Annotated in this window: 46 protein-coding genes and 1 pseudogene (1 of these 47 running past the window's edge); 13 read left to right on the top strand and 34 right to left on the bottom strand. The window is 68.2% G+C overall.

Going from position 1 to position 57,671, the window contains the following annotated elements:
• The 7 genes from ABT345_RS10435 to ABT345_RS10405 all read left to right on the top strand — a co-directional run.
• Positions 1-598, top strand: the 3' portion of a protein-coding gene (locus ABT345_RS10435; RefSeq protein WP_345086555.1) for a prolyl oligopeptidase family serine peptidase. Its footprint begins 1,583 nt before the window's first position; 598 of the gene's 2,181 nt are visible here — the last part of the coding sequence; its start codon lies off the left edge, out of view; it ends in the stop codon at positions 596-598.
• Between the two features lie 464 nt (positions 599-1,062).
• Entirely contained in the window at positions 1,063-2,097 is a 1,035-nt protein-coding gene (locus ABT345_RS10430; protein ID WP_345086557.1) for an ABC transporter permease, read from the top strand.
• A gap of 102 nt (positions 2,098-2,199) precedes the next feature.
• Positions 2,200-3,999: an ABC transporter substrate-binding protein gene (locus ABT345_RS10425; protein ID WP_345086559.1), complete on the top strand. Its 1,800-nt coding sequence runs from the start codon at positions 2,200-2,202 to the stop codon at positions 3,997-3,999.
• Positions 4,000-4,113: 114 nt separating this feature from the next.
• Positions 4,114-5,085, top strand: coding sequence for an ABC transporter permease (locus ABT345_RS10420; protein ID WP_345086561.1), 972 nt, complete (start codon positions 4,114-4,116; stop codon positions 5,083-5,085).
• Between the two features lie 11 nt (positions 5,086-5,096).
• A complete protein-coding gene (locus tag ABT345_RS10415) occupies positions 5,097-6,158 on the top strand; it encodes an ABC transporter ATP-binding protein (RefSeq protein ID WP_345086563.1) in 1,062 nt (353 codons plus the stop codon).
• A 12-nt stretch (positions 6,159-6,170) separates the two neighbouring features.
• Positions 6,171-7,328: an ABC transporter ATP-binding protein gene (locus tag ABT345_RS10410; protein WP_345086565.1), complete on the top strand. Its 1,158-nt coding sequence runs from the start codon at positions 6,171-6,173 to the stop codon at positions 7,326-7,328.
• A 395-nt stretch (positions 7,329-7,723) separates the two neighbouring features.
• Positions 7,724-9,031, top strand: coding sequence for an SUKH-4 family immunity protein (locus ABT345_RS10405; protein WP_345086567.1), 1,308 nt, complete (start codon positions 7,724-7,726; stop codon positions 9,029-9,031).
• 117 nt (positions 9,032-9,148) lie between these two features.
• On the opposite strand, the gene ABT345_RS10400 is transcribed toward ABT345_RS10405, so the two are convergent.
• The 5 genes from ABT345_RS10400 to ABT345_RS10380 are packed head-to-tail and all read right to left on the bottom strand — an operon-like array spanning position 9,149 to position 14,910.
• A complete protein-coding gene (locus ABT345_RS10400; protein WP_345086569.1) occupies positions 9,149-10,333 on the bottom strand; it encodes an ABC transporter ATP-binding protein in 1,185 nt (394 codons plus the stop codon).
• Entirely contained in the window at positions 10,320-11,360 is a 1,041-nt protein-coding gene (locus ABT345_RS10395) for an ABC transporter ATP-binding protein (protein WP_345086571.1), read from the bottom strand. The genes ABT345_RS10400 and ABT345_RS10395 overlap by 14 nt, the downstream gene beginning before the upstream one ends.
• 11 nt (positions 11,361-11,371) lie before the next feature.
• A complete protein-coding gene (locus tag ABT345_RS10390) occupies positions 11,372-12,346 on the bottom strand; it encodes an ABC transporter permease (protein WP_345086573.1) in 975 nt (324 codons plus the stop codon).
• A complete protein-coding gene (locus ABT345_RS10385) occupies positions 12,339-13,262 on the bottom strand; it encodes an ABC transporter permease (RefSeq protein ID WP_345086575.1) in 924 nt (307 codons plus the stop codon). Before ABT345_RS10385 ends, ABT345_RS10390 begins: the two co-directional genes overlap by 8 nt.
• Before the next feature lie 19 nt (positions 13,263-13,281).
• Positions 13,282-14,910: a peptide ABC transporter substrate-binding protein gene (locus ABT345_RS10380; protein WP_345086577.1), complete on the bottom strand. Its 1,629-nt coding sequence runs from the start codon at positions 14,908-14,910 to the stop codon at positions 13,282-13,284.
• A gap of 389 nt (positions 14,911-15,299) precedes the next feature.
• Between ABT345_RS10380 and ABT345_RS10375 the strand changes: the two genes are divergently transcribed.
• Positions 15,300-15,992: a class I SAM-dependent methyltransferase gene (locus tag ABT345_RS10375; RefSeq protein WP_345086579.1), complete on the top strand. Its 693-nt coding sequence runs from the start codon at positions 15,300-15,302 to the stop codon at positions 15,990-15,992.
• A 107-nt stretch (positions 15,993-16,099) separates the two neighbouring features.
• Here the strand turns inward: ABT345_RS10375 and ABT345_RS10370 are convergent, their stop codons facing one another.
• The 7 genes from ABT345_RS10370 to ABT345_RS10340 all read right to left on the bottom strand — a co-directional run bounded on the left by ABT345_RS10370 (position 16,100) and on the right by ABT345_RS10340 (position 26,456).
• Entirely contained in the window at positions 16,100-17,161 is a 1,062-nt protein-coding gene (locus ABT345_RS10370; protein ID WP_345086581.1) for an ABC transporter ATP-binding protein, read from the bottom strand.
• Positions 17,154-18,188, bottom strand: coding sequence for an ABC transporter ATP-binding protein (locus ABT345_RS10365; RefSeq protein ID WP_345086583.1), 1,035 nt, complete (start codon positions 18,186-18,188; stop codon positions 17,154-17,156). Before ABT345_RS10365 ends, ABT345_RS10370 begins: the two co-directional genes overlap by 8 nt.
• An 11-nt stretch (positions 18,189-18,199) precedes the next feature.
• Positions 18,200-19,114 (bottom strand): ABC transporter permease, encoded by a 915-nt coding sequence (locus ABT345_RS10360; protein ID WP_345086585.1) that lies wholly within the window; start codon positions 19,112-19,114, stop codon positions 18,200-18,202.
• Positions 19,107-20,030, bottom strand: coding sequence for an ABC transporter permease (locus ABT345_RS10355; RefSeq protein WP_030287140.1), 924 nt, complete (start codon positions 20,028-20,030; stop codon positions 19,107-19,109). The genes ABT345_RS10360 and ABT345_RS10355 overlap by 8 nt, the downstream gene beginning before the upstream one ends.
• Before the next feature lie 179 nt (positions 20,031-20,209).
• The gene (locus tag ABT345_RS10350) at positions 20,210-21,835 is read right to left on the bottom strand and encodes a peptide ABC transporter substrate-binding protein (RefSeq protein ID WP_345086588.1); all 1,626 of its coding nucleotides are present in this window, start codon (positions 21,833-21,835) and stop codon (positions 20,210-20,212) included.
• 462 nt (positions 21,836-22,297) lie between these two features.
• On the bottom strand, positions 22,298-24,202 hold the full coding sequence (typA, locus tag ABT345_RS10345; protein WP_345086590.1) for a translational GTPase TypA: 1,905 nt from the start codon (positions 24,200-24,202) through the stop codon (positions 22,298-22,300).
• A 244-nt stretch (positions 24,203-24,446) separates the two neighbouring features.
• Positions 24,447-26,456, bottom strand: coding sequence for an ABC transporter family substrate-binding protein (locus tag ABT345_RS10340; RefSeq protein WP_345086592.1), 2,010 nt, complete (start codon positions 26,454-26,456; stop codon positions 24,447-24,449).
• A 336-nt stretch (positions 26,457-26,792) separates the two neighbouring features.
• Between ABT345_RS10340 and ABT345_RS10335 the strand changes: the two genes are divergently transcribed.
• On the top strand, positions 26,793-27,086 hold the full coding sequence (locus ABT345_RS10335) for an Rv0250c family protein (RefSeq protein ID WP_345086594.1): 294 nt from the start codon (positions 26,793-26,795) through the stop codon (positions 27,084-27,086).
• Between the two features lie 171 nt (positions 27,087-27,257).
• On the opposite strand, the gene ABT345_RS10330 is transcribed toward ABT345_RS10335, so the two are convergent.
• The 6 genes from ABT345_RS10330 to ABT345_RS10305 all read right to left on the bottom strand — a co-directional run bounded on the left by ABT345_RS10330 (position 27,258) and on the right by ABT345_RS10305 (position 34,421).
• The gene (locus tag ABT345_RS10330) at positions 27,258-29,798 is read right to left on the bottom strand and encodes a SpoIIE family protein phosphatase (RefSeq protein ID WP_345086701.1); all 2,541 of its coding nucleotides are present in this window, start codon (positions 29,796-29,798) and stop codon (positions 27,258-27,260) included.
• A 284-nt stretch (positions 29,799-30,082) separates the two neighbouring features.
• A complete protein-coding gene (locus ABT345_RS10325) occupies positions 30,083-30,544 on the bottom strand; it encodes an ATP-binding protein (protein WP_345086703.1) in 462 nt (153 codons plus the stop codon).
• A 171-nt stretch (positions 30,545-30,715) separates the two neighbouring features.
• Positions 30,716-31,177 (bottom strand): (deoxy)nucleoside triphosphate pyrophosphohydrolase, encoded by a 462-nt coding sequence (locus ABT345_RS10320; protein ID WP_345086596.1) that lies wholly within the window; start codon positions 31,175-31,177, stop codon positions 30,716-30,718.
• Between the two features lie 40 nt (positions 31,178-31,217).
• Complete coding sequence (locus ABT345_RS10315) at positions 31,218-31,397, bottom strand: SPOR domain-containing protein (RefSeq protein ID WP_345086598.1); 180 nt, start codon at positions 31,395-31,397, stop codon at positions 31,218-31,220.
• 243 nt (positions 31,398-31,640) lie between these two features.
• Positions 31,641-33,392, bottom strand: a complete 1,752-nt coding sequence (locus ABT345_RS10310) for an APC family permease (RefSeq protein ID WP_345086600.1) — start codon at positions 33,390-33,392, stop codon at positions 31,641-31,643.
• A gap of 276 nt (positions 33,393-33,668) precedes the next feature.
• Positions 33,669-34,421, bottom strand: coding sequence for a GntR family transcriptional regulator (locus ABT345_RS10305; RefSeq protein ID WP_345086602.1), 753 nt, complete (start codon positions 34,419-34,421; stop codon positions 33,669-33,671).
• 169 nt (positions 34,422-34,590) lie between these two features.
• Between ABT345_RS10305 and ABT345_RS10300 the strand changes: the two genes are divergently transcribed.
• A complete protein-coding gene (locus ABT345_RS10300; protein WP_345086604.1) occupies positions 34,591-35,340 on the top strand; it encodes a PIG-L deacetylase family protein in 750 nt (249 codons plus the stop codon).
• A gap of 416 nt (positions 35,341-35,756) precedes the next feature.
• Here the strand turns inward: ABT345_RS10300 and ABT345_RS10295 are convergent, their stop codons facing one another.
• The gene (locus tag ABT345_RS10295; RefSeq protein ID WP_345086606.1) at positions 35,757-36,017 is read right to left on the bottom strand and encodes a PLD nuclease N-terminal domain-containing protein; all 261 of its coding nucleotides are present in this window, start codon (positions 36,015-36,017) and stop codon (positions 35,757-35,759) included.
• Positions 36,018-36,750: 733 nt separating this feature from the next.
• Between ABT345_RS10295 and ABT345_RS10290 the strand changes: the two genes are divergently transcribed.
• Positions 36,751-36,921 (top strand): hypothetical protein, encoded by a 171-nt coding sequence (locus ABT345_RS10290; protein WP_345086608.1) that lies wholly within the window; start codon positions 36,751-36,753, stop codon positions 36,919-36,921.
• A gap of 4 nt (positions 36,922-36,925) precedes the next feature.
• Here the strand turns inward: ABT345_RS10290 and ABT345_RS10285 are convergent, their stop codons facing one another.
• The 6 genes from ABT345_RS10285 to ABT345_RS10260 form a co-directional block, all read right to left on the bottom strand.
• Positions 36,926-37,774 carry an HNH endonuclease gene (locus ABT345_RS10285; RefSeq protein WP_345086610.1) on the bottom strand — a complete coding sequence of 283 codons (849 nt, stop codon included), beginning with the start codon at positions 37,772-37,774 and terminating at the stop codon, positions 36,926-36,928.
• A gap of 20 nt (positions 37,775-37,794) precedes the next feature.
• Positions 37,795-39,321: an AAA family ATPase gene (locus tag ABT345_RS10280; protein ID WP_345086612.1), complete on the bottom strand. Its 1,527-nt coding sequence runs from the start codon at positions 39,319-39,321 to the stop codon at positions 37,795-37,797.
• A 195-nt stretch (positions 39,322-39,516) separates the two neighbouring features.
• Entirely contained in the window at positions 39,517-40,239 is a 723-nt protein-coding gene (locus ABT345_RS10275) for a M48 family metallopeptidase (RefSeq protein WP_345086614.1), read from the bottom strand.
• A complete protein-coding gene (locus tag ABT345_RS10270; RefSeq protein WP_345086616.1) occupies positions 40,226-43,318 on the bottom strand; it encodes a type I restriction endonuclease subunit R in 3,093 nt (1,030 codons plus the stop codon). Before ABT345_RS10270 ends, ABT345_RS10275 begins: the two co-directional genes overlap by 14 nt.
• Positions 43,315-44,532, bottom strand: coding sequence for a restriction endonuclease subunit S (locus ABT345_RS10265; RefSeq protein WP_345086618.1), 1,218 nt, complete (start codon positions 44,530-44,532; stop codon positions 43,315-43,317). The genes ABT345_RS10270 and ABT345_RS10265 overlap by 4 nt, the downstream gene beginning before the upstream one ends.
• Positions 44,529-46,964: a type I restriction-modification system subunit M gene (locus tag ABT345_RS10260; RefSeq protein ID WP_345086620.1), complete on the bottom strand. Its 2,436-nt coding sequence runs from the start codon at positions 46,962-46,964 to the stop codon at positions 44,529-44,531. The genes ABT345_RS10265 and ABT345_RS10260 overlap by 4 nt, the downstream gene beginning before the upstream one ends.
• A gap of 560 nt (positions 46,965-47,524) precedes the next feature.
• Between ABT345_RS10260 and ABT345_RS10255 the strand changes: the two genes are divergently transcribed.
• Entirely contained in the window at positions 47,525-47,797 is a 273-nt protein-coding gene (locus tag ABT345_RS10255; RefSeq protein ID WP_345086622.1) for a hypothetical protein, read from the top strand.
• A gap of 89 nt (positions 47,798-47,886) precedes the next feature.
• On the opposite strand, the pseudogene ABT345_RS10250 reads toward ABT345_RS10255, so the two are convergent.
• The 5 genes and pseudogenes from ABT345_RS10250 to ABT345_RS10230 all read right to left on the bottom strand — a co-directional run.
• A pseudogene (locus tag ABT345_RS10250) lies at positions 47,887-48,383 on the bottom strand (serine hydrolase domain-containing protein); the annotation flags it as partial.
• Positions 48,384-48,590: 207 nt separating this feature from the next.
• Positions 48,591-49,700, bottom strand: a complete 1,110-nt coding sequence (locus tag ABT345_RS10245; protein ID WP_345086624.1) for a radical SAM protein — start codon at positions 49,698-49,700, stop codon at positions 48,591-48,593.
• 60 nt (positions 49,701-49,760) lie between these two features.
• The gene (locus ABT345_RS10240; protein ID WP_345086626.1) at positions 49,761-50,300 is read right to left on the bottom strand and encodes a class IV adenylate cyclase; all 540 of its coding nucleotides are present in this window, start codon (positions 50,298-50,300) and stop codon (positions 49,761-49,763) included.
• Positions 50,301-50,369: 69 nt separating this feature from the next.
• Positions 50,370-50,834 carry an ATP-binding protein gene (locus ABT345_RS10235; RefSeq protein WP_351321617.1) on the bottom strand — a complete coding sequence of 155 codons (465 nt, stop codon included), beginning with the start codon at positions 50,832-50,834 and terminating at the stop codon, positions 50,370-50,372.
• 435 nt (positions 50,835-51,269) lie between these two features.
• Positions 51,270-52,445, bottom strand: a complete 1,176-nt coding sequence (locus ABT345_RS10230; protein WP_345086630.1) for a helix-turn-helix domain-containing protein — start codon at positions 52,443-52,445, stop codon at positions 51,270-51,272.
• A gap of 120 nt (positions 52,446-52,565) precedes the next feature.
• On the opposite strand from ABT345_RS10230, the gene ABT345_RS10225 reads away from it, so the two are divergent.
• Positions 52,566-53,114 (top strand): flavoprotein, encoded by a 549-nt coding sequence (locus ABT345_RS10225; RefSeq protein ID WP_345086632.1) that lies wholly within the window; start codon positions 52,566-52,568, stop codon positions 53,112-53,114.
• 64 nt (positions 53,115-53,178) lie between these two features.
• On the opposite strand, the gene ABT345_RS10220 is transcribed toward ABT345_RS10225, so the two are convergent.
• The 4 genes from ABT345_RS10220 to ABT345_RS10205 form a co-directional block, all read right to left on the bottom strand.
• Positions 53,179-54,903, bottom strand: a complete 1,725-nt coding sequence (locus ABT345_RS10220; RefSeq protein ID WP_345086634.1) for a relaxase/mobilization nuclease domain-containing protein — start codon at positions 54,901-54,903, stop codon at positions 53,179-53,181.
• A complete protein-coding gene (locus tag ABT345_RS10215) occupies positions 54,900-55,418 on the bottom strand; it encodes a MobC family plasmid mobilization relaxosome protein (protein ID WP_345086636.1) in 519 nt (172 codons plus the stop codon). Before ABT345_RS10215 ends, ABT345_RS10220 begins: the two co-directional genes overlap by 4 nt.
• A gap of 615 nt (positions 55,419-56,033) precedes the next feature.
• Positions 56,034-57,107 (bottom strand): AAA family ATPase, encoded by a 1,074-nt coding sequence (locus ABT345_RS10210; RefSeq protein WP_345086638.1) that lies wholly within the window; start codon positions 57,105-57,107, stop codon positions 56,034-56,036.
• The gene (locus tag ABT345_RS10205; protein ID WP_345086640.1) at positions 57,052-57,435 is read right to left on the bottom strand and encodes a DnaB-like helicase N-terminal domain-containing protein; all 384 of its coding nucleotides are present in this window, start codon (positions 57,433-57,435) and stop codon (positions 57,052-57,054) included. Before ABT345_RS10205 ends, ABT345_RS10210 begins: the two co-directional genes overlap by 56 nt.
• Positions 57,436-57,671 lie beyond the last annotated feature (236 nt).

Raw genomic sequence — 57,671 nt, 5'->3', positions numbered from 1 at the left:
CGCGGTGATCGTCGCGGACGGCCGGGGCACCCCGGGCCGCTCCCCGGCGTGGGAGAAGTCGATCTCCCGGCGGATCGCGGAGGTCGCGCTCCAGGACCAGGTGGACGCCCTCCAGGCGCTGGCCGGGCGTTTCCCGCTGGATCTGACGCGGGTCGCGATGCGCGGCTGGTCGTTCGGCGGCTATCTCGCGGCGCTGGCCGCGCTGCGCCGCCCGGACGTCTTCCATGCGGCGGTGGTCGGCGCCCCGGTCACCGATCTGCGGCTGTACGACACGCACTACCAGGAGCGTTATCTCGGCCGCCCGGACGAGGAGCCGGCGGTGTACGCGGCGAACTCGCTGCTCACGGACGAGGGGCTGTCCGGGGCGCGGGAGCCGCACCGCCCGATGATGGTCATCCACGGGCTGGCGGACGACAACGTCGTGGTGGCGCACTCGCTGCGGCTCTCCTCCGCGCTGCTGGCGGCGGGCCGTCCGCACGAGGTGCTGCCGCTGTCCGGCGTGACCCACATGACGCCGCAGGAGCAGGTCGCGGAGAACCTGCTGCTGCTCCAGGTGGACTTCCTGAAGCGGTCGTTGGGCCTCGCCGACGCGGGCTGACGGGCGCGGCGCCCGGACGGGAGCACGGTCCGGGCGCCGCTCCCGTACCGCCCGTCCGGCGGCGCCCCGAGCGGCTGTTTTCGGCCACCGCATGCGGACGGCGTACGGTCGGTGACGCAGAATGTGCCAGGGGTGACGTTCGCCCTCCGGTCGGCCCGTGGCACCCCCGCAGCCGTACGCAGTTCAGCAAGGCGCGTCCGTATATCGGTGAAGCGACGGCCAAGTTGCCGTCGTGTTACGGCAATTGAACGGCTTATGTCCGTTATTCCGTACATCGTTGCGGGGTGTCAAGCACGCCCTTGCGTCGATCTGCGCAATCTTCGCTCAAGAAGCGAACGACCTGCGCATCAGCGCACCCGATCCCCTTGACTCCGCCATAAATCACTTGCGAAAGTCCGCTCATCCAGCGGTGCGACCGGCGCCGCTTCACGTTCCAAGAGAACTCGGCGCGGGGGCACTTCGCGATGACTAGTCCATCCCAGACCGCGGCTGCACAGTCCGATTCCCCAGGGCTGGAGCCGGAGGGTCTGAAGAAGGAGAAGAACAGCAAGGGCGGTGAGCTCGTCGGCCGTTCCCCCGGCCAACTGATGTGGGCGCGGTTCAAGCGGGACCGCACCGGCATGATCTGCGGCGTCGTCGTTCTGGCGTTCTTCGTCATCTCGGCGCTGGCCCCGGTCATCGCGTCGCTGTACGGCAAGGACCCGTACACGTTCTACTCCAACAGCGACCCGAACCTGCTCGACGAGTTCGGCTTCCCCTCCGGCGCCAACGGCGGCGTCTCCGGCGACTTCTGGTTCGGCATCGAGCCCCAACTCGGCCGCGACCTCTTCACCCAGCTGCTGTACGGCATGCGGACCTCGCTGGGCATCTCCGTCGCCGTAACGATTCTCGTGGTCATCACCGGCACCATCCTGGGTGTCACCGCCGGCTACCTCGGCGGCCGCACCGACTACTGGCTCGGCCGGGTCATGGACTTCCTGATGGCCTTCCCCAGCCAGCTGACGTTCGTGGCGTTCATGCCCGTCGTCGTGGCGCTCTTCGTGCCGCCGGGCGACGAGACCCCCACCTACATCCGTGTGGTGGCGCTGATCCTCGTCCAGTGGGCGCTGGGCTGGATGGGTCTGGCGCGACTCCTGCGCGGCCAGGTCCTCTCGCTCCGCGAGCGGGAGTTCGTCGAGGCGGCGCGGATCACCGGCGCCTCGCCCTGGCGGATCATCCGCAAGGAGCTGCTGCCCAACGTGGTCACCCCGATCCTGGTCCAGAGCACCTACATGCTGCCGCTGTTCGTGACGGCGGAGGCGGGCCTGTCCTACCTCGGCGTCGGCATCATGGAGCCGACCCCCGACTGGGGCCGCCTCTTCCGCACCGCGGGCAACATCTACGAGAGCGACCCGACCTTCCTGCTGTTCCCCGGCGCCGCGATGGTCATCTTCGTCCTCTGCTTCAACCTGCTCGGGGACTCGGTCCGGGACGCCTTCGACCCCAAGTCCGGTCGCTGATCGTCCACTTGAGGGGGCCGCTGTCGCCCCCGCCGCCGGCTCCCACCGGACGCGTCAGACAGCACATCTGGATACCAAACCGACAGGCAGGTGCTTGGACCCATGAACGCACTCTCACCGCGCAGAGCACGCGCAGTCATAGTGGCCCTCGCGGCCGGTTCGCTCGCCCTCACCGGCTGCAGCGCCGGCAGCGGCAACGACAAGGACAAGTCCCAGACGGACGCCGACGCGGCGTCGCAGGCCGACAGCGTCCCGCTCGGCACCGCGGCCGACTCGGCCGGTCCGGCCAAGCCCGTCAAGGGCGCCCAGTCCGGCGGCACCATCCGCGTCTACCAGCGTGACAGCTACAACCACCTGGACCCGGCGCAGATGTACGTCAGCGACATGAAGTCGCTGTCGCAGCTGATCTTCCGCGGGCTCACCAGCTTCCAGCAGGACGACAGCGGCAAGCAGAAGGTCGTCGGCGACCTCGCCACCGACGCCGGGCAGATGTCCGACGGCGGCAAGACCTGGAAGTACACGCTCAAGGACGGCATCAAGTTCGAGGACGGCACGCCGATCACCTCGAAGGACATCCGCCACACCATCGAGCGGATGTACGCGAAGTTCATCACCGACGGTCCCACCTACGTCCAGCAGTGGCTGTCGGGCGGCGGCACCACCTACCGCAAGGCGCTGCCGGACGGCCCGTACAAGGGCGACCACCTGCCGAAGACCGTCCTGGACACCCCGGACGAGAAGACCATCGTCTTCCACTTCAAGCAGCCCCAGTCGCAGCTGCCCTACGCGCTGACCATGCCGGGCTACAGCGTGGTCCCGGACGGCGCCAAGGACACCAAGGACAACTACGACGTCAAGCCGGTCACCTCCGGCCCGTACAAGATCGCGTCGTTCAAGGCCGGCAAGTCCATGCAGCTGGTGCGCAACACCAACTGGGACCCGAAGACCGACTCGATGCGGCACCAGTACCCGGACGGGTACAACATCACCTTCAACCACCAGGCGTCGGACTCCACCAAGCGCCTGATGGCCGACCAGGGTGAGGCCAAGAACGCCATCAGCCTCACCAACGCGGTCGAGCCCACGACGACCAAGCAGGTGCTGGACAACCCCAGCGCCAGCAAGCGCCTGGTCCAGGGCTACCAGCCCTACGTGTGGCAGATGAACTTCAACATGGACCGCATCAAGGACAAGAAGATCCGCGATGCGATCACCTACGCGCTGCCCAGCAGCCAGATCGTCCGCGTCAACGGCGGCAGCTACGGCGGCGAGGTCGCCGGCGGTCTGCTCGCCCCCACCGTCGCGGGCTACAAGAAGGGCTACGACCCCTACGGCAAGCTCTCGCACCCCAACGGTGACCCGGAGAAGGCCGCGAAGCTGCTGAAGGAGGCGGGCAAGAAGGGCATGAAGCTCGTCTACGCCTACTCCAACACCGAGGCGCGCCAGAAGGAGGCCGTCCTCATCGAGGACGCGCTGAACAAGGCCGGCTTCAACGTGCAGAAGAAGGAGGTCGACGCCGCCTCCTGGTACCAGCAGATGGGCAAGGTCGACAACGGCTTCGACATCTACATGACCGGCTGGGGCCAGGACTGGCCGGACGCCTCCACGGTGATCCCGCCGTCGTACGACGGCACCACCATCCAGGACGGCTCGTCGAACTACTCGCACGTCAACGACAAGCACGTGAACGAGGAGATCGCCCGCATCAGCAAGATCGCTGACGCGAAGAAGGCGACCGAGGAGTGGCAGAAGCTGCACCAGTACATCGTGGAGAAGGTCAACCCGGCGGCGCCGGTCTTCTACACGAAGACGCTGCAGCTCTACGGCTCGAACATCGGCGGCGCCCGTTACAACAACGACGTCAGCTACATCGACCCGAACACGCTCTTCCTCAAGAAGTAAGCGTCCGGAAGGCACTCCGGAGAGCGCGCGCACGGCGGAGCGCGCGCTCTCCGGGGCCTTCGTGGCCCTCCTCATCGCCCACAGCCGCCGCCGTCCTGAGAGCAGCGAACTGTCATGCTTCCCTTTCTATTTCGCCGGACGTTCGGCGCGATCGTCACCCTCATCCTGCTGAGCGCCGTCACCTTCTTCGTGTTCTTCGCGGTCGGCGACCCGGCCCTGATGGCCTGCGGTAAGAACTGCACCGCCGACAACATCGCCCTGATCCACCAGAACCTCGGCCTCGACAAGCCCCTGCCGACGCAGTACTGGGACTTCCTGTCCGGCATCTTCGTCGGCCGCGACTACAGCATCGGGCACTGCAGCGCCCCCTGCTTCGGCTACTCGTTCGCCACCAAGCAGGACGTCTGGGCGACGATGGTCGACCGGCTGCCCACCACCGCCTCGCTGGCCCTCGGTGGCGCCGTGGCGTTCCTCGTCATCGGCATCGGTGCCGGTCTGCTCGCCGCGTGGAAGCGCGGGACCTTCCTCGACAAGGCCGTCACCAGCATCTCGATGGTCCTCAGCTCGGTGCAGATCTACATCCTCGGCCCCATCGTCCTGGGCATCTTCGTCTACAGCGGCGTGATGGACTCGCCGAAGTACGTGGACCTGACCAGCAATCCGGCGGGCTGGTTCATGGGCCTGCTGCTGCCGTGGCTGGTGATGTCGACGATCTTCACCGCGCAGTACACCCGTATGTCCCGCTCGACGATGATCGAGCAGCTCCAGGAGGAGCACGTCCGCACCGCCAAGGCCAAGGGCATGCCGGCGCGTTACGTCTTCCTCCGCTACGCCTGGCGCGGCTCGCTGATCCCCATCGTCACCATCCTCGGCATGGACCTCAGCTCGCTGTTCGGCGGCGCCATGATCACCGAGTTCACCTTCTCGCTCGCCGGTATCGGCCGGCTGGCGATCGACTCCGTCACCACCCTCGATCTGCCCATGGTGCTGGGCGTGATGCTCTTCAGCGCCGCCCTGATCCTGGTGTTCAACATCATCGTGGACGCGGCGTACGCCTTCATCGACCCGCGCGTGCGCCTGTCCTAGGAGAGCCTGAAGTGACCACACTCCCCACGACCGAAGGCACACCGGCCCCGACCGGGTCCGACCCCTTCCTGTCCGTGCGCGACCTGCGCGTGCAGTTCTCCACGGAGGACGGCATCGTCAAGGCGGTCGACGGCCTCTCCTTCAACCTGGAGCGCGGCCAGACCCTCGGCATCGTCGGCGAGTCGGGCTCCGGCAAGTCCGTCACCAACCTCGCCGTCCTGGGGCTGCACAACCCCAAGTCGACGACGATCAGCGGCGAGATCCACCTGGACGGCCAGCAGCTGACCGGAGCCCGGGAGAAGACCCTGGAGAAGCTCCGCGGCAACAAGATGGCGATGATCTTCCAGGACGCGCTGACCGCCCTGTCGCCGTACTACACGGTCGGGCGGCAGATCGCCGAGCCGTACATGAAGCACACCGGCGCCTCCAAGCGCGAGGGCCGCCAGCGGGCCATCGAGATGCTGACCAAGGTCGGCATCCCGCAGCCGAACCTGCGGGTGGACGACTACCCGCACCAGTTCTCCGGCGGTATGCGCCAGCGCGCGATGATCGCGATGGCGCTGGTCTGCAACCCCGAGCTGCTCATCGCGGACGAGCCGACGACCGCGCTGGACGTCACCGTCCAGGCGCAGATCCTCGACCTCCTCAAGGACCTCCAGCAGGAGTTCGGCTCCGCGATCATCCTGATCACCCACGACCTCGGTGTGGTCGCGGACGTCGCCGACGACCTGCTGGTGATGTACGCGGGCCGGGCCGTGGAGCGCGGCTCGGTCAAGGAGATCCTGACGCAGCCGCAGCACCCGTACACCTGGGGTCTGCTCAGCTCCATGCCGCGGCTGTCCTCGGACGTCAACGAGGCGCTGTACCCGATCCCCGGGTCGCCGCCGAGCCTGCTGAACCCGCCGTCGGGCTGCGCCTTCAACCCGCGCTGCTCCTTCCCCGCCGAGGTCGCCGGCGGGCTGTGCACCGAGAAGCGTCCGGCGCTGCCGGACGGGCGGGCCGCCGCCTGCCACCTCAGCGCGGAGCAGCGCCAGACCTTCTTCACCGAGCAGATCAAGCCCCGGCTGGGCTAGGGAGCCATCACCATGACAGACCACGTCACTCTCCCCTCGCCCCGGGACGCCGCCCCCACGCCGGGCGAACCGCTGCTCGTCGCCGAGGGCCTCACCAAGCACTTCCCGATCTACGGCGGCTTCCCGTTCAAGCGGAAGGTCGGCGCGGTCAAGGCGGTCGACGGTGTCGACCTGACCGTCCACGCCGGCGAGAGCTTCGGCCTGGTCGGCGAGTCGGGCTGCGGCAAGTCGACCACCGGCCGGCTGCTGACCCGCCTGATGGAGCCGACCTCCGGCAAGATCACGTACGCGGGTCAGGACATCACCCGGGCCAAGCGCAAGGAGCTGGCCCCGGTCCGCTCCGAGATCCAGATGATCTTCCAGGACCCGTACGCGTCGCTGAACCCGCGGCAGACGGTGGGCACCATCATCGGCGGCCCGATGGAGATCAACGGGATCAACCCGCCCGGTGGCCGCGAGAAGCGGATCCGGGAGCTGCTGGAGACCGTCGGCCTCAACCCGGAGCACTACAACCGCTTCCCGCACGAGTTCTCCGGCGGTCAGCGCCAGCGCATCGGCGTGGCGCGGGCGCTCGCCCTGGAGCCGAAGCTGATCGTCGCCGACGAGCCGGTCTCGGCGCTGGACGTCTCCATCCAGGCGCAGGTCGTCAACCTCCTCCAGGACCTCCAGCGGGAACTGGGCATCGCGTTCCTGTTCATCGCCCACGACCTGGCGATCGTGCGCCACTTCAGCCAGCGGGTCGCGGTGATGTACCTCGGCAAGGTCGTCGAGGTCGGTACCCGCGACGAGATCTACAGCCGGCCGCGCCACCCGTACACCCACGCGCTGCTGTCGGCCGTCCCGGAGGCGAAGTTCACCGAGGCGGAGGAAGAGGAGAAGCAGCGGATCCGGCTCGCCGGTGACGTGCCCTCGCCGGTCAACCCGCCGTCCGGCTGCCGGTTCCGTACGCGCTGCTGGAAGGCGCAGGACAAGTGCGCGACCGAGGAGCCGCCGCTGGTCCAGATCACGGGGAACGACGCGGGTCACCTGACGGCCTGCCACTTCCCGGAGGAGCCGACGATCGCGGCGCGCGGCGAGGACATCGTCCTCGACCCCGCACTGGCCGCGGCCGAGGAGGCGGCGCAGGAGGGCCCGGCGGACGACGCCGGCGCCTCCGGCAAGACCCTTTGACCCGGTCTCAATCGCCTCCGCTCGGAGCCGGAGCCCGCTTCCCACACCCCAGCATGACGGGAGGCGGGCTTTGGCCTTTTCGCGTCCGGGCGAGGCCGAAGGGGCCGGGCTGCCGCTCGGTGGGTCTGCGTTCCGGGTGCCGGGGCTTCCTTCGGGGCCGGGGTCGCGTTTTCGGGGTGGAGGTCAGGGTTCGTGCGGGCGGGGGCCGATTCTCCGCTGGCTCCTGGTTGAACCCTTAGGGGGTACGGGGCGGGGCCGGGCGTCGCGTCGGCCGGAATCCCCTACGGGACCGGGGTGAAGTCCCTTACGGGGTAAGGGCGGTGGGAGCGGGCCGCGGGGCCGGGTCGGCGTTCGCGTGCGGCCGGGTTGTCAGTGGTGGCTGCGAGGATCTCCGCATGACGACCGATACGCCGCACGCGGCCGGGACGCCGCTTCCGGACGCCACGCTCGACACCGTTCTCGCCGACCCCGCCCTGCTGCTCCGCGCCGATCGCGCGCAGATCCGCGGGCAGTTGTCGTCGTCGCCGCGCGCCACCGCCGCCGCGGAGGACGGCCGGGTGGTGTTCCGCCAGGCCGAGGCCATATTCGGCGGGGCGCCCGTGGTGCGCGCCGAGTTCGCGTCCTGGCTGCACTTCGCCGCCACGGTGCTGGGGCGCGCCGGGTATGCCGAGCGGATCGCGGCGGCCGAGCCGGGGATGCCGTGGCGCACGGAATGGGCCTGGTGGCGGCCGGTGGGCCATCACACCGCGCACCCCAACCTCAGCGGCGACAGCGGCGCCCAGGCGTATGTCCACGAGGGCCGGGAGGTGCTGGAGGTGTCCGGCCTATGGTGCTCCAGGCGCTGGTTCGACCTCGCCTCCGGCGCCCCGGTGGCGGCGCCGCCCGCGGGCACGGCGCAGCCGCTGCGGGCCGATGACGGCGACCTTCCCTGGCTCTTCGGCACGGAGGACGAGGACCCGGCCCTGGCGGTGCCGCCCACCTGGGAGGAGCCCGAGCCGCTGGACGCCGGGGGCCGGTATCTCCTCCAGGAGGCGCGGGGCGTCGCCGTGCTGCGGGCCGACGCCGCCATCCGGAAGGGCTGGCCGACCGGCGGTGCCTCGTACGCCTCCGCCGAGGACGGCAGCCCCGGGGGACTGGACTCCCCGGAGGAGGACGGCCCGCTCACCGCCGCCCGCATGGACGACACCTTCGGCCCCGGCGGCGTACGGCGCATACCGGAGGACGGCCTGCCCGCCGCCCTGGAGCACGCGCCGACCCGGACGTTCCTGCGGGAGGTCGGGCTGCCCGCCTGGTGGGCCGGCGGCGTCGTCTCCTTCACCGCCGCCGAGACCCTGCGGCCGCTGCCGGACGACCCGGAACTGCTGGTCCTGGGCGTGTTCGAGCTGTGCCACGCCGAGACGGGCACGGTCTGCGTGCACCGCACCACCGGCGAGATACGCCTGCTGCACACCGAGGGCGACACCACCCACCCGCACTTCTTCTTCTCCCGGGACGCCGAGACGTTCACCGTCTTCCTGGAGTCCCTGCGCCGCTACATGGGCGCGAGTTGGGATCCGTATCCCGAGGAGGCGGGCGCGGCGTACGACTACGAGTTCCGGATGGCGGAGCTGGACCCGCGGGCCCTGGACGAGGAGGCACCGTCCCGGGAGATCTGGGGCCATCTCTTCGCGACGATCACGGAGTTGGGGGTTTATGGGTACTGACTGAGGGGGCGGTGGCCGCCTGGGGCTGAGGCCGGTGGCGCGGCGCGGGGCTGAGGCCGGTGGCCTCGCCGGCGCCCGGGACGCGCCCCGGCCCCACGACTCCCGCCCCACCCCACCTCACTCCCCCGGCACGATCCTCCGCTCCTCCGCGAAGTGGCAGGCCGACGGGTGGGCCGCCGGGCCCGCGTCCGGGGTGGCGAAGCGTGGGGGGACCTCCAGCGGCGGGACCCGCTGTGCGCACAGGTCCTGGGCCTTCCAGCAGCGGGTGCGGAAATGGCAGCCGGAGGGCGGGTCGGCGGGGGACGGCACGTCCCCGGTGAGCAGGATCCGGGTGCGGCTCTCCCGTGCCTCGGGGTCGGGCACCGGCACCGCGGAGAGCAGCGCCTGGGTGTAGGGGTGCGTGGGGTGGTCGTAGATCTGCTCGTCGGTGCCGGATTCGGCGAGCTTGCCGAGGTACATCACGGCGACGCGGTCGGAGATGTGGCGGACGACGGAGAGGTCGTGGGCGATGAAGACATAGCTGAGGTCGAAGGTGTTCTGGAGCTTCGCCAGCAGGTTGATGACCTGCGCCTGGACGGAGACGTCCAGGGCGGAGACCGGTTCGTCGGCGACGATGATCTCGGGGCGGAGCGCGAGGCCGCGGGCGATGCCGATGCGCTGGCGCTGGCCGCCGGAGAACTGATGCGGATAGCGGTTGACGTACTCCGGGTTGAGCCCGACCACGTCCAGCAACTCCTGCACCCGGCGCCGCCGGTCGCCCTTCGGCGCCACCTCCGGGTGGATCTCGTACGGCTCGCCGATGATGTCGCCGACGGTCATCCGGGGGTTGAGGGAGGTGTACGGGTCCTGGAAGACCATCTGGATGTTGCGGCGGACGGCCTTGAGGGCGCGGCCGGACAGCTTGGTGATGTCCTCGCCGCGGTAGCGGATCTGGCCGGCGGTGGGGCGTTCCAGGCCGACCAGCAGCTTGGCGACGGTCGATTTACCGCAGCCCGACTCCCCCACGATGCCGAGCGTTTCGCCGCGGCGGAGGTCGAAGTCGATGCCGTCGACCGCCTTGACCGCGCCGACCTGCTTCTTGAAGAGGATGCCGCGGGTGAGCGGGAAGTGTTTGACGAGCCCCCGGATCTCCAGCACCGGCTCGCCGGGCGCGGCCTTCCCGCCGGCCCCGCCGTCCACCGCCGGCACCGCGGCCACCGGGATCCCGGTGGCGGGGCCCGTCGCCGCTCCTCCCACGGCGCTCCCGGCGGGGCCGCCCGGCGGGCGGAGGGCGTCGGGGGCCGGCCGGTCATCGGGCTCCATCGAGGGTCTCCTTCCAGAAGTGGCAGGCGCTGGTGCGGCCCGGGGCCACGTCGTGGAGCGGGGGCCGGTCGGTACGGCACACGTCCTGGGCGAGCGGGCAGCGGGGGTGGAAGGGGCAGCCGGGCGGGATGGCGGTCAGGTTGGGCGGCAGGCCCTTGATCGCGTACAGCTCCCGGCCCTTGTGGTCCAGGCGCGGGATGGAGTCCAGCAGGCCGCGGGTGTAGGGGTGGGCGGGGGCCCGGTAGAGGTGGTGGACGGGGGCGGTCTCGACGATGCGCCCGGCGTACATGACGGCGATGGTGTCGGCGACGTCGGCGACCACGCCGAGGTCGTGGGTGATGAGGATGAGGCCCATGTGGTACTCGCGCTGGAGTTCCGCGAGCAGGTCCATGACCTGCGCCTGGACGGTGACGTCGAGCGCGGTCGTCGGCTCGTCCGCGATGATCAGGTCCGGTTCCAGGGCCAGCGCCATCGCGATCATGATGCGCTGGCGCATACCGCCGGAGAACTGGTGCGGATAGTCGCCGACCCGGCTCTTGGCGGCGGGGATCTTGACCCGCTCCATCAGCTCGACGGCCTCGGCGCGGGCGGCCTTGCGGGACATTCCGCGGTGGACCTGGAACATCTCGCCGAGCTGGGCGCCGACGGACATCACCGGGTTCAGCGCGGAGAGCGCGTCCTGGAAGATCATCGCCATGCCGGTGCCGCGGATCCGGCGGCGTTCCTCGCGGCCGAGGGTGAGCAGGTCACGGCCCTTGAAGCGGATCTCGCCGCCGGTGACGAAGCCGGGCGGGGAGTCGAGGATGCCCATGATCGCCTGGGCGGTGACGGACTTGCCGGACCCGGATTCGCCGAGCACGGCGAGGGTCTGCCCGGCGGCGACGCGGTAGCTGACGCCGTTGACCGCCTTGGCGACGCCGTCGCGGGTGCGGAACTCCACCTTCAGGTCGCGGACGTCGAGCAGGGGCGGCCCGTCCGTGCCGGTGGATTCGGGGCGGGCCGCCGTGACGCTGTCGCTGCTGGTCATCTGCCCGCTCCTCAGCGCAGTTTGGGGTCGAGGGCGTCGCGGACCGCGTCGCCGAGCATGATGAACGCCAGCACCGTGATGCTCAGCGCCCCCGCCGGCCACAGCAGCATGTGCGGCGCGTTGCGGATGGAGGTGGAGGCGGCGGAGATGTCGATGCCCCAGGAGACGGTGGGCGGTTTCAGTCCGGCGCCGAGGAAGGACAGCGTCGCCTCCAGCGAGATGTACGTACCGAGCGCGATGGTCGCGACGACGATGACCGGGGCGACGGCGTTGGGGGCGATGTGCCGCAGCAGGGTGCGGGCGTTGCCGGCGCCGAGGGCGCGGGCCGCCTGGACGTAGTCGTTGTGCTTGGCGGTGACCACCGAGCCGCGGGCGATACGGGCGATCTGCGGCCAGCCGAGCAGCACGATGAAGCCGACGACCGGCCAGACGGTCGGGCTGGTGACGACGGAGAGGAAGACCAGTCCGCCGAGGATGACGGGGATGCCGAAGAAGATGTCGGCGATCCGGGAGAGCAGCGTGTCCCACCAGCCGCCGAAGAACCCGGCGAGCCCGCCGAGGAGGCTGCCGAGCAGGGCGGCGCCGGCGGTGGCGCAGACGCCGACGGTGATGGAGGCGCGGGCGCCGTAGACGACGCGGGTGTAGACGTCGCGGCCCTGGGTGTCGTAGCCGAAGGGGTGGCCGGGCTCCGGTCCCGCCTGGGCCTTGGCGAGGTCGGCGCGGTACGGGTTGCCGTCCGCGATCAGCTGCGGCCAGACCGCGATGACCAGCAGGAACAGGATGATCAGCGCGGAGATCACAAAGACCGGGTTGCGGCGCAGGTCGCGGACGGCGTCGCTCCACAGGCTGCGGGGTTTGCCGGTGGGGGCGCCGCCGGGTCCGGCGCCGGGGGCCCGTTCCAGGGATTCGGCCTCGCCGATGGCGAGCGCGGCGGGCCCGCCGTCGCCGTGGGTGATGGCCTCTTTGGGCGCGTAGGGGTCAGGCATAGCGGATCCTCGGGTCCAGGACCGCGTAGAGCAGGTCGACGAGGAGGTTGGCGACGAGGAAGACCAGCACGAGGATGGTCACGAAGCCGACGACGGTGGGCGAGTTCTGGCGCAGGATGCCCTGGTAGAGCTGGAATCCGACGCCGTGGATGTTGAAGATGCGCTCGGTGACGATGGCGCCGCCCATGAGCGCGCCGATGTCGGTGCCGATGAAGGTGACCACCGGGATCAGCGAGTTGCGCAGCAGATGGCGGGTGACGACGCGGCGGCGCGGCAGCCCCTTGGCGACGGCGGTGCGGACGTAGTCGGCGCGGGCGTTCTCCGCGAGGGAGGTGCGGGTGAGCCGGGTGACGTAGGCGAGGGAGACCAGCGCCAGGACGAGCCCGGGGAGCAGGAGTTCGTTCAGCGGGGCGTCGGTGGAGACGGCGGGTTTGACCCAGTTCCATTTCACGCCGAAGAGGAATTGCAGGACATAGCCGCTGACGAAGGTCGGGATGGAGACCACCACGAGGGTGAAGATCAGCACGGTGGTGTCGACGGCGTGACCGCGCCGCAGTCCGCTGAAGACGCCGAGGACGATTCCCACGACCATTTCGATGACGATGGCGACGAGGGTGAGCCGCAGCGTGACGGGAAAGGCGGCGGCCATGAGTTCGGTGACGGGCATACCGTTGAAGGCGGTGCCGAAATTCCCCTGGAAGATCTGCGCCATGTAGTGCAGATACTGCTTCCACAGCGGCTGGTCGAGATAGAGATCGGCGCGGATCTGGGCGGCGGTGGCCGGGTCGGGCGCCCGGTCGCCGAAGAGTGCGGCCACCGGGTCGCCCAGGGCGTACACCATGAGGAAGATCAGGAGCGTGCTGCCGATGAACACCGGGATCATCTGGAGCAGTCGCCGGATCACATAGCGTCCCATGAGGGCTCCGGGTTCTGGGTCAGTGGACCGTGATCTCGTTGTAGACGGGGACGCTGAAGGGGTTCAGCGCCACATTGCCGATCCGGTCGGAGTAGCCGCCGTTGCCGTTCTGGTACCAGAGCGGAATGGCCGGCATGTCCGTGGCGAGGACGCGTTCGGCGTCCTGGAATTTCTTGATGGCTTCCTTGTGGTCCGTCGCGGCGTTCGCCTCGTTGACGAGTTTGTCGAACTTCGGGTTGCTGTATTTGCCGTCGTTGGAGGAGGCTTTGGAGTAGTACATCGGCTGGAGGAAGTTCTGGATGAGCGGGTAGTCCATCTGCCAGCCGGCGCGGAACGGTCCCGTCATCTTTTCGGAGGTGATGCGGTTGCGGAAGTCGGCGAAGGTGCCGACGGGGGCGCCGACGCAGGCCTTGTCGTTGTCGAGGGCGTTGTTGATGCTGTTGCAGATCGCGTCGATCCAGTCCTTGTGAGATCCGGTGTCGGCGTTGTAGGCGATGGTCATATGGCCGCCCGGCAGCCCGCCGCCCTCCTTGACCAGCGCTTTCGCCTGTGCGGCGCGGAATTCGCAGGCTTCGCCGCAGACACCGTCCTGGAATCCGCCCTTGGCGCCGAGGACGGGTGAGGTCCAGTCGGTGGCGGGGGTGCGGGTGTTCCGGAAGATTTCCCTGGTGATCGAGGCGCGGTCGATGGCCATGGAGATACCGCGGCGGAGTTTGTCGCCGTTCTTCTTGTTCCACCGCTTGTCGTACATCGGGAAGGTGAGGGTCTGGATGACGCCCGCGGGCTGGTTGATGTAGCGGTCGCCGAGATCGGCGTGGACGTTCTTGAGCTGGGTGGCGGGAATGTCGTCGACGAGGTCGAGGTTGCCCGCCTGGAGGTCGGTGTAGGCGGTGTTGTTGTCGGTGTAGACCTGGAGGTCGATGCCGCCGTTGCGGGCTTTGTCGGCGCCCGGGTACCCGCCCCATTTCCGCAGCTTCATCACCGAGCCCTTGGTGTAGGACTCCACGGCGTAGGGACCGTTGCCGACGGGCTTTTTCACCCAGGCGTCGTGGTGGGTGTAGAACGTCCGCGGCAGCGGCATGAAGGCGCTGTAGCCGAGGGTGTCGGGCCAGCTGGAGAATTTCTGGTTCAGGTCGACGGTGAATTTCACGGGACTGACGACCTTGAGGCCGGAGAGGGTTTTCGCCGTCGGTTTGCCGTTCTCCGGGTGGACGGCATCGAAGCCCTCGATGTACTGGAAGAAGGGCGCGTTCTTCTGCCGGTTGTCGAGCAGCGCGCCGTAGTTCCAGGCGTCCACGAAGGATTTCGCGGTGACCTTCTCGCCGTTGCTGAAGGTCCAGCCGGGCTTGAGGGTGACGGTGAAGTGCCGGGAGTCGGTGGTCTCGATGCGGTCGGCGAGGACGTTCTCCGCGGCGCCGGTCCTCGGGTTGTACCGCTTCAGCCCCCGGAAGATCATCTCCAGGACCTTGCCGCCCTGGACCTCGTTGGTGTTGGCCGGTTCGAGGGGGTTTTGCGGGTCTCCCCAGGAGGAGCTGACGATGCCGGCGGCGCCCGATCCTCGGGTGTCGACCCCGCCGCCGCAGGCGGACGCCGCCAGGGCGACGGACACGGCACACACGCCCCACTTCGCGCGCTTGGCTCCCCGCATGCGGCGCCTCCTCAGCTCTCCGGCCACCCGTAGACCACATAAGAGCCCACAGCGGGATGTACTGCACTCCGGCGGCCGTGCGCATTGCTCCGTGGGGCGCGAAATCCGCCCATGTGCGCGGCGGCCGGGCGGCGCGCCGATCGGGCGTTCGGACACCGGCGGGCCCCGGCTCCGCTCCCTGGGCCCCGCGCCGGACCGCCCCGCCGGAACCCGTCCGGCCGCTGGTCCCGCCCCCGGACGGACCAACCGGCCGCCCCGCGCACCCGCCGCTCCCGGCGCCCTCCGCCGTCCGCGCGCGTCCGCATCCGCCCCCGCGCACTCCGGCGCGCGGCCCGCCCTGTCCGGAAAGGCCCCTTTCGCCGCCGGTAGCGCTGTGTTGCGATGTGGCGATGGAGCAGCGGGTGCGCGAGGGATACAAGGGCAGCGGGCCGGGGCCGATCACCCCGGACGGCTGCGCGGTCGAGCTGTACGAGCGGCTGCCGGTGGGCGAGGAGCCGGACATCATCGCGGGCGCGGTACGCCCCGCGTCCAGCATTCTGGAACTGGGCGCCGGCACCGGGCGGATGACGCATCCACTGGTCCACCGCGGCTTCGCGGTCACCGCCGTGGACGAGTCCCCGCAGATGCTGGAACGTATCAGCGGCGCCGGGACGGTCCGTAGCGCCATCGAGGAACTGACCCTGGACGCCCGCTTCGACGTCGTCCTGCTCGCCTCGTTCCTCGTCCACGCCGCGGGCCCGGGCGTGCGCGACGGGATACTGGCGACCTGCCGCCGCCATGTGAAGGACGACGGCTGTGTGCTCATCCAGCGCGAGGCGCCCGGCCGGCACGACGGGCTCCCGGCCGAGCGCCGCGTCGACGGCGGGCTGATCCGGGTGGTCTCCTCCGAGCCGGTGCGCCCGGGCGTGCGCTCGGTGCACGTCGAGTACGACTTCGCCGACGCGCGCTGGACACAGACGTTCCTGTCCTGCCCGCTGACCGACGAGGCGTTCGACGCGGCCCTGGCCGGCGCCGGACTCGCCGTCGACCGCTACCTCACCGCCGACCGCACCTGGGTCCGCGTCGTCCCGCGCGACAACTGAAGGGGCGCGGCCGCCCCCTGCACGCACTTCGGGCCGGACTCCGCACACGCTTCGGGCCGGTCCCCGCGCGCTCCGCGGGGCCCGGCCCGAAGCCGCGAGCAACGGCGCTACGCCGCCCCCACCACGTCCCGGACCTCCGCGAAGTGGCAGGCCGAGGGGTGGGCCGCCGGGGACGCCGCGTCGCGGAAGCGGGCGGGCACGGCCAGCTCCGGCGTCTCGGTCGCGCACCGCTCCTCGGCCTTCCAGCAGCGGGTGCGGAAGCGGCAGCCGGACGGCGGGTCGGCCGGGGACGGCACATCGCCGGTGAGGATGATCCGGTCGCGGCCCTCACGCGCCTCGGGGTCGGGCACCGGCACCGCCGACAGCAGCGCCTGGGTGTACGGGTGCGTCGGATGGTCGTAGATCTCGGCGTCGGTGCCGATCTCCGCCATCCGCCCCAGGTACATCACGCCGACCCGGTCGGAGATGTGCCGGACGATCGACAGGTCGTGGGCGATGAAGAGGTAGCTGAGGTCGTACTCCTTCTGGAGCCGGGCCATCAGGTTGACCACCTGCGCCTGGACGGAGACGTCGAGGGCGGAGACCGGCTCGTCGCAGATGATGATCTCCGGGTTGAGCGCGAGGCCGCGGGCGATGCCGATGCGCTGGCGCTGGCCGCCGGAGAACTGGTGCGGATAGCGGTTGAGGTACTCCGGGTTGAGCCCGACGACGTCGAGGAGTTCCTGCACCTTGCGCCGCCGGTCGCCCTTGGGTGCCACCTCCGGGTGGATCTCGAAGGGCTCACCGATGATGTCGCCGACGGTCATCCGCGGGTTCAGCGAGGTGTACGGGTCCTGGAACACCATCTGGATGTTGCGGCGGACGGCCTTGAGGGCCCGCCCCGACAGCTTGGTGATGTCCTCGCCACGGTAGAAGACCTCACCGGCGGTGGCCCGCTCCAGGTTCATCAGCAGCTTGGCGACGGTCGACTTGCCGCAGCCGGACTCCCCCACGATGCCCAGGGTTTCGCCGCGGTAGAGGTCGAAGGAGACGCCGTCGACCGCCTTCACCGCGCCGACCTGCTTCTTCACCAGCACCCCGCGGGTGAGCGGGAAGTGCTTGACGAGGCCGCGGACCTGGAGGATCGGCTCACGGCCGTCCGCGGCAACCGCCTTGACCGGCTCAGCCATTGACCGTCTCCTTCCAGAAGTGGCAGGCGCTGCGGCGGCCTTCGCCGAGGGTGTGCAGTGCCGGGGTGTCCGTACGGCACAGGTCCTGCGCCTTGGGGCAGCGCGGGTGGAAGGCGCAGCCCTGCGGGATGTTCAGGAGGTTGGGCGGCAGACCCTTGATCGCATACAGCTCCCGGCCCTTGTGGTCCAGGCGCGGGATGGAGTCCAGCAGGCCGCGGGTGTAGGGGTGCGCCGGGTTCTTGTACAGCTCGTGGACGGGCGCGGTCTCGACGATCCGGCCCGCGTACATCACCGCGATCTTGTCGGCGACGTCGGCGACCACGCCGAGGTCGTGGGTGATGAGGATGAGGCCCATGTGGTACTCGGCCTGCAGCTCCGCCAGCAGGTCCATGACCTGGGCCTGGACGGTGACGTCGAGCGCGGTGGTCGGCTCGTCCGCGATGATCAGATCGGGCTCCAGGGCCAGCGCCATCGCGATCATGATGCGCTGACGCATACCGCCGGAGAACTGGTGCGGGAAGTCGCCCGCCCGGCTCCGCGCGGCGGGGATCTTGACCCGGTCCATCAGCTCGACGGCCTTGGCCAGCGCCGCCTTCTTCGACAGGCCCTGGTGGACGCGGAACATCTCGCCGAGCTGGTAGCCGACGGTCAGCACCGGGTTCAGCGAGGAGAGCGCGTCCTGGAAGATCATCGCGATCTTGGCGCCGCGCAGCCGGCGGCGGGCGTCGGCGGACATCGCGAGCATGTCCTCGCCCCGGAAGCGGATCTCGCCGCGCGGGATCTTCGCCGGGGGCATGTCGAGGATGCCCATGATCGCCTGGGCGGTGACGGACTTTCCGGACCCGGACTCGCCGAGCACGGCCAGCGTCTCGCCCGCCGACACGCTGTAGTTGACGCCGTTGACGGCCTTGACGACGCCGTCGCGGGTGTGGAATTCGACGTGCAGATCGCGGACCTGGAGCAGCGGGGTGTCCGCCTGCTCCCCGGCGCGCGGCGCGGGGACGGCCTGCTTCTTCTCGGTGGTCATGTACGCCTCCCTCAGCGCAGCTTGGGGTCGAGGGCGTCGCGGACCGCGTCGCCGAGCATGATGAACGCCAGCACCGTGATGCTCAGCGCCCCCGCCGGCCACAGCAGCATGTGCGGCGCGTTACGGATCTGGGTGGCGGCGGACGAGATGTCGATGCCCCAGGAGACCGTCGGCGGCTTGAGGCCGACGCCGAGGAACGAGAGCGTCGCCTCCAGCGAGATGTACGTACCGAGCGCGATGGTCGCCACGACGATGACGGGCGCGAGCGCGTTGGGCGCGATGTGCCGCAGCAGCATCCGCGGGGTGCTCGCCCCGAGCGCGCGGGCCGCCTGGACGTAGTCCTGCTGCTTGGCGGAGATGACCGCCGAGCGCGCGATACGGGCGATCTGCGGCCAGCCCAGGACCGCCATCAGCAGCACGACGGTGAAGATCGAGCCGCCCTTGATGACGGAGAGGAAGACGATGCCGCCGAGCAGCACCGGGATGCCGAAGAAGATGTCGCCGATCCGCGAGAGCACCGCGTCCCACCAGCCGCCGAAGAACCCGGCGAGCCCGCCGAAGACGCAGCCGAGGACGGCGGCGAGCAGGGTGGTGCAGATGCCGACGACGACGGAGGCGCGGGCCCCGTACACCGTGCGGGCGTACACGTCGCAGCCCTGGGTGGTGAAGCCGAAGGGGTGGCCCGGGGCCGGGCCCTGCTGGGAGCGGCCGAGGTCGCAGGCGTAGGGGCTGGTGCCGGTCAGCAGGCCCGGCCAGATCGAGATCAGGACCAGGAAGAGGATGAGGACGGCGGAGAGGTAGAAGATCGGGTTGCGGCGCAGGTCGCGCCAGGCGTCGCCCCACAGGCTGCGCGGTGCGGCCGCCGCCTCGGGCACGGCCGCCGTCTCGGATGCGGTCGCGGGGGCCTGTTCGGTGATCTCAGGCATAACGGATCCTCGGGTCCAGGACCGCGTAGAGCAGGTCGACGATCAGGTTGGCGGCGAGGAAGACGACCACGAGGATGGTCACGAAGCCGACGACGGTGGGCGCGTTCTGCCGCAGGATGCCCTGGTAGAGCTGGTAGCCGACGCCCTGGATGTTGAAGATCCGCTCGGTGACGATGGCGCCGCCCATCAGGGCGCCGATGTCGGTGCCGAGGAAGGTGATCACGGGGATCAGCGAGTTGCGCAGCAGGTGCACCCCGACGACGCGCCGCCGGGGCAGGCCCTTGGCGGTGGCGGTGCGGATGTAGTCGGAGCGGATGTTCTCGGCGATCGACGTCCGGGTGAGGCGGGCGACGTAGGCGAGGGAGACGCCGGCCAGCACGATGCCGGGCAGCAGCAGTTCGCCGAAGGCCACGTCATTGGAGACCGCCGGAGCGGCCCAGGCGAGCTTCACGCCGATGAAGTACTGGAGCAGATAGCCGGTGACGAACGTCGGGATGGAGATCACCAGCAGGGTGAAGACCAGTACGCCGGTGTCGACGAGGCGGCCGCGGCGCATCCCGGCGACGATGCCGAGCCCGACGCCGACGACGACCTCGATGGCGAAGGCCACCAGCGTCAGCTTGATGGTGTTGGGGAAGGCCGAGCCCATCAGTTCGGCGACCGGCGTGCCGTTGAAGGCGGTGCCGAAGTCGCCGCGGAAGATGCCGGCCATGTACTGGAGGTACTGGCTCCAGAGCGGGTCGTTCAGGTGCAGGGATTCCCGGATCTGGGCGGCGGTGGCCGGATCGGGCGTCCGGTCTCCGAACATCGCGGCGACGGGGTCGCCGAGTGCGTAGACCATGACGAAGATCAAGAAAGTGGTGCCGATGAAGACGGGCACCATCTGGAGCAGGCGTCGGATGACGTAGCGCCCCATGTGTCCTCCAGGAAACGCCGACGCGGGGGCGGCCGGGGGCGCGCCCGGGACCGGGTGGTCGCGGGCGTGGCCGGCTGCTCCTGCCGCCGTGAGCGGGTGTGTTCTCGCAGGCGGGGCCAACCCCGGGAGACCGGCGGGCAGTTGGTGCCCGCCGGCCTCTCACAGGTGGCCGCGTCGGGTCAGCCCTTGACCTTGATCTGGGTGAAGACCGGGAGGCTGAAGGCGTTCAGCTGGACGCCGGAGACGTGCTCGGACCAGCCGGCGGTGCCGTTCTGGTACCAGAGCGGGATGCTGACGGCCTGGTCGAGGACGATCTTCTCGGCCTGCTTGTAGAGGTCGGTGGCCTTCTTGACGTCCGGTTCGGCGCCGGCCTGCTTCAGCAGGGCGTCGAACTTCGGGTCGCTGAACTTGGCGTCGTTGGAGGCGCCGCCGGTCGCGTACAGCGGGGTCAGGAAGTTCTCGATCTGCGGGTAGTCCATCTGCCAGCCCGCGCGGAACGGCTGGACCATCTCCTGCTTGGTGATCTGGTTGCGGAAGTCACCGAAGGTGCCGACGGGGTTGCCGACGCACGCCTTGTCGTCGCCCAGCACGGTGTTGATGCTGTTGCAGACGGCGTCCACCCACTGCTTGTGGGAGTCCTTGTCGGCGTTGTAGCTGATGGTCATCTTCCCGCCGGGAAGGCCGCCGCCCTCCTTGATCAGCTTCTTCGCCTCGGTGGGGTTGTACGTGCAGGTGTCGCCGCAGATGTCCTTGCTGTAGCCGTTGGCGTCGCCGAGGACGGGCGAGGTCAGGTCGGTGGCCGGGGTGCGGGTGCCGTTGTAGACCTTCTCGGTGATCGCCTTGCGGTCGATCGCCATGGACAGGCCCTTGCGGACCTTCTCCATGCCCGGCTTGTTCCAGCTGTCCTTGTACAGCGGGAAGGTGACGACCTGGTTCACGCCGGCGGGCTGCGAGAGGTAGCGGCCCTTGAGGTCCGACTTGGCGTTGCGGATCTGCTCGGCGGGCACGTCGTCGTCGACGTCGAGGTTGCCGGACTGCAGGTCCGCGTAGGCGGCGTTGGAGTCGGTGTAGACCTTGAGCAGCACGCCCTTGTTCTGCGGCTTGTCGTCCCCGGCGTAGTGCGTGTTGGGGACGAGCTTCATCTGCTTGCCCTTGTCGTACGAGTCCACGGCGTACGGGCCGTTGCCGACGGGCTTGGCGAGGTAGCCGTCGTGGTCGCTGAAGAACGTCTTGGGCAGCGGCGCGAACGCCTTGTAGCCCAGGCGCAGCGGCCAGGTCGACATCTTCTCGGTCAGCGTGACGGTGAAGGTGTGGTCGTCGACGACCTTGAGGCCAGAGAGGGTCTTCGCGGTCGGCTTGCCCTCGGCGGGCGCGACCTTGTCGTAGCCCTTGATGTCGGCGAAGAAGTACGAGTTCTTCTGGGCGTTGGTGGCGAGCGCGCCGTAGTTCCAGGCGTCGACGAACGAACGGGCCGTCACCGGCTCGCCGTTGGAGAACTTCTCGCCCTTCTTCACCTTGATGGTGAAGGTCTGCTGGTCCTTGGTGTCGATGGACTGCGCGACGTCGTTCTTCGCCTCGCCGGTCTTCGGGTCGTAGCTCTTCAGGTTGCTGAAGATCATGTCGAGGACCTTGCCGCCGAGCACCTCGTTGGTGTTGGCGGGCTCCAGCGGGTTCTGCGGGTCACCCCAGTTGGCCCGGACGACGCCCGGTTCGGCGCTCGCACTGCTGCCGCCGCCACAGGCCGTGGCCCCCAGGGCCACGACTATCGCTCCTGCGACCCAGGTGGCGCTCTTGGCACCGCGCATGGGATTGCCTCCTCATGAGTCCATTTCTCGATATGGAAAGGAGCCGGCGCGACTGACACCCCTGACAGTCCGCAACCAGCCCCCGATGCTCGTGAGTCGGCGCTTCTTACGGCGCATGACCCATTGACCCGAGCTCAATACCGCCCAGTCTCAGTCACGTTCCGGCCATAAACCACGCGTAAATGGTCTCGATTAGGTCACATATCCCACTGATGCAGTTCGAAATTCGGACAAAGCAAACTATCCACACGTGCAGGAAAGGGACGAGGTGGGCAATGTCACTGGAGCAGTGTTCCGAATAACGGACATCGCACCAAAGCGTCGAGGTCCAGCCACCGTTGACAAGATCAATTCACAGCGGTAAAAGCTGCCGCGCTCCCGGACCGGCGGCCGTCCCCGCACACGGCGAAGCGCCCCGCCGGACCGGAGTCCCGCGGGGCGCTTCGTCGGATGAGCGGTGCGTCAGCGCTTGGCGCGCGACGCGGTGCGGCCGCGCTCCTTCTGGTCGAGGACGACCTTGCGGATACGGACCGCCTCCGGGGTGACCTCGACGCACTCGTCGTCGCGGCAGAACTCCAGGGACTGCTCCAGGGAGAGCTTCCGCGGCGGGACGATCGCCTCGAAGGAGTCGGCGGAGGAGGAGCGCATGTTGGTGAGCTTCTTCTCCTTGGTGATGTTGACGTCCATGTCGTCGGCGCGGGAGTTCTCGCCGACGATCATGCCCTCGTACACCTCGGTGCCCGGCTCGGTGAAGAGCACACCGCGCTCCTGGAGGTTGGTCATCGCGAACGCGGTGACCGCACCGGAGCGGTCGGCGACCAGCGAACCGTTGTTACGGGTCTTCAGCTCGCCGAACCACGGCTCGTGGCCCTCGTGGATGGAGTGGGCGATGCCGGTGCCGCGGGTGTTGGTCAGGAACTCCGTGCGGAAGCCGATCAGACCGCGCGAGGGGACGACGAACTCCATGCGGACCCAGCCGGAGCCGTGGTTGGACATGTTGTCCATCCGGCCCTTGCGGGTGCCCATGAGCTGGGTGACCGCGCCCATGTGCTCCTCGGGCACGTCGACCGTCATGCGCTCGACCGGCTCGTGGGTCTTGCCGTCGACCTGCTTGGTGACCACCTGCGGCTTGCCGATGGTCATCTCGAAGCCCTCCCGGCGCATCTGCTCGACCAGGATGGCCAGCGCCAGCTCACCGCGGCCCTGCACCTCCCAGGCGTCGGGGCGCTCGGTGTCCAGGACGCGCAGCGAGACGTTACCGATCAGCTCGCGGTCGAGGCGGTCCTTGACCTGGCGGGCGGTGACCTTGCGGTCCTTGACCGCGGACTTGGCGTCCGCGCCCTTGCCGGTGCCGCCGCGGCCGACCAGCGGCGAGGTGTTGGTGCCGATGGTCATCGAGATGGCGGGCTCGTCGACCGTGATCAGCGGCAGCGCGACCGGGTTCTCCGGGTCGGCCAGCGTCTCGCCGATCATGATGTCGGGGATACCGGCGACCGCGCAGATGTCACCGGGACCGGCGACCTCGGCGGGCTTGCGGGTCAGCGCCTCCGTCATCATCAGCTCGGTGATGCGGACGTTCTGCACCGAGCCGTCGCGCTTCATCCAGGCCACGGTCTGGCCCTTGCGCAGCTCGCCCTGCTCGACACGGAGCAGCGCGATACGGCCGAGGAAGTTGTCCGCGTCGAGGTTGGTGACGTGGGCCTGGAGCGGGGCGCTCTCGTCGTACTCCGGCGCCGGGACGTGCTGCAGCAGCGTGGAGAAGAACGGCTCCAGGTTGGTGGAGTCCGCCGGGACGGTGCCGTCCTCCGGCTTGGTCAGCGACGCGATGCCGTCACGGCCGCACGCGTAGACGATCGGGAACTCGATCTGGTCCTCGTCGGCGTCCAGGTCGAGGAAGAGGTCATAGGTCTCGTTGACGACCTCGTCGATCCGCGAGTCGGGGCGGTCCGTCTTGTTGATGCAGAGGATGACGGGCAGCCGCTGGGCCAGCGCCTTGCGCAGCACGAAGCGGGTCTGCGGCAGCGGGCCCTCGGAGGCGTCGACCAGCAGGACGACCGCGTCCACCATCGACAGACCACGCTCGACCTCGCCGCCGAAGTCGGCGTGGCCGGGGGTGTCGATGATGTTGATCGTGATCGGCTCGCCACCGTCCTTGGGGTGGTACTTGACCGCGGTGTTCTTCGCGAGAATGGTGATGCCCTTCTCGCGCTCCAGGTCGTTGGAGTCCATGACCCGGTCGTCGACGGAGTCGAGCTGGTGAGCGGCGAAGGCCCCCGCCTGCTTGAGCATGGCGTCGACGATGGTCGTCTTGCCGTGGTCGACGTGGGCGACGATGGCGACGTTACGGATGTCGTGGCGCGTGGGCACTTGCGGCGCTTCTCCCGGAATCGTGGTGGGCGGCGCGTACGGTCCGGCACGCGCGCCTGCCGGGCATGAGAAGCCACGGCCTCACCCCATGGTACGTGGCTGTCGCGGCTTCGGCCGCCCCAGCCCGCTCGCACCCGCCCTGACCTGCACGTTCTCACCGATTGTCCGGGCTCTCGCCGACCGGATTCCACCCGCGCGCCGCCGCGCCGTCAGCCGGTGCGGCGGCGCGGCGGCGGGCCGGGGCTCACTTCGCGTAGCCGATGTCCTGGAAGCGCGGGGCGGCGAAGCCGAAGGAGCCGATGTTGACGAGGGACTTCTTCGTGGCGACCAGCTCGGGCCGCTGGTAGAGCGGGATCGAGCCGGCCGCCGCCCAGATCCGGGCATCGGCCTTGTTCAGCGCCTCCCGCGCGGCCTTCGGGTCGAGGTCGGAGACCGCCTCGTCGAAGAGCTGGTCGACGCGGTCGGAGCCGACGCGGGTGTAGTTCTGCCCGACGCTGAGCGAGCCGTCCGGCGCGGGCTGCGGCTTGGCGTAGACCGGCCGGGCGTCGGTCGACGGGTAGGCGGAGCCCGGCCAGGAGTAGAGCGCGAGGTCGTAGTCGCCGGCCTCGATGTGGTCCTGGAAGAAGCTGTCGCCGGCGACCTTCTGGACGGCGGTGGCGATGCCGATCCGGGAGAGCATCGTGGCGATCCGGTGGCCGACGGTGCGCAGCTCGGCGGAGCCGGGGCCGTCCGGCACGACGAAGCGCAGGGTGAGCGGCCTGCCGGCCTTCTTCACCGCCGGCGCCTGCGCCGCGATCTGCTCGCCCGCCTTCCCCGGGCCGCCCGCCGCCATGTCGCCGGGGGCGCCGCCGTGACCGGCCTGCGCATCGCCGTTCGCGGGCTGCGGCGAGGACTGCGCCTGCCGGCCCGAACGCCAGCCGGCGTCCGCGAGCAGCGTCTTCGCGGCGTCGGTGTCCGTACCGCCGACGGCGTCGCTGTGATCGGCGTACCCCTCCTGCCCGGCCAGCAGCAGATGGCTGCCGGGCGTCGTGGCGGGCAGCCGCAGCGGCTTGAGGACGGTGTCGGCGAGGGCCTGGCGGTCGATGGCGCGGGCCACCGCGCGCCGCACCCGGTTGTCGGCGAGCGGCCCGCTGCCGCCGTTCAGCGCGAGCTGGGTGTAGGCGGGCTGCAGGGCGCGGCGGACGGTGTAGCCGCGCAGCGTCTTGCGGGCGGCGGCGGCCCGGGCCTCGGCGCGCGCCGCCTCGGAGCCGCGGGCGGCGGCCTGGGCGCGCACGGCGTCGGCGGCGACCTCGCCGCGCGGGGTGTCCTCGCCGCCCGCGGCCTGGGCGCCCGCGTTGCCCGCGTGGACGCTCTTGGGGACCCCGGCGGGCCCGGCGCCGCCCCCCGCCTCGTCGATCTTCTTCGCGACCGCCGCGTCGACCTCCGCGACGTCGACGTCCCCGGAGCTGAGCGCCTCGGCCCGCTTCCCGCGCGGCACGGCGCGCAGCTCCAGCCGGTCGAGCTTGGCGGGCGCGCCCCACCAGTGGCGGTCGCGCTCCAGGGTGAGGGTGCCGTCGTCGGAGTTCCGGTCGCCGACGGCGAACGGTCCGGCGGTCACCGGGAGCCGGTCGCGGGCGCCGTCGTTGAAGTCGTCGGCGTTCTCCATGACGGACTTCGGGTAGAGCGGGGAGAACAGCGCCTGCCAGTCCGCGTAGGGCCGGGCGAAGGTGACCTTGACCTCGTGCGGCCGGGCGCCCTGCTCGACCTGCGCGATGCGGTCGTATCCGGCGTTGCGGGCGGTCCAGTACGCGTGGTCGGTGCCGCGCAGCGCCTTCCACTGGGCGACGAAGTCGGCGGCGCCGATCGGGCGGCCGTCGCTCCAGCGGGCCTTGGGGTTGAGCTTGTAGACGACGACCTGCCGGGGCTCGCGTTTGGTGACGTCGGCGGCGGTGAGGTAGTCGGCGTTGCGCTGCGGGGTGCCGGTGCGGTCGAGGGTGAACAGCTGCGGCAGGACGGCGCCGGTGACCTGCGCGGTTGCCGCGTCGGCGTCGGTGTGGAAGGCGTTGAGGGTGCCGGGCAGCGCGTCGACGGCCCAGCGGACGGTGCCGCCGTTGGCGACCCGGCCGCGCGGCGCCGCCGCGATGTCCTGGGCGAGGCCCGCGCCGCCGCCCCCGTCGTCGTCCGCGCACCCGGCCAGGACCGGCAGCGCCAGCACCCCCGCCGCGAGGAGGGCGGCGCGGCGCACGGCGCGGCCTGGTCTGACGTGGTCGGTCATGGCAGTTACCTCCGGGGCTCGCCGACGCCGCGCCGAGCGTGCCGCGACACGTCCGGCCCACTTGGCTGCTCATCACATCTATGGCACCCACTGAAGGCGACCCGGGACGGCCCGGCCGCCCGACACGGCGGCGCCCCGGGGCAAGGCCACCCGCCCGGCGGAAGAGCGGGACGGGGCGGCCGGGAGGCGGGGCGGCGGCCGCGGCGCCCGTCCCGCCTTTCCCGCCCCACCGCGACGCGGGACACTCGGGACAGAGGAGGTCGTCCCCGCGCTCCGGAGACCTCGCCCCGGCGCCGGCGGCCTTTCCGGAGACGTTTTCGGCAGAGAGGGCGGACCATGTCCCTGCACGACGAGCTGACGGCGGCCGAACGCACCCTGGACGAGCTGGCACGGGCCGTGGAGCGGCTGGAGCGGCGGCTCGGCGACGGCCTCGACATCCGCCGGGTGCGCACCGACACCGACCATCTGGGCGACAGCCTGCGCCTGCTCCGCGCCGCCACCGGCACGGCCCGCGCCACCGGGCCCGGCGACGACCGCGTCGTCCCCGTCCCCGACACCCCGTACGACAGCGCCCTGTGGTCCGACGCGGAGGACGAGGGCCTGGGCGCCAAGGACCGGCACGCGCCCTGAGCCGGGCGGGAGCGGGGGCCCGGACCCGGGAGCCCCGGGCCGGGGCGCGGGCGTCCGCGGCCCGGACGCGGGACGTCGGGCCGTATGCGAGAAGCACCGCGGCCGTCGGAGCCCGGGCCGGGGCCCGTCCCGTACGCGGCGAGCCGCCCCGCACGGGAGGCGGCCCGCCGCTCAGAACATGCTGAGCAGCGCCTCGGTCGGATCCGGCGCCGGGTGGTCCCCGTCCGGCAGGGCGAGTTCGAACCAGACGGTCTTGCCGCGCGGGGTGCGTCTGCTGCCCCAGCCCGCGCTGAGCAGGCCGACCAGCTGGAGCCCGCGGCCGCCCTCGTCGGTGTCGCGGGCGCGGCGGCGGCGCGGCTGGGCGAGGTCGGCGTCCCACACCTCGCACACCAGTGAACGGTCGCGCAGCAGCCGCAGCCGGATCTCGCCGTGGCCGTGCCGCAGCGCGTTGGTGACCAGCTCGCTGACGAGCAGCTCGGTGGTGTCCACCAGCTCCGTGAGGCCCCAGTCGGTCAGCTGGTCGCGGGCCAGCTCCCGGGCCCGCGCCACCGACCGGGCCTCCGGCGCCAGGCTCCAGTCCCCCACCGCGTCCTTGGGCAGCCCGTGCACCCGGGCCATCAGCAGCGCGATGTCGTCCTCGCCGTGCGAGGTGTCCAGGGTGGACAGGACGTGGTCGCAGGCGTCCTCCAGCGGCCGGTCGGCGTCGAGCGCGCCGCGGAACGCCTCCAGCCCCTCGTCCAGCGGATGGTCGCGGGATTCCACCAGGCCGTCGGTGTAGAGGGCGAGCAGCGCGCCGTCCGCCAGCTCCACCTCGGTCTCCTCGAACGGCTCGCCGCCCACGCCCAGCGGCATGCCCGGCGGGACGTCCAGCAACGCCGCCTCCGCGCCCTCCTCGACCAGCACCGGCGGCAGATGCCCGGCGTTGGCGAAGGTGGCACGGCGGCTGATCGGGTCGTAGACGGCGTAGACGCAGGTGGCGAGGTAGACCTCGGAGAGATCGGCGGTCCCGGCGGCGTGCGGGACGCCGGGGGCCGGGGAGCGGCCGGCCGCGGAGCGCTTGCCGCCGCGGCCCTCGCCACCGCCGAGACCGCGGGCGACCTCGTCCAGCGCGGCCAGCACCTCGGCCGGTTCCAGGTCGAGGAGGGCCAGCGTGCGGACGGCGGTGCGCAGCTCGCCCATGGCGACGGCGGCGCGCAGCCCGCGGCCCATGACGTCGCCGACGACCAGCGCGGTGCGGTGGCCGGGCAGCTCGATGACGTCGAACCAGTCGCCGCCGACCTCGGTGGCGGTGGTGCCCGGCAGATAGCGGCAGGCGATGTCGAGGCCCGCGGCCTCCGGGTCGCCGGGCGGCAGCAGGCTGCGCTGGAGCATCAGCGCGCGCTCGTGCTCGCGGCGGTAGAGCCGGGCGTTGTCGATGCAGACCGCGGCGCGGGCCGCCAGCTCCACGGCGAGCGCGGTGTCCCGCTCCCCGAACGGCTCGCTGCCCTTCGTCCGGGAGAACTGCACCAGGCCGACGACGGTGTCCCGGGCGACCATCGGCACGGCGAGCGTGGAGTGCACCACGGCGCCCAGCTCGCGGCCCTCCTCGCCCTCCCGGCCCGGAACGATCTGCGCCTGGGCGGTGCGCAGCGCGCCCGCGCACGGAGAGTTGAAGGGATAGCGGTGGACCGCGCCGACCGCGACCGGGCTGCCCTCGGGACAACAGGCCATGGTGGCCAGCGGCGCGTCGGAGACGGCGCTGGAGAACGCGACGCGGCGCAGCTCCGCGCTGCCGTCGCTCATCCCGGGCGGCGCCTCGTCGCCGGCCAGCAGCCCCTGGTAGAGGTCGACGGAGGCCAGGTCGCAGAACTGCGGGACGGCGACGTCGAGGAGGGTGCGGGCGGTGGTCTCCAGGTCGAGGGAGTTGCCTATGCGGGCGCCCGCCTCGTTGAGCAGCGCGAGGTTGCGCCGGGCGTTGGCGGCCTCGCGTTCGGCGCGGCGGCGCCCGGTGACGTCGGAGGCGAGCGCGGCGACGCCGATCGGGCGGCCGCTGGCGCCGTGCAGGCGGTAGAGCGAGACCGACCAGCGGCGCCGGTCCTCCGCGCCGGGCACCACGCCGACCAGCTGCATCTCGGTCACCGACTCACCGGTCTCCAGCACCCGCCGCAGCGCCGCCGTCATCCGCTCGGCCTCGGCCCGCGGCAGGAAGTCGTACGGGGTGCCACCGCGGTACTTGCTCGCCGGGCCGCCGAAGACGGTGGCGAACCGCTCGTTGACGCGGAGCAGCCGCAGCCGGGTGTCGAAGAGGGTGAAGCCCATCGGGGACTGGCCGAACACCGCCTGCGCGGCGGCGAGGTCGGTCTCGATGCCGCGCAGCGCCTTGACGTCGACGACGAGACAGAGCGCGGCCCGCTCGCCGGACTCCGTCGCGGACGGCATGACGTAGATCTCCGCGAGCCCGTCGGCCTCGGCGCCGTCCGCGCGGCGGTAGGGCACCAGGCCCGTCCACTCCCGGCCGTCCAGGATCCGGGAGACCGCGCGGTGACCGGTCTCCCGCAGCTCATGGGGGACGAACGCCTCGACGGGGTCCTTGCCGACGGCCTGTGCGGCGGAGATGCCGAGCATCTCGGCGGCCCGCTCGCTCCAGCCGTCGATGCGGCCGTCGGGCCCCAGGGAGAAGGACGCGAGGCGGATGTAGTCGTAGATCGACCCGGGCCGGCTGGACTGCCACACCGGCGGTTCCTGCTGGGCTCGGGCAGGCGGGACGAGGACCTGGTCGGCCTGCCCCTTTCCGCCGTGACCTGCGGTCTGCGCGGGAACCGTCCCGCCGGATGACAACTCGCTCACGAGCCCCGTCCCCTCCAGCTCATCGTGCCCGGACCGGACCTGCCGAGTAAATCAGCACCTCGGCACTTCGGAACACGGTCTTCACGATCACAGCACAGTCTCGATCGCGGCTCCGGCACGGTTTGCCGACGAATGGGCAACGACGCGTGTCGACCGGATCCACCTGTCTCCTAACCAGCCACCGACAGCTCGAACCACACGGTCTTGCCGCCCTTGCCGTGCCGCGTCCCCCAGCGCCGGGAGGCGCGGGCGACCAGTTGCAGTCCGCGACCGCCCTCGTCGTCGGGGGCGGCGGTGCGCTCCAGCGGCGGATCGGGCAGCGGATCGGAGACCTCGACGAGGAGTCCACCGCCGAGCCGTTCCAGCCGGACGCCGATCGGACCGCTGGCGTACGTCAGCGAGTTGGTGACCAGTTCGCTGACGAGCAGGACGGCGGTGTCGGCGATGCCCGCGAGACCCCAGTCGGCGAGGGTCGCCCGGACCGTGGCGCGTGCGGTGCGGACGGCGCCGGGCTCGGCGGGAAAGCTCCATTCGGCGACGGGGAAAGGGCCGGGAACCGTGCCACGACGGCGGACGGCGGCATGTGCCGAGTCGGGCGACCCTGCCGCTGCGCTGTCGCTCACGCCGATCACTTCCCCTGGCACGGTGGCCCACCACGCACGCTCGCAAATGAGTCATTCAGGACATACCCGATAATCGCCCGCCCGTACCGCCCGCGCGCGACCGCCCGCGCCACCCGGACGAACCGGCCGCCCGGCCGGACCCGCCACCACGACCCGCCGGCCACCGGCCGTCCGGCACGCTCAGAGCGGGGCCCGCCCGCCGGGCACGGTGGAGCGCGAGGGCGCCTGCGGCGCGGCGCCGCCCTCGCCCTCCCGCAGCCGCCGCATCGCCGCGGCGACGGCCGGCCGGTCCTGATCCAGCCAGTTCACCGACAGCTCCTCGTCCGGCTCCAGCCAGCGCAGCTCGTCGTGATCCTGGAGCGGCCACGGCTCGCCGGAGACCAGCTTGGCGACCCAGACCCGCAGCACGAAGCCGGGGCGCAGCGGCCACTCGCCGGCGATCGGCTCCAGCGGCTCGACCTCGACGCCCAGCTCCTCGCGCAGCTCGCGGACGAGCGCCTGCTCGGGACTCTCGCCGTCCTCCACCTTGCCGCCGGGCAGCTCCCAGCGACCGGCCAGCGCGGGCGGCGCGCTGCGCCGGGCGGCCAGCAGCCGCCCCCGGTCGAGCACCGCGCCGCCCACCACCACACGCACCGTCGTCATACGCGGCAGCCTACGGCGCGCACCACGCCCCGCAACCCGCTCAGCCCGTCGTCACATCCATCTTCTCCACCACGTAGAGCTGCTGGTCACCGTCGCCGCCGAGGCCACCGACGACCCGCTCGGCCTCCGCGCGGGTGGCGTACCGGCCCACCCGATAGCGGTGGCCCCCTTCGTCCTGACGAATGACGAGCCAGGGCAGTCGCGTCCCGCCGTCAGCCATCACGCCACCCCCTTCGCAGCACCGCGCGTCATCCCGTGCCCCTCCCGGGCCGTTACCGAATCCGCATTCTGCATATGCCCGACCCTACGCCCGACCTTCACTCAGCGGATATGGAATGGCACAAAGAGAGACGGAACCGGCCACCCGCGGGCCCCCGGCGAACCGGGAGGGCCTGCGAGTGGCCGGTGGAGCCGTACGGCTCGGTGGTGCACGACCGGGGCCGGGCCCCGGATGCGTCGCCGGTCAGGCGTCGCTGCGGACCTTGCCGTCCGAGGGGCGGTCGTCGTCGGGACCGTCGGAGTCACCGGAGCGCTGGGCGCCGATGGTGACCGTGTCGGTCGTCGCCTCGGCCTGCTCCGCCGCGGTGATCTCGGCCTCGACCGCGATCAGCGAGGGGTTCCGCCACGAGCTGCGCACGCCCCAGAAGTAGAACGCGAGGCCGATGACGACGACCACGGCGATGTCCAGGCCCTCGGGCAGATAGCCCTTGCCGCCGAACTCCTTGCCGCCCGCGTACGAGACGACCGCCATCACCAGCAGGTACGCCACCATCCAGGCACCGGCCTTGAGGTGCGGACGCAGCTCGGCCCACGGCTTGCGGCCCTGGGAGAGCGGCTTGCCGATCTCGTACCAGGCCCAGACCGGCAGACCGACGGCCATGATCAGGATGACCTTGCCGGTGAGCGGCCAGCGGCCCCAGTAGAGCACCAGCGAACCGAAGACCATCGCGATCGGGGCGATGACCGGCATGACCTTCAGCTGCACCGGCCGCTTCAGACCGGGCGAGAGGCGGCGCAGCGACATCACGGCGACGGGGCCGGTGATGTACGAGATGACCGTGGCGACGGAGACGATCTCCGCCAGCGAGCCCCAGCCGCGGAAGACCGCGAGGAACAGGAAGGCGATGACGAGGTTGAGCACCAGCGCCGGGCGCGGCACACCGGTCTTCTTGTCGACCTTGCCGAAGATGCCGGGCAGGTGGCCGTTCTCCTGCACGCCGTGGATCATGCGCGAGGTGGTGGCGGCGTAGATCATGCCCGTGCCGGACGGCGAGATGAAGGCGTCCGCGTAGAGCAGCATCGCGAGCCAGTTCAGGCCCCAGGCGATGGCGAGGTCGGCCAGCGGGGAGTTGTAGCCGAGACCGGCCCAGCCGCCGGCGGCGGAGAGCTTGTCGCCGGGCACCGCCATCAGGAACGCGACCTGCAGGGCGACGTAGATGACCAGGGCGATGACGATGGAGCCGATGACGGCCTTCGGCAGCGAGCGGCCCGGGTTGCGCGCCTCGGCGGCGAGGTTCAGCGGCGACTGGAAGCCGTTGTAGGCCCAGACGATGCCGGAGACCGCGACGGCGGTGAAGACCGAGCTCCAGCCGTTCGGCGTGAAGCCGCCGGCGTCCTTGATGTTGCCCGTGTCGAAGTGCGCGATCATCAGCGCGCTCGCGGTCAGGATCGGAACGACGACCTTGAAGACCGTGATCGCGGTGTTGGTCTTCGCGAACAGCGTGATCGCGAACCAGTTCAGGAAGAAGTAGAAGATCAGCAGGACGCTGGCGAGGCCCACGCCGCTGCCGGTCAGCTCCTTGCCGTCGTACAGCGCCTGGGCCCAGCCGAAGTCCCACGAGCTCATGTACTGGACGGAGGCGGTGGCCTCACCCGGGATCACGGAAACGATCGCGATCCAGTTGGCCCACGCCGCGAGGTAGCCGGCGAGCGAGCCGTGGGAGTACTGGCCGTAGCGGACCATGCCGCCGGCCTTCGGGAACATCGACCCCAGCTCGGTGTAGGTCAGGGCGATGGTGAGTGCAACGACCGCGCCGATCACCCAGGCAAGGATGGCGGCGGGACCGGCGATGGCAGCGGCCCGCTCGGCTCCGAAGAGCCAGCCGGAGCCGATGATGGATCCAAGACCAGTGGCGGTCAGGGCAATGGTCCCTAGGGACCGGCGGTAATTGGAGTGCGAGCCCTGCTCCGCGCTCGGGGTTTTCGTCGTGCTCACGTGCTTGGTCTCCTGGTCTTCCCCCGTGCCGTGCACAAACTTCGCCATCGTAAGAGCGAAATTGGATGATCGGAATCCCCCACCCGGCAAAAAGCCCCGCCCCAGCGAGCGGTTGTGACTCTTCCCACGGCACAGCACAGCAGACAAATAAGAATGAATGCGGACAACGAGCCCGTATGAAACTGACGTTACGGGCGGTACGAGGACCCGTCCCGGGGCCCTACATCCGTCATCCCGCCCCCTTTTTCGCTTCCTCCCGCCCCCGTCACGCCGGATCTATCTGACCGGCAGGTGATACGTCACACGGTGCCGGTCGGCGAGGGTGACCACATCGGCGGTCTCCACGGGCCGCCCCCCGGCGAAGTACGTCCGCGAGATGACGAGCACAGCATGGCCCGGCACACCGCCCAGCGCCATGACTTCTTCGGCCAGCCCCGGGCGGGCGCCGACCTCCTCCACGACGTTGTCCACCACGACGTCGATGGCGGCCATCCGCTCGACCACGCCGCGCCCCGCCAGCGGCCCCTCCTCGGGCAGCATCACCGGCGTGCGGCCCGTGATCTCCAGCGGCTCCCAGGACGTCGACACCATCACCGGCTCGCTCTCCGTCCGGAAGACGTACCGCGTCCGCATCACCCGCGCGCCCGGCTCGATCCGCAGCCGCCCGGCGACCGCGCCCCCCGCCTCCTCCTGCCGGCTGCTCGACTCCCAGCTGCCCGCGATCCGCTCGTCCGTCTGCTCCTGCCGGAACGGCGTGCAGGACGGCCCGGCGTGGTGCCCGGCACGGGCGATCCGGCGGTGCACGGGGCGCTCGCGCACATACGTCCCGGAGCCGGAACGGCCCTCGACCAGCCCCTCGGCCATCAGCACCTTGCGCGCCTCCAGTGCGACGGTGTCCGAGACGCCGTACTGGGCGCGGATCCGGGCCTGCGAGGGAAGGCGGGTGTGCGGCGGCAGCACACCGTCGACGATCTTCTGACGCAGGTCGCCTGCGACACGGAGGTACGCGGGCTGCTCACCGAAAGGCACGTGCCCCTCCCAACAGCTTGGCAGTCGGTAACAGCGTGGCAACTGCGTGTCGCCACCCGCAACCTTGGGCCAGGAAATCACCCAATGTGATGACGCCCAGCTCACCCCGCATAACGATCATGAAATGGGGTGACGGGGACACCGCGGGGGCCGCACCCGAGGGAGCCCCATGACCGGCAACACCCCCCTCCCCGCCCTCCCCGACGACTGGCACCACGCACTCGCCGTCGCCGCCCACCCCGACGACCTGGAGTACGGCACGGCCGCCGCCGTCGCCGAATGGACCGCCTCCGGGCACACCGTCGCCTATCTCCTGGTGACCCGCGGCGAAGCCGGCATCGACGACCTGCCGCCCGCCGAGTGCGCCGCGATCCGCGAAACCGAGGAACGCACCGGCGCCGCACTGGTCGGCGTCGACACCGTCACCTTCCTCGACCACCCCGACGGCACCCTCACCCCGAACACCGCCCTGCGCCGCGACCTGTCGGCAGCCATCCGCCGCCACCGCCCCGACCTGCTCCTCACCCTCAACCACCACGACACCTGGCCCGGCGGCCACTGGAACACCCCCGACCACCGCACGGTGGGCCGCGCCACCCTGGACGCGGCCACGGACGCGGGCAACCGCTGGATCTTCCCCGACCTCGCCACGGAGGAGGGCCTGCCACCGTGGAACGGCGTACGCCGGGTCGCGGTGGCCGGGTCGCCCACACCTACGCACGCGGTCGAGATACACGCGGGCTTCGAACGGGCCGTCGCCTCACTGGCCGCCCACCGCACCTACATAAGGGGGCTCGCCTCCCCCGACTCCCCCGCCACCGACCCCCGTGCCTACGCCCGGGAATTCCTTGACCGGACCTTGAGCCCGACGGCCGACGGGGCGGCCCGGGTTGTCCGGTTCGAGGTGTTCTCCCGGTGAGGGGCGGGGCGACAGGCCACCCAAAAGGGCCACCGCCCGCCCGCCAGATGGCTGGTTTTGATCTCTACTCCACGACACCCGATGAGCCGTTCGACCCCACGGGACGCCGGGCCCGGTTTCCACCGGGAAACGCGGCCCATGAGAGCCCCCCAGCCCGCGGCGCCCCATACGGCTCCGCTCACCTCAACACCCTTACCCACCAAGGGCGTTAGAGGAGATCCCGATATCAATTCCCGTAATGCAGCGACGGGGCGGACAAGAGAATGACGGCGGGAGTGCGGGACAGACACTTCAATCCCGCACTCCCTCAATTACCGTCTCTCTCAGCCCTATTGCGTTTTCCCGGCAGAGAAAGAAAAGAGGCGGGCGCCCCTGCCCGCGCGCCGCGGCGAGGAAGGAAAGAGGAGGAAATCAGCTCAGGCGCGCCGGTACGCGGGAAGGCTGCGGCGACCGATGAGGAACCACAGCAGGCTGCCCAGGAAGGGCGCGATGAAGGCGAACACCACCCACACCAGCTTCATCCCCGCATCCATCCGGGCCTTCAGGATGCTGACCAGAGCACCGATGAACAGCACGACGAACGCCAGCACCACCGCGGCCATGACAGCGATACCGCCATAGCCCAGGACACTCTCGGACAGACCCAGAACCTGCTGACCAGCGAGAACGACGCCCATGACGAGATGACCACCTTCGTGGGGGGAAGTGAGAACACGCGGCACTCGGGTGCCGCCGGCCCCGCTCCGGTGCTTGGCCTCGGGCGAGGCCACCCGAGCGGCGGGACACCAGAAATCTATGCCGCCACCGGCCCCGAACCGTTCGCCCCCAGCACGATCCGACCGTCAGCCCCAGGTGGCACGGACCTCCTCCTCAAGAGGTACCCGGCCGTCCCGGACCGATACGGCGAGCGGGGCCGACCCCGTCCAGGGCCGGCCCCGCTCGCGCTGCAGATACCGCCGGGTCGCTACGGCAGCGCCAGGGGCGGCGTCACACGTTGAAGCGGAACGTCGGGGGGTTGATTCTGACCTGCGGCGGAGGTCCGTCTATGCCTTTGACCTGCGACTTTATAGTTGCCCTGCGATGGGCTGCGACAACCAATTACGGCCGTCTTGCGGACTGACTGCGGACTGCGCTCGGAACGCTGCCCATGCGGGCTCGTCGACTCACAGCTTGCACCGAGCAGCCCCTTCCTGCTGCCCGCTTCCGCCGTGGTGCGAGCTGTCGTTGATCGGTGCGGACCCAGGCAATGGTAGGGCGCGCACGGCGGGTCGGCGCGACCGAGATCGTAAGGTGTCCGCCCTCCCCGGAGTCGGCGTCTTCGGCGCCAACGCATCCGGTAAGACGAACCTCCTCAGGTACTTTTCAACAGGCGGAACGCCGTACGCACCTCGTTCCCCGACTCGGCGACCGATGCAGGGCGTCGCGGCATCCTTCAAGCTGGATACGGCCGCTGCGGAGAAGACAACACTCGACGAGATCGATCTGATGCTGGGCGTAAATCCGGTTTGCACGCCTGAGTTCCAGTTCTCGGACGAGCGTGGCGTCCATCGACGAGGAGCTGCGCCGCCGCACCCGATCTAGTGAGTCACGACGAGCCCACTGAGCTGGGACTTTCTTGCATCGAGGAGCCTTCGCAATAGAGGTCGTCGGCTGCGAGTGTCCGGTACGTGATGCCTTCGCAGCTGTTGAGGTCTACGGCGAACCGGCTCTCCGCTTCATCCTCCAGGTAGACTCGGACCATGCGTGCGCCACCACGTTTACGCTGCCTCTCGACGCTATACGTCACATCGGAGATCGCGCGGTTGGCTTCAATGGCGTAGCGCTTCCCCAGCTCGAAGAGCCTAAAGTGGTTTTCGACCCGTGCGATGAGCGTGGCATCCCACGATGCCGGCGGGTTGACGAAGAAACGCAGCCGCACCGTGCCCGAATCGTGGATCGATTGCGCATCCAACCAGCCCTCATGGGATATCCGGTCGAGATATGGATGCAGGAGGGTGTTCTCGGCGCTGTCCGGCCGCTTGTTCCCCTTGATCAAATTGCACCGCTCGCAGACGGGGACAAGGTTGAGCGGATCGACACACAGTACAGGGAAGTGACTCTTCGGCATGAAATGGTCAAGTTGGCGAACGGTGCCCTGTCTGCACAACGGACAGCGTTCGTTGGGTGGAGCGGCCATCAGCTCGTCACGTATCACCCGCCCCCCGACGGTCTGCATGCCGTTCTCGTAGGCCCAATCCACGAAGGCGTCGTCGGCGATCTCGGGAACCTTAAAGCCCTTCGGGTCAAGGACATGCAGATTCCTGGCAGCCGCAGCCTCACGAAGCGCCTGACCAGCCTTCTGCACAGCGTTGACCGCGTTGAGCAGGCGCTCACGCCGTTCTTCCGCCTTGGTACGAGCGACACATGCCCGGTAACTGTCACTCGCCTTTCGCATGGGAACCTTTAGGGGCCACATCAAAGGGAACCATCCGTCTTCTCTGCGAGAAGGATCCGGACTAACCCCTTTGCCTCTCCGCCGAGCTTGCCGCCGAAGTGGGAAACAACCTCTTCGTAGGTGTCCAGCGCGGCCACCGCTTTGCCGATCTCCGCATAGAAGCCGGACTCCATCACCTCCAGCCCGAAGACCTCATGGGTCAGCACACCCACGTTCTCACCGTACGTCTCAATCAGCGGGCGCTCGGAGCGGCTGCTCTCACCCTGACGTATGAGCTTGTAGACGCAGGACCGCGGAACCGTCTGAAGTACGACTGGCGAGTGTGTAGCAACCACTGCGACGCCGTTGCGCGCGGACAACAGGTTAGACAGCGCCTGCATGAAGGAAGCCAGCAGCGGCGGATGCAAATGGGCCTCAGGCTCGTCCACCAGGACCAGGGACTGCTCTGCCACGAGATGCACGAGCTGTGTCATGGTCAGCGCCACGATAGCGTGACCTGAACTCATCCGCCCGAAGGCAGAGGTCAGTTCCCGCAAGTGGGATTCACGAACTTTCATGCCGGCCCGTATGTCCCGGGCATAGGCCGCGATGGCGGAGTTCGCGAACTGCGGGTCACGACTCAAAAGCATCATGGCCTCACGCCAGCGCATGAGCTCGCGCGAGTTGATGACGGCGTGGACTCCAGCGTTGAAGGCCGCTTGCAGCCGTTGCTGCTGGGTGCCGGTGGGCAGATCGTCTAGCGAGTTGTCTTGAAGGCCGACGTAGGTGTACTTCACCGCTTGGGGATCGCTCTCCTCGACCACTTCGACGAAGGGATCGAAGGCGCTGAAGGTAACTGATACCACGTTTACGAACCGCTCGCCCGTTGCGGACGTGGACGTCGGGAGCACATCCACGCGGCCGAATTCCGTGTGCCTCTCGGGCCAGACAACCGCAGCGGCAAGATTCCGCAGCAAGGTCGTCTTGCCAACTCCGTTGCGACCGACGAGGACATGGATATTGCTAGACGGCGTGGATTCCGGATCGACCTTGAAGTCGAGAGTGCTCTCAGCCCCATGCCCCGGTGCTGTGTAGCAGAACCGGTACTCAGTCAGCCGGACTCCGCCGCGTGCGATCCGGTTGAACTGCACCCTGACCGTCTGTTCCTCGATCGTTCGCAACAGTGATGAGCGTGTCACTGGGTACTGCATAGCGGATTCAAGAAGGTCGAGATTGTAAGCCACGTCAGACAGTCCCCGAAGGATTGCTTCGCGCCTGTCGTGTCCAAGCTTCTTGATGTTGTCGTAGTAGCGATCACTCTGCCCGAGGGAGAAGAGCTCACCCGGTGGCGAGTCATCGTAGACCCCGGGACGGATGGGGCTAGGGCCATCTTCCTGCTCAGCGACGGCGATCTTGACGAAACCCAATTTCGTCTGCGACTGCGAGTCTCTGTACCAGAGCGTATAGCCCGTCCGGAAGCCAAAGTCATCCCAGTCATCGACTACCAAGACCACAGCCTCGGGGCCTGAGCGCACTGGCGTGTCTTGGGGCAGGACAATGAACTTCACCGGGTCGAGCCTCCGGTTCTGCGGCGGACACCCGCACTTCGGTCAAACTGAGTTTGGACTCTATCGCCTCGCTCTGACAGGACGATCACGACACCTTCAACTCAAGGCCGTGCCCCTTTGGCGGCTCACATCGCCGTCCGTCCTGCGATGCTGTTTGCGTAGGTTTGTCCTGCGAGGGGACTTTTCCTCCCTCTCTCAGGCCCACGATTCCTCTGCAAGTGGCGCGTCATTTAGCTGGTCACGAAGGCTCCGCCAATTCGGCATATACCTCTCCATAAGCTCAGTAAAGCGCTTATCGTGGTTGCGTTCAAAGTAGTGCGTCATCTCATGGACAACGATGTACTCGAGGCATCCTGGAGGTTTCTTGGCAAGCTCGACGTTGAACCAAATACGCCCGTTCTCGCGATTACACGAGCCCCACTTGGTCTTCATCCGCTTGATATTCCACCGCGGCACCGAAACTTCGAGGATGGCTTCCCACTTGGCAATCAAACCCGGTAGGACATGCCGAAGCTGCTCCCGATACCAGCGGTCCAACAATTCTCGTTGCCGTTCAGCCGTTGCGCCGGCCGGGACGTACAACATAAGCCGTTCACCGTCTAGCTCAAAATGAGCCCGACCGGGACGCTCCACGACCTTCATCCTGCGGCGAACGCCCCACACATAGTGGGACTCGCCTGTCACCATCTCTCGCGTGGACTGCCGCGCGGCTGAACGAAATTGCTCCCGCTGCCTTTTGATCCACGGTAGGCGTTGGATTACAGCGAGCCGAACCTGCTCATTGTCGAGCTGGTGCGGCGCAGCTACACGAACGCGTCCGAGTGGCGGGTAGACACCGATGTGCAAGTTCTTGATGTTCTTGTAGATGACGTCGACGTCGATGCCACGGATGGTGAGAGAGGCACTAGCGGTACTCACGACGCGCCTTCAGTAGTTCCAACAGCTCATCAAGCCGGTCGAAGTCGGCGGTCAGTGCCTGAGCAAGCGCGCGCCTGACCTTCTTTTCCTTCATCGCGTTGCCCACCCACGAGTCAGGCTTGGTATGGAGGACCGTGGTATCCACAACCGCGGCCAGCTCCGGTGACTGGCCGAAGAAATCAATCAGAGCGCGGCGAGCACCGTTGTTAGCCCACTCCGGGTACTTGGTGTCTGACTCGCCCTTGCCGAGCTTGGACGCGTGCTCCAGAAGCTGCGCGAGGTACTCCTTGTATTCCAGAGCGCCCTGCCGCCGTTCCTCGAGTATGGCGTCAAGCAGCTCTGACATTTTATCGTAGTACTTCGGGTTCATCGGCCGCTCGTCGATAATCACCCTGCGCATGTTGTTGGTGATCGTCTCCGCCACCGCTTCGGGATCCTTCTTGATACCCGCGGGAAGCTTGTCTAGCGCACCAGCTCCCAACTCGACGATCAACTGAACCAGCCCGGCATCCTGAAAGTCAGATACCACCTCGGAGGGGCTGGCGCTGATGTACGTGTCCAGCAGGTGTCGCATGCCGGCCTCGTACTGCTTGAAGTCAACATTCTCGCCAGCACCGAGCTTCACCTCTTCACGCACGTTGGCGTAATGGGCAATCTCTTCCTTGATGGCTGCGGCTTCGGCGTCGCTGTACCTAGCAGCGTGCATTTCATTGGCGAGGTTGCCGTACGCGCGGGTCACGGCCGCCACAGACTTATAAAGCTCAACCCGCTTGGGTTCGTTGGCCTTGAGCTGCTCAATATTACCCTGTTCCCTGGCGCAGAAGTACTGCTGGTACTGGAGGGTGTTCTTTGGTGGTTCGACAGGCTCGCAGAGCGCTCGAATCCTCTCCAGAGCCTCATCGAGGCCGTCACGGGCCTTTTCGATTCGGTCTGGCAGCAGCCCCTCGACGTCCTCCTTATCGAAGCCCTTCAGAGCAGCACCGGTGTAGTCCTTGATCGCGGACTTAAGGGAGTTGAACAGGTCGCGGTAGTCGACGATATAGCCGTAGTCCTTGTCATCGCCATCGAGGCGGTTGACTCGACAGATCGCCTGAAACAGACCATGGTCCTGCATCTTCTTGTCGATGTACAGGTACGTCGCGCTTGGGGCATCGAAGCCGGTTAGGAGCTTGTCGACGACGATGAGCAGCCGCATCTGGGCCGGGTCATTGATAAAACGTTCCTTGACGTCCCTTTCGAACTGCTCGACCTTGCCCATCGCTTGATCCGCAGGCTCGTTGAAGTGATCCGCGAGCATCTGCCGATAGATCTCGTACTGACGCAGCCGCTCGGTCGCACCATGACCTGAGTCTTCCTTAGCGATGTCACTCGCCTGCGGTGCGTACGACGTGATGATGGCGCACTTTCCCTTGAATCCGGCCTGAATGAACAGCTCGTAGAACTTACACGCCTGGTAGATACTCTGGCTCACGAGCATGGCATTGCCTCGACCATCCATCAGCCGCGGCTTGGTCTCCATGTCGAACAGGACGTCGTTGACGATCTGCCGGGCCCGTGGCTCCGAGCTAACGACCTTCTGCACAGTGCCCCAGCGCTTCTTGAGCTCGGCGCGGGAGAGGTCAGTCATGCCGCGAGTCTTGGCTTCAAACCACTGATCGACCTTCGCCGGCGAGGTCAAGTCCTGGTCAATGTTGCGCGCCTCGTACCGCAGGTCGAGCACGACGCCGTCGGCAACGCCCTCGTTGAACTTATAGGTGTGAATGAAGCTGCCGAACCGTTGGACCGTGGTGTCCTTATCCTTCTTGAGGAGAGGTGTGCCGGTGAAGCCGATGAACATGGCCCCCGGCATGAGCGCCCTCATAGCGTCGTGCATCTTGCCCGACTGCGTACGATGAGCTTCGTCCACGAAGACGAAGAGGTTGCCCTTAGCCTGGAAATTTTTGGGGACAGTCGCTTTGAGCTCACGAATGAATTCATTCTCAGCTTCATCTCGCGCGGCATCATCTTCCGAGCCACGGAACTTATGAACCAACGAGCATATCAGCCAATCCTTGCTCGCATTCAAGGTGGCGAGGAGGTCAGCGCTGCTCTTGGTCCGGTAGATGGCCTCCTTGGCTCCCTGGAAGACCTTCTGAATCTGATCATCCAGTTCGGTCCGGTCAGTGATCAACAAGACCCGTGGGTTTGTCCCAACCTGAGATTCCCGGATCCACTTAGCCAACCACACCATCGTGAGTGATTTGCCGGAGCCTTGGGTATGCCAGATGATGCCGCCCTCGCGCTTGGCGATCCGCTCCTGAGCCGCCTTGACGCCGAAGTACTGGTTGTGTCGACACGTCTTCTTCTGTCCCGCGTCGAAGACCATGAAGTCGTGAACCAGCTCGAGCAGGCGCTCCTTCGAACAGAGCTGCATCAAGGACCGGTCGAGGGGATCGGCGATGTCGGACGGTTCACGCCATGCGAGCCAGTACTTCTCGGGCGTATCGATAACGCCGTAACGCAGCCCCTCCACGTCATTGCCGGCCATGACGAGCTGCACCGTCGTGAAGAACGAGCGGATGAACTCGGGCCGCTGGTTCCCGATGCTCTGGCGGATGCCTTCAGAGACGGCGACCTTCGAGCGCTTGAGCTCAATCGTCCCTAAGGCGATGCCGTTGACGTACAGCACGATGTCTGGGCGCTTCGTGTGCTGCCCCAGCACTGTCACTTCCTCAGCCAGGGCGAAGTGGTTGGCTTCGGGGCGCGTCCAGTCGACGAGCCACACCGTCTCCATCTGCTCACCGGCGCCCGGCTTGACCTTAACCCCATAGCGCAGCAGCTCATAGACGGCGCGGTTCGCCTCGTACAGGTCACGACCGCCACCAAGCGCGGCCGCCTTCTTCAGCTGGTCGATCGCTTTGCTGACGAGGGTGCTGTCGTAGCCCCGGGCGCACAGGTTCGACTCCAGCAGCTCGACTTCGATGTTCGAGTTGCCGGTGCGGTACTCCCAGTTGCCCAGGTAGCGGTAGCTCAGCCGCTCCTTGAACAGCCGGACGACCCGTTTCTGCGTCTCACGCTCGACCTGTCCGACGTCGCTCATTCGCCGTTTCCCCCCTGACCAATTAGGCGCGTTCGTCCCGTGAGAAGCTCCTTCATCATGCCGATCTTCATGTCACGAGCCTTGTCCAGGCGCGCATAGAGAGCCCCGAGTTCGGCATCAGCATCTGCGAGAACTCGCGAAATCGCCTCTTGCTCATCTGGGCTTGGAAGCATAATCGGAAGTTTCCTCACAATGCTCCAGTCCGCGCGAGGCATGTGGGTCCCATAGCCGCCACTGGCAACCTCAATGAAGCAATCCGACTCAACGACGTACCGCAGGAAAGAATTCACATTGCAGTCTGTCGGCCGCAGCACCCAAAACTCCGTCGAACACACTCCTTCAAATTCCGCAAGCCAATACTTACGAAGATAGGAGCGAAGTTTACCGAATAGAACATCGCCGGTGCGGAACACCGCCTTCAGGGAAACTGCGCCGGAAACGGTGGCGTAGCCGGCAAGTCGACCGGACCCACTCGCCACGTGCTCCAATTCGACGAGCTTTACATTACCGGGAATATTTCGCGGGTCGATGCGCTCCGTAACCAAGGTCGCCAAATTCTCAAACGGCACCTCACGCCATGCACCGGAGAAACCCGGGAGCCGACTCCTGCCGGAGAGAAGCTCCTGAATGAGGCCCTTCTTGATCGCCTTCTTCTTGGCAACAAGCCGCTCTAGAGAAGCGATCAAGCAATCGACATCGACAAACATCTGAGAAATCAGGCGCTGCTCTTCAACCTCAGGTAGCGGGATCGTAAGCTGCCGAAAGTAGTCGAGACCGATGGTCTTGATCGTACTACCGTTAGAGATCCGCTCAAACTCGGCTTTCATGGACTGAAGGTAGTAGTACAGAAACCAGTTATCGAGCCGAGGACCACAATTCCAGACCATGAAGTGTTGACTTACGGCCATATCCCCCTGGAGGACAGCACTCTTCCCAATTCCGGCATCCCGCAGAAGGATCACAGATCCTGAAGGGTGCACCACCGCCGAAGAGTTAGCCAAGCCTGCATGCGTGATACTTTCAGCCGTTTCTGAAATCAGCCCCCGATCCATCCTGAATGTGTCTTTAAGTGACACCCAGCGGATGTTCCCATTCCAGTATTCCGCGCGTTTCTTATTGGGAGTGTGCCCGCTCCCCCGGGTGGCGACTTCGTCAAGGGGCACCTTGCTCCAGCACAGACCTTGTGTGCGGGAACTCTTGTTAACAGCGCTCACGCTTCAACTCCCAGCTTAGACAGGTGCTGGGCAACCTTAGATTCAAGCTTCTCCAACTCGGCTGTGAGTGCGCCGACAGTCTGGGAATAGCGGTCACCAAGCTGCTGGATTCGGTTCACCAGGATGAGTGTTAGGGCCTCAGCTTCGGAGGCGACGCGAGCTGCAACCGTGGACCACCACTTGGCGTCCAGCACAAGTGTCTGCACGTCCTCCTCGGTGAGGTCGCCGTATTTTTTTAGGGTGGCACTGCTGAGCGCAGCTTCCGCCTCCTTAGCCGCCTTCTTCGCTACCGCCTCCGAGTTGTAAAGCTTGATCAGGTGCGACAGGGCGGCCACCTCGTCTGCATCCGTATCCTCGTGCCGCGCCTTCTTCAGGCGAGCCGAGACGAGCGCCTTGTTGATCTTTTCATCGTCCATCGCTTCCGCTAGGAGCCCACCCTCGACGGCATGCTCCTCTACGTAATCCTCGACCAGCCGACTCGCCTCTGCCCATACCGACATGAGCTCATCGACTTCAGCGCGTTCCTTGGCGAAGTAGCGCTCAACGATCAGATTCGGCGGGAGAAGGTCCATCTTGTACTTCTCAGCACTACGCCCCGTACCCACCACGAGGTCTGGAGTGTCGGAGAGCTTTCGATCCTTGTCCACGACAATCCGGCGCGGCTTGGCGGCGCCAAGCCAGCCGTCGTTCATAACCATGAAAACGTCATCGTGCATGACGTCGTGCCAGTACGTCATGAGCTGTTCGTAGACGTCGTACTCATCCAGCAAAGGCACTGTTTTGAAGCGGGCAAGCAGGTCGTCACCGAGGGTGGCGATGAGATCATTTGGCCGAGTGGTCTCGTCTATCCCTTCGAGCTGCTTGCGGTGGGCGTCGAACCACTCAGTGGTGAGTTCCCGGGTCTCTTGGGTGAACTTCTGGAACTCGGGCGAATCAAGGATTGCCTGCTGAACCTGGCTGGCATCGACGGTCAGGTCGCTGTAGCCAGGACGGTCCGGCTGGAACAACTGACTGCGCAACTGCGGGAAGGCGTCCCAGTAACCACTGAGCGCGTCGAGATCGCGGTCAGGGATGCCGCCGTGCAGGTGTGCGTGGAGGTCCTGAATATCCTCGGGCTCGGAGGAGTCGATGTATCGGGGAATGTTGAGATTGTAGTCGTTCTTCGGATCGGAGATCTCCGACAGCGGAACCATGCGCGAGTAGCGGTCGATCGGTTTCTGCCGCGTGAAGACGTCAACGATCTTGTGGATGTCCTGGCTGCGGAGGCGGTTCTTGTTGCCGTCCTTTATAAAGCCTTTGGACGCGTCGATCATGAAGACGCCGGTACGGCCGACGGCGTTCTCCTTGTCCAGAACGATGATGCAAGCAGGGATGCCAGTCCCATAGAAGAGGTTGGTTGGCAGGCCGATGATGCCCTTGATGAACCCCTGCTTCAACAGGCGCTGGCGGATGTCGGCTTCGGCGTTACCCCGGAAGAGCACTCCGTGCGGAAGGATGACCGCCGCCTTGCCCGTGCTCTTGAGCGACTTGAGGATGTGCAGCAGGAAGGCGTAGTCGCCGTTCTTCTCCGGCGGCCGGCCGTACTCGAAGCGGCCGTACTCCTGCTCCAGCCCGTTACTCCAGGACTTGATCGAGAACGGCGGGTTGGCCACGGCGAAGTCGAACGTCTGGAGTGCGCTGCCGTTGGTGAACTGAGGGCTCGTGATCGTGTCGCCCTTGAGGATTTCGGCGTCCTCGTTCCCGTGCAGGATCATGTTCATCTTGGACAGCGCCCACGTGGCGTTGTCCTTCTCCTGGCCGTAGATCGTGATGCCGCGTGAGGTCTCGGCAGCGACCTTCAGGAGGAGCGAGCCGGAGCCGCAGGTCGGGTCGTAAACCGTCTGGTCCTGACGGGTGTCCCTGGTGATGCCGACCACCTTGGCCAGCACACGGGATACCTCGGCGGGGGTATAGAACTGGCCCTTACTCTTGCCGGACTCCGTGGCGAAGTGGCGCATGAGGTACTCGTAGGCATCGCCGAGGAGATCGTCGCCCTCGGCTCGGGAACCCCGGAAGTCAAGGTCGCTGAAGATCGTGACCAGCTTGGACAGCCGGTCCTGGATCTCTTTGCCCTTGCCGAGCTTCTCCTCGTCGTTGAAGTCGGCGAGGTCGATGACGTTACGCAGGTCGTTCGCTTCGGCCAACCGGCTAATGATCTTGTTGAAGCGATCGCCAATCTCTTTGTCGCCCTTGGCGGCGACCATGTCGTCGAAGGAACCGCCGGGCGGTACGTCGATGAGACTGTGAGGGTCGGCCTTGGCCTTGTCGGAGACGTACTTCACGAAGAGCAGCGTGAGGATGTAGTCCTTGTACTGGCCGGCGTCCATCCCACCGCGCAGCTCATCGCAGCTCTTCCAGAGTGAGCTGTAGAGGTCTGTCTTCTTGAGGGCCAAGGCTCTTCTTCCCGGTATGTCAAGGCGGTCACGCAGGCCGCCAACCCTGATGTCCGCGGCGTGACACACGTCGCGCGCCGTCTCCAGCCGCCGATGCGAGTTCCATGCAAGCGGCAGCCGAGTCCACGCAGGAAGCGTAGTCGAGCGATCGGCTGAGCTGGGCTGTATGGGAAGAGAGACACCTCGCGACCGGTGCCCACGTCCGGCCCTGATCGCGCGATGGCATGAGGTACCCGGCCGACGCCTCCCGCACCAATCTCCCGCGATGGGCAGATGCAAGCTGTGCCCGGCGGAGGTTGTGATCGACCTGTGGGCGCAGAATCTTCGGGATCATGTGGACCAGCAAGCATCCACCTGAAGTACCCGCACTCGTCTGGCCTGTGGAAACGTCTCACGTCAGCGACGGGGAGAGCGTCCGGTCACCCCTGGAACCGTGGCAGAGTCCAAGCTGCCATAATGCGGCGGCCGGGGAGAAGGGCTTCAAGGGGTCAAACCCCCACCTCTTGCACGCCGTGCCGCCTTCCCTCCCGAATGGCTCACTCCGCCCATACGCTCCCGTCGTGATCAAGATGACGTGGGCCCTGGTGGCCGAGCACATGAACGAGTGGATCGGGGACGACATCGCGCAAGGAGCGGCCGTCTTTGAAGCCAGAGTGGGGTCCGTGATCGACGCGAGCGGCATGAGGCCGGAGACCACAGAGCACCGGCGGACCGACTTCCTCGCGCCTGTTGTCGACTCCCTGCGCACCGAGGGCACGGCCGCTCTCGCGCGGGGCGAGTCATGGAGCAAGGCCGCCGGGCGGTTCCTGGCCTGCGCCTCTGCCGTCAACTGAACGCTCTCTACCTCGTAGGCAGGGAGCTGACTGCGCTGTGACGCACGTCAAGTAGACGAAGGGGAGAATCAACGCCACTACTCTGTGTCGATCCAGCCAGCCGAAGGTTCGCCGTGATACCCGTGGGCGGTGCCTGGAGTCCACAGGGGGCGCTGAGCGGCCAGTGCATCCGCTATCGGCTGCCAGGCGAGCGCGTCGGCCAGCGGTACCGGCTGGTCCAGTGCGACCAGGCCGGCCTGGTGGGAGAGGAGCCAGCGCACCAGGATGTTCGCCTTGCCATTCTCGGCGAACTCTGGCCAGTACGCGGCCACCGGAGCGTCCAGGTCCAGCTTGCCGCGCTGGGCTAGGAGGTGCGCCGCCGCTGCGGTGGCGCCCTCGTCGCGAAGTAGACGAGTTGCAGCGTGTCCCGCGTCCATGGACGACCGCTGTCAGGGTCGGCGATCCCGCCCCACAGATCAACGACGGGCCTGCCATCCCGGTACACGCACACCGCCGCGCCAATGTCCCCGTGCTGGGCAAAGTTCGCCGCGAACGCCTCGCGTACGGATTCGAATCCGGCAGCGACTTCACCGTCGATCGTCGTCATGCCGTCCATCCTGGCACTTTGGTTGTCTGCTACAAGGGGTGAGCTGATTCGCGATACGTGAGAGGGCGCCGATCCAGCAGGGTCAGGCAGCGCCTGGAGGCGATCCCTGAACTCGCGAACAGGGCGGGCTTGGCGCCCCACAATCGTGTGGCGCAGGGCCCTGGCGGAGATCGCCGCGGCCCTGGTGGTGCCAGGCCGACCTACGGCTCACGCACCGCCGGCCGCTGCCTTGACCGAGTGCAGGCGTGCGAGACGGGCTGCCTCGTCGTCGCGGAAGGCGGCTACTTCGTGGCATCTCTGGCTCATGACGAACTCGCCAAGCGGCAAGCAGAGGTCCATTCGCTGGATGCACACGCCGATCATGAACGGGCCGTCGGTGGCTCGGTACATGCGGACCCCGTAGTACCCCTCCTGGCAGTCGTCCGGGTTGTTGAACCGGCAGTCGGCGCAGGTCTCCGGGAGGCGCACGGGCCGGATGCTCTTTGCGTAGAGCGTTCGGCCGTCCGGCAGGCGGTACCGGATCCGCTGGTCCGATGCTCCGGCGGTGATGATCCGCCGGACCGGGACGGCGCCGAGGTGGTCGACGACCTCCCCCATAGCGGCCAGCGACGCGCCGTCGTCCTCCAGTGAGACGAGCATGCGCACCACGACGGACCGGCCGTGTTCCTCGATGATGCGTAGCACCCGCTCGACGTGATGGTGGTCGGGGATGACGATGTTCGCGGAAACCTTGATGCCGTGCTCGCGAGCGACCTCGATCGTCTTCGTGAGCGCGTCCAGCTTGCGGGCTGCGAGCTTCGGGGAGGCGAGGCGCGGGGCTTGGACGGCGGCGAGCTCATCGGGGGTGGTCCCGAACACACTGAGGTTGATCCGGTCGAGGCCGGCGGCTGCGGCCTCCGGCAGGACGGCCGCCCCGTTCTCGCCGTTCGAGGTGAGGCCGACGGTCAGCCCCAGTTTCCGGGCGATTCTGATCAGGCCCGGCAGGTCGGGGTGGAGGGTCGGTTCCCCGCCGGTGAAGTGCACCTCGTTGGTGGGAAGACTGCCGCGGACCGCGGCGAGCGCGAGGGCGAAATCGGTGTCGGCGGGGATGCGGGCAGGCAGGAAGTCGGCGCCGTTGGTCTTGAGGTAGATCGACACGCGACCGGAGCGGCCCGGCGTGCCGGTGAACTGACCGGCGGAGCGCCCGGCATTGTCGGTGGCGACGGGCGTTCCCTCGTTGTGGCAGAACGAGCAGGCGAGGCCACACGTGTCGATGATCTTCACGCGTAAGGTGCGGTCCGGTCTGACCTCGACCGGCAGGTTCATGAGGTCATGCATGGTGCCCCCTCTCCGGGCCGGCCGGAGCGGGCGCCCCGGCCGGGAGTAACGGACGTCGGTCTACTCGAACCGCAGGTCGGTGATGGATTCCAGGTCGATGCCGTACAGGGCGTAGACCTTGGTCGTGTTGATCGACGTCAAGCGCTCACGGTCGATCCCAAGAGCGGTGGCCGTCTCCCAGACCTGTGCCTCGTCATCGGCCTCGATCTCCAGATACGGCGGAATGCGGGGCCATTCGTCGATCTCCAGACGCACCGCGCCAAGGGTGTAGGAGGTGCGTCGGTTCTCCTGGTAACTGCGAGGCGTCAGGCCGACCAGGCCCAGGAGTGCGCTTGCTTCCTCGAAGGAATCGACGGTGACTTCGGTCTCGTGGGTGCCATCGACGGCGTCGGTGGCGATCTGCTTGACGCACAGGGTCGTACCGGCGCCGGTGTCGCGCAGGCGTACCCATCGTCCGGGGACAGCCGGGATGGTGTCGTACACGTAGCGGCGCATGAGCCGGGGCCCGGCCTGCTGGATGCCGCCGGCTTCGGTGATGAGGCGCGCCGTCTTCTCGGGGTCGATGTCGAGGGCCTTCGCCTCGTATTCAATGCCGGCCATGGTTCTCCGATCAGGTGCTGTTGCTGTGGGGTGAATGTCCGCTTGCCGTTAGGGGCGGCGGCGGGGGCGCTATGGCGGAGGGATGACGTTGAGCAGCGCGGGCATCCACGAACCGACCTCGAAGGTGGCCCAGACGCTCTTGCCTACCCGGTGCGTGGTGACACCCCAGTCGTCCGCGATGCCCGCGACGAGGAGTAGGCCGCGCCCGTGGGTGTCGTCATGGTCCGTGCGGACGTGTGGGGTGCCACTGCCGCGGTCGTCGACCTCGATCCGTACTTCCTCAGAGCCGGTCTCCAGCCGTACGCGGTAGGCATGATTCTCGGGTCCGCTGTGCAGGACGGCGTTCGTGGCGAGCTCGGACACGCACAGGAGGATGTCGTCCAGGCGGTCTGGTGGCCCCCACTGATACAGCTCGTCGATCACGAACGCTCGCGCCTCACTGACGGATTTCGGTGCTGGAGGGAACAGCCGGTCGGCAAGCTGTGTCAGCTCAGCCATGTCGACCCCCGCTATTTCGACGGCGAGGACGAACACAAGCGCGATGAGATGTGTGGGGTAGGTGATCTGTCGCCGTGCGTCCCGGCTCGCTGGCCTCGTTTGTCGGCTGAGCCTGGAGCCACTTGGTGACTGAGAGGTTCCCGGCGAGGTGAGCCCATTCTCGGCTGCCGCGCCACGACCCGTCGGCGATATTCCCTACCTCTGGCAACCGACCGCCCAGGCGGTGGCACAGTCCCGCGGCTGCGGCGCGATTCAGGCTTCCGCGCGTATCGACCAGAGCCGCGGCCACGTCCGCGCCGATGCCAGCGGACTCGGACTGCGCCTGCAGTGTGAGTGCGTACGCGCGGGGCCCGTGTACTGCTGCTTGGTGCGTCATGGTGTCCCCGTCTCGGTGATCGAGTGAGATCAGCGTGACGGGGCACGACGGGCGCAGCACTCACAGTTTTGTGAGTGCTGTGAGCGTTGCCGGATCTACAGGCCGACCCACGCGGCCATGTGGTTCAGCGTGTCCGGTGTGCGGCGCGCCATGTGCACCAGTCCCGTGACTGCCGCTCGCGTACCCGGGTGGTATCGGGTCTGCTCGGGGGCCGCGCGACGCGCCTCCACCAGGTGCTTCAACGCCGTGTCGGTGAGCCCCGTCTCCATCTCGACCACGGCTCGATCCACCAAGAACCGGGCTCGGCGCGAGGTCAGGGTGGAGGGCGGCAGCTTGATCTTCCGAGCCTGTTTGAGGGCGCTGTCGTACTGGCGCATCGCGAGCGAGGCGCCCATCGCGTGCAGCGCGACGTTCCGCAGTCCGAAGGAGAGCCAGTGCACCTCGCCGGCCTCGCCACCAACGCGCTCAGCAAGGTCACGGGCGGCGGAGATATGCGTTTCCACCGCGCTCTGGTCCTCGGCCCTGGCCGCTACCGCGGACAAGCCGAGGTGGAGCTGACCACGGACCGCCAGCGCCTCGCGAGACGTCTGCCCGTCCAGCATTTCGTGCCCCGATTCGATCAGTCGCCGACCGAGGGCCGAGGTGTTGCTGCCTTCCTTGTAGACGAGCGCGCGCTTGTACTGGCGGATTGCGCCCAGACACGGATCGGACGCGCGCTCGGCGGCCCAGCCCATACGGTCCAGAGCAACGGTGGAGAGGTCGGGGAATCCCAGCTTCAGGGCGATATCGGATGCGGTGCGGTAGCTCGATGCCAGAGCCTGCCACGTCTGAGTAGTCGGCGCTGCAACGGCGAGGTGTGTCAGTTCGGAGATGATGCCCGGCAGGGAGTCGGCTGCCTTGCGCAGGTGCGTGGCGCGTACCTGCTGGCACACCTGGTCGGCAGCTGCGGCCAGCTGGCCGGCCGTACGTGTAAGCGTGCCTGTTGGCTCCAAGTCATACAGGTCGAGGGCGGCCCGGATCGGGCTTACCAAGGCGGTCAGGCGGTCGTCACCCATGGTCTGCTGCCCCGTCAGCACCATAACGTTGATGTTCAAGGCACGGGCAACGGCGTTGACGAACTCGTCGCTCGCCTGCCGGGCGCCGCACTCCACCTGATTGAGCAGGCTGTACGAGTACGGAATCCTCTCGGTCAAGCCGCGTTGCGTGAGGTGTGCGCGTTTACGTTCGCGCCGGATTCGCGCTCCCGTGTGATCGTCGTCCGAAGCAGACATGCTCGTCTCCGTTCCTGACTCGTCATCCGGAACGCTACCCGCGCCCAACGGCGTTGAGGCTGCCACCGCCCCTGATTCCCGCCGAATCGGGGTTATGGAGAGTGTGGTCGGATAGTGCGCATGACGTCGCGCGTGCTCTACCTCTTCGGTTCCGCTGCCCCTCCCGTCCATGACTTCGCTGCCGTTGTCGAGGCAGCGCAGGACCGGGGATTCACTGTGTGTGTCGGCCTCACGCCGACCGCTGCCGAATGGCTCTCTCCGCAGATTGCGGAGCTGGAAAAGCAGACCGGATACCCGGTCCGTTCCCAGTACAAAATGCCGGGGACCGCTGACGTGTGGCCCAAAGCGGACGTGATCGCGTTCGCGCCGGCCACAGCCAACAGCCTCAACTCCTGGGCCCTCTGCCTCACCCACACCTTCGTCGTCGGCGTCGTCGCCGAGGGCATCGGTAAGGGAATCCCGATGGTGGCGATGCCGTGCGTGAACGCTGCCTACGCCGCGCACCCGCAGCTGCCCCGCAGCATCGAGACGCTACGGGGTGCAGGCGTACAGGTGCTGTACGGAGACGGCGGGTTCGTGCCGAACGCCCCAGGCCAGGGCCGCCCGTCCGAGTACCCGTGGGAACTCGTCTTGGACGCTGCCGAGCATGCCGCGGGGGCCAGGGCGTGAGTCCGCCGCACCGTTAGGGGCGCGGTGCTCTCAGTTTCGGCTTTCTGGTCTCGGGACATACTGCTCAGCGGCGTGGACGTCGGCTGTGGCTTGGCATCGGGCCGGGCCCGGGCAACGTGGCCGTCGGGTCCGCTTGTGCGCTCCAGGATGGTTGTGCGGCTGTAGTCGAGCGAGCCTGCGCTGCACGAGCCCGGGGGCTGGGAGCAGGTCGCTCTGTGAGGCGCTGGATACGCCAGATCAGCACCTTCGTCGGAGAATCGGCGTCGTCCAGTGCTCGCTGGTCGACGGCCTTGTGGAGAAGCTGCGTGGGGTCGTGTCCTGCGGTCTCGGCTGCGGCGAGGGCGGTAGTGAGGGCGTCGCAGGCAGGGTCGTTCAGTATCTGCTCTGCGTGGGCGGGAGCGGCCTGCCGGATCTGCGGAATGTGTCGTTCCACCGTCCGCTGGGATGGTTTGCGCTGAGCCAGGGCGGCCAGGGGTGCGGCTGCGGCCTGGTCGTAGGCGGCCTGGATGTGCAACAGGCTCTCGCGGGCGGCCACGACCTGCTGGCCGTGGCGGCGAGCCTGGTGCCAGCGGGCGGCGGCGATGGTGACGAGGACGGCCGCGTCGAGGAACATCGCGAGGGCAGCCCCGTCCTTGGGTGCGGGTTCTCGGAGCATGGATCGGACGGCGCCGCGCAGGGCTCGCGCGTGGTGGTGTTCGGCGCTGATGCGGGAGCGGGTGGCGCGTTCGAAGGCTTGGGCGGCCTGGCTGATCTGGGGCCGGATCTCCTTGGGTGCGAGGACGGAGAGGGCGTCGAGGGCTTCGCCGAAGGCGGCGAGGTGGGCCTGCGCGGCCGCATCGTTTCCCTGGTCGAGGAGGGCGGGGATGCGTTCAGCTGCGGCGGTGGCCTGATGCCACGGGTCGGGCTGCCGTCGGCTTCCCGACTGCTGACTGGCGAGGGCTGCGCCGGTGGCGGTCAGGCGTTCGCGGATCTTGGGGAAGGACAGGTCGGGGGCGAGTTTGGAGCCGGAGAACCAGATGGGCTGGCCTGCGGCGTTGGTGTCGCCGTCGAGGGCGACCTTGTAGCCGCGGATGTCACCGGAGGGGAAGCGCTGCACATCGACGAGGACACCGGTGCCGGCGAGCACGGTGAGGAACTCCTCGGGATCGGTGGCCACCGCCACAGCAGTGCGGACGGTGGTGCGCAGGCGCTCACGGGAGGTGGCCTGGTGGCCGGCGCGGTGGGCCTTTTCCTGTTCGGCGCGGGTGGGGCGTTGGGCTGCGGTGCGATCACCGCGGACGACGCGGTGAAGGCCGTACTCCTTCTCCACTGCGGCGAGCTCGCGGTCGGCGGTCAGGTAGTCGTTCCAGTGGCGGGCCGGGCGCAAGTCCGCTCGGACTTTGGTGGCGACGATGTGGATGTGGTCGGGAGCGTGCCGTACGGCGACCCACCGGCAGCCGTCGGGGTCCCCGGTGGGGGCGATGCCGGTGGCCGCGACGACGCGGCGGGCGATCTGGTCCCAGTCTTCGTCGCTGAGGATGCGGTCCTCGGGCGCGGCACGGAGCGAGCAGTGCCACACATGCCGCTCGGGAGCCCGGCCGAGCCGCCCGGCCTGCTTGACGTGCAGGTCGAGGTCTTGGACGAGGAGCTTCTTGGTGGCGTCGAGGTCGGCGGCGCGGCCGGGGTCGGGGGCGAAGCCGTCCCAGGAGGCGACCAGGTGTGGGTCGGTGTGGTCCTTGGCCTTCTTGGTGTCGAAGAGGTACCGGATCAGGCCGGTCGTGCTCTTGCCACTGCTGATTTTCGCGATCATGCGGTCGCCTTCGTAGAGACGGCTCGGTTTGCGGCCGCTGCGATGTCGCCGATGGTGGTCCGGACGGTGTTCAGGGTGCGTTCGGCCTGGGCCAGGGTGGCGGCATCCCCAGCGTGTGGAGCACCGCCGGAGTTGAGCACGCGGGCGATCTGGTTGACGTTGTTGCCGATCCTCGCGACCTGGGCGCGGAGGGCGTTGAGCTCGTCGATGTAGTCGTCGACGGGGGTGCGCTGGCCGGGGACGGCGAGATCGCCGTCGACGTAGGCCATGACGGCGGCACCTACGAGGTAGGCGCCGGTGATGTTCAGTGACTGGGCCTTGGCGCGGATTTTGGTCTTCTCCTCGACGCTGTAGCGGGCGTCCACTCGCTCCTTGCGCTGCCCCTTGCCGTAGGGGCGGCGGCGGGCGACGCGATGCAGGGCTGCTACTTCGGCGGCGCGCGGCAGCGATGGAGCGGCCGCATCGGCGGGCTTGTCCTCCTCGGGCACCCCCTGGTGCCCGAGTGCCTGCGCCACCCCTGGGGCGCAGGCTTCCCCGTTGGCGCCGTCCTTGGACGGTCCAACGCCATACCTTGCTGCCGCGTGGATGGTGTGGCTGGTCAGTCGGCTGACGCGATGAGCTCGCGTCGTGTCGGAGTTGTCCGGGTCCGGATCAGTGTCCTGAGGCTTGGGGAGGCCGGTGTGGCGGGGCATGGATCGCTCCTGAGAGAGGGCGGGGAATTCGGCAGAAGGAAGGCGTGCACGGAGGAGCGTTCACGCGTGCCCCCCTTTAAGAGGGGGCACGCGCGTGAACGGTCCGGAGCGTGAACGCCGTGTGCGGTGGCGTGATCGCCTGACCTGGGGTTTCTTGTTATTCGTGAACGCCGTGATCGGTCCGTGCAGGGGGTCACGTACACGGTGGGCGTGAACGGTTCCGTGAACGCTTTTCGCGGTCCGGCGGGCAGTTGCGGGGCGGCTTCAGTGGACGGTCAGTGCGTTGTCCGATCGGTCACCGGAGTCCGGTCAGTCCCGGTCAGGCCACCGGAACTGACCGGGACTTTGACCGGGACTGACCGCGGCCGGAAGAGAGGCGACCGCAGGTGCGCCGGATACGTGTCTGCGGCTTGGTAAGTGGCCGGTCAGACGGTCAGGTCAGGAGACGGCGACCAGGCGGCGGGCCCGGTAAGTGGCCTGCTGACCGCGGCTGGCTCCGCCGGCGGTGCCCTGGGCCTTCTCCGCGTGTCCGGCCTGGGCGAGCTGGTCCAGCTTGCGGCGGGCCTTCTCCACGTCCGCGCGGCTGGGCTTGGGCTCGTCGGTCAGGTGGGCGGCCAGTTCGCGCGGGGTCAGGCCCTCGGGGCTGGCCTGCAGGAGAGCCAGTGGGTCGAGGGTCTGCTCGACGTAGGAGATGCCGCGCTGGTGGTTGTGGATGACCGGCAGCGGGCCGATCTCGCCGGTCACCATCTTGAGGTGGTGAACCTTGACCGCCGGGTCACCGGACTCTCCGGCGATGAACAGCACGCTGCCCGCGCCGGAGGTGAACCAGGTTGACCCGTAGACCCGGTCCAGGACAGGGCGCTGGTCGCGGGGTGTGTCGCCGGTCCACTTGCGCTGGTGATGCAGCTCCAGGAGCTGGGCGCCTTCGCGTAGCGCGTGCTGGCGGGCGTTGTTGTAGGCAATGGCGGCCTCGTCCTCGGTCAGGCGGCTGACCGCGTCCTTCAGGCTGTCGATCACGACCGTGTCGGCCTGGTGGGCGGCGGCCAGTTCGGCGAGGAGGTGGGGATCCTTGTCGAGAGTGGTGGGCAGCGGGCCGGACCACACCCGAAGCCGGTCGCGCAGCGTCGGCTCGTCCTTGGGGCCCAGGTGACGTGCCAGTGCCTTGGCGATCTGCGGTGGTCGGTCCATGGCGAGATAGAGGACGCGCCGGCTCTCGGCGACAGGGAGATCCAGCACATCGGTATATACGCCGAGTCGGGCCAGGATGACCTGATGGGCGAGCGTGATCTTGCCGACGCCCGGTGGCCCCACGATCATCAGGCTCTCGCCCGCTGCCCAAGCGGTCTGCTCCGGGGTGCCCCACAGCGGCTCGGTCTCCGCCCCGATGTCGGTGCCGAACGCCCAGCCGTCCGAGACGTACCGATCCAGACGCGAGGTACCGGCGTTCCGGGCGCGCTCACGCTCGGGTGCGAAGCGTGTCCTCCAAGGCAGTGTGGAGCTCTTCCGGATCACTGCCCGGATCGCTCGCGAGCTGGGCGGCCCGCAGACCGGCGCTCTGTACGCGGCGAAGCCGTGCCGTGCGCGCCACGATGTCGGCGTAGTAGCCGGCGCTTCCGGAAGCCACGCTTGCGTTCGCCAGCGCGTGGACGGCGCTCGCGCCGCCGACCCGGTTGAGGTCGCCCTGGCGCTGGAGCAGGGCGGACACGGCAATGGGGCCGGTCGGATCTCCCTGCTGATGGAGCTGGAGCAGAGCGCCCCAGATCGTCTCGTGGGCAGGACGGTAGAAGTCCGTGCCGTCGAGCAGTTCGCGCACTTCGGCGATGCTCTCGGCGTGGTGCATGCAGGTTCCGAGCACGACCCGTTCGGCATCGGCATCGTGCGGGGGTGCCTGCCCTCCGGCGTCTGCGGGCTCGGGTGACGGACCCGGGAGAGGGGCCGTAGGGTGGGGCACAACAGGTCCTCACCGGTGGTGCGGGGCGGGCTAGGGCGTTTCTTCTGGATCATCGTGTGGACCAGATGAAGATGCCCGCGATGTGCAGTGCTGCCAGGTAGATGGCGGCGGTCTTGTCGTATCGA

Source organism: Streptomyces sp. NPDC000404 (assembly GCF_040300365.1).
GTDB lineage: Bacteria > Actinomycetota > Actinomycetes > Streptomycetales > Streptomycetaceae > Streptomyces > Streptomyces ramulosus.
Note: the sequence above shows the minus strand (reverse complement) of the source record. Positions and strands in the feature narration are given on the sequence as shown.

Coding starts and splice junctions, on each gene's coding strand:
- ABT345_RS10370 (WP_345086581.1), bottom strand. CDS start 17,161: ATGGCTGAGCCGGTCAAGGCGGTTGCCGCGGACGGCCGTGAGCCGATC.
- ABT345_RS10285 (WP_345086610.1), bottom strand. CDS start 37,774: ATGCGAAAGGCGAGTGACAGTTACCGGGCATGTGTCGCTCGTACCAAG.
- ABT345_RS10355 (WP_030287140.1), bottom strand. CDS start 20,030: ATGGGGCGCTACGTCATCCGACGCCTGCTCCAGATGGTGCCCGTCTTC.
- ABT345_RS10315 (WP_345086598.1), bottom strand. CDS start 31,397: ATGGCTGACGGCGGGACGCGACTGCCCTGGCTCGTCATTCGTCAGGAC.
- ABT345_RS10390 (WP_345086573.1), bottom strand. CDS start 12,346: ATGCCTGACCCCTACGCGCCCAAAGAGGCCATCACCCACGGCGACGGC.
- ABT345_RS10395 (WP_345086571.1), bottom strand. CDS start 11,360: ATGACCAGCAGCGACAGCGTCACGGCGGCCCGCCCCGAATCCACCGGC.
- ABT345_RS10420 (WP_345086561.1), top strand. CDS start 4,114: ATGCTTCCCTTTCTATTTCGCCGGACGTTCGGCGCGATCGTCACCCTC.
- ABT345_RS10380 (WP_345086577.1), bottom strand. CDS start 14,910: ATGCGGGGAGCCAAGCGCGCGAAGTGGGGCGTGTGTGCCGTGTCCGTC.
- ABT345_RS10230 (WP_345086630.1), bottom strand. CDS start 52,445: ATGTCTGCTTCGGACGACGATCACACGGGAGCGCGAATCCGGCGCGAA.
- ABT345_RS10410 (WP_345086565.1), top strand. CDS start 6,171: ATGACAGACCACGTCACTCTCCCCTCGCCCCGGGACGCCGCCCCCACG.
- ABT345_RS10400 (WP_345086569.1), bottom strand. CDS start 10,333: ATGGAGCCCGATGACCGGCCGGCCCCCGACGCCCTCCGCCCGCCGGGC.
- ABT345_RS10365 (WP_345086583.1), bottom strand. CDS start 18,188: ATGACCACCGAGAAGAAGCAGGCCGTCCCCGCGCCGCGCGCCGGGGAG.
- ABT345_RS10220 (WP_345086634.1), bottom strand. CDS start 54,903: ATGATCGCGAAAATCAGCAGTGGCAAGAGCACGACCGGCCTGATCCGG.
- ABT345_RS10270 (WP_345086616.1), bottom strand. CDS start 43,318: ATGAGCGACGTCGGACAGGTCGAGCGTGAGACGCAGAAACGGGTCGTC.
- ABT345_RS10225 (WP_345086632.1), top strand. CDS start 52,566: ATGACGTCGCGCGTGCTCTACCTCTTCGGTTCCGCTGCCCCTCCCGTC.
- ABT345_RS10375 (WP_345086579.1), top strand. CDS start 15,300: ATGGAGCAGCGGGTGCGCGAGGGATACAAGGGCAGCGGGCCGGGGCCG.
- ABT345_RS10320 (WP_345086596.1), bottom strand. CDS start 31,177: ATGACGACGGTGCGTGTGGTGGTGGGCGGCGCGGTGCTCGACCGGGGG.
- ABT345_RS10350 (WP_345086588.1), bottom strand. CDS start 21,835: ATGCGCGGTGCCAAGAGCGCCACCTGGGTCGCAGGAGCGATAGTCGTG.
- ABT345_RS10335 (WP_345086594.1), top strand. CDS start 26,793: ATGTCCCTGCACGACGAGCTGACGGCGGCCGAACGCACCCTGGACGAG.
- ABT345_RS10205 (WP_345086640.1), bottom strand. CDS start 57,435: ATGCACCACGCCGAGAGCATCGCCGAAGTGCGCGAACTGCTCGACGGC.
- ABT345_RS10430 (WP_345086557.1), top strand. CDS start 1,063: ATGACTAGTCCATCCCAGACCGCGGCTGCACAGTCCGATTCCCCAGGG.
- ABT345_RS10340 (WP_345086592.1), bottom strand. CDS start 26,456: ATGACCGACCACGTCAGACCAGGCCGCGCCGTGCGCCGCGCCGCCCTC.
- ABT345_RS10240 (WP_345086626.1), bottom strand. CDS start 50,300: ATGGCCGGCATTGAATACGAGGCGAAGGCCCTCGACATCGACCCCGAG.
- ABT345_RS10360 (WP_345086585.1), bottom strand. CDS start 19,114: ATGCCTGAGATCACCGAACAGGCCCCCGCGACCGCATCCGAGACGGCG.
- ABT345_RS10295 (WP_345086606.1), bottom strand. CDS start 36,017: ATGGGCGTCGTTCTCGCTGGTCAGCAGGTTCTGGGTCTGTCCGAGAGT.
- ABT345_RS10290 (WP_345086608.1), top strand. CDS start 36,751: ATGCAGGGCGTCGCGGCATCCTTCAAGCTGGATACGGCCGCTGCGGAG.
- ABT345_RS10405 (WP_345086567.1), top strand. CDS start 7,724: ATGACGACCGATACGCCGCACGCGGCCGGGACGCCGCTTCCGGACGCC.
- ABT345_RS10245 (WP_345086624.1), bottom strand. CDS start 49,700: ATGCATGACCTCATGAACCTGCCGGTCGAGGTCAGACCGGACCGCACC.
- ABT345_RS10300 (WP_345086604.1), top strand. CDS start 34,591: ATGACCGGCAACACCCCCCTCCCCGCCCTCCCCGACGACTGGCACCAC.
- ABT345_RS10425 (WP_345086559.1), top strand. CDS start 2,200: ATGAACGCACTCTCACCGCGCAGAGCACGCGCAGTCATAGTGGCCCTC.
- ABT345_RS10385 (WP_345086575.1), bottom strand. CDS start 13,262: ATGGGACGCTATGTGATCCGGCGACTGCTCCAGATGATCCCGGTGTTC.